General features: G+C 69.2%; 57 protein-coding genes and 1 tRNA gene (2 of these 58 only partly in view). 24 read left to right on the top strand and 34 right to left on the bottom strand.

Translation table 11 applies throughout. The annotated features are described in order from the left end of the window. The 4 genes in view from AB0937_RS01790 to ssd are tightly spaced (each overlapping or abutting the next) and all read right to left on the bottom strand, a layout consistent with a single transcriptional unit that may run on beyond the window. Positions 1-133, bottom strand: the 5' portion of a protein-coding gene (locus tag AB0937_RS01790; protein WP_366708964.1) for a type II secretion system F family protein. It extends 659 nt beyond the left edge of the window; 133 of the gene's 792 nt are visible here — the first part of the coding sequence; it begins with the start codon at positions 131-133; its stop codon lies off the left edge, out of view. Beyond that, positions 130-1,002, bottom strand: coding sequence for a type II secretion system F family protein (locus tag AB0937_RS01785; RefSeq protein WP_366708963.1), 873 nt, complete (start codon positions 1,000-1,002; stop codon positions 130-132). Before AB0937_RS01785 ends, AB0937_RS01790 begins: the two co-directional genes overlap by 4 nt. Then, positions 986-2,206: a TadA family conjugal transfer-associated ATPase gene (locus AB0937_RS01780; RefSeq protein ID WP_366708962.1), complete on the bottom strand. Its 1,221-nt coding sequence runs from the start codon at positions 2,204-2,206 to the stop codon at positions 986-988. Before AB0937_RS01780 ends, AB0937_RS01785 begins: the two co-directional genes overlap by 17 nt. Further along, positions 2,203-3,306, bottom strand: coding sequence for a septum site-determining protein Ssd (ssd, locus tag AB0937_RS01775; RefSeq protein WP_366708961.1), 1,104 nt, complete (start codon positions 3,304-3,306; stop codon positions 2,203-2,205). The genes AB0937_RS01780 and ssd overlap by 4 nt, the downstream gene beginning before the upstream one ends. 583 nt (positions 3,307-3,889) lie before the next feature. On the opposite strand from ssd, the gene AB0937_RS01770 reads away from it, so the two are divergent. Continuing rightward, positions 3,890-4,723 carry an HAD-IB family hydrolase gene (locus tag AB0937_RS01770; RefSeq protein ID WP_366708960.1) on the top strand — a complete coding sequence of 278 codons (834 nt, stop codon included), beginning with the start codon at positions 3,890-3,892 and terminating at the stop codon, positions 4,721-4,723. Positions 4,724-5,058: 335 nt separating this feature from the next. On the opposite strand, the gene AB0937_RS01765 is transcribed toward AB0937_RS01770, so the two are convergent. Both AB0937_RS01765 and AB0937_RS01760 read right to left on the bottom strand, forming a co-directional pair. After that, positions 5,059-5,883 carry an oxidoreductase gene (locus tag AB0937_RS01765; RefSeq protein WP_366708959.1) on the bottom strand — a complete coding sequence of 275 codons (825 nt, stop codon included), beginning with the start codon at positions 5,881-5,883 and terminating at the stop codon, positions 5,059-5,061. A 90-nt stretch (positions 5,884-5,973) separates the two neighbouring features. Next, the gene (locus AB0937_RS01760) at positions 5,974-7,239 is read right to left on the bottom strand and encodes a hypothetical protein (RefSeq protein ID WP_366708958.1); all 1,266 of its coding nucleotides are present in this window, start codon (positions 7,237-7,239) and stop codon (positions 5,974-5,976) included. A 292-nt stretch (positions 7,240-7,531) separates the two neighbouring features. On the opposite strand from AB0937_RS01760, the gene AB0937_RS01755 reads away from it, so the two are divergent. The 6 genes from AB0937_RS01755 (at position 7,532) to AB0937_RS01730 (ending at position 15,727) form a co-directional block, all read left to right on the top strand. Beyond that, a complete protein-coding gene (locus AB0937_RS01755; protein ID WP_366708957.1) occupies positions 7,532-9,901 on the top strand; it encodes a SulP family inorganic anion transporter in 2,370 nt (789 codons plus the stop codon). A gap of 372 nt (positions 9,902-10,273) precedes the next feature. After that, a complete protein-coding gene (acs, locus tag AB0937_RS01750; RefSeq protein ID WP_366708956.1) occupies positions 10,274-12,229 on the top strand; it encodes an acetate--CoA ligase in 1,956 nt (651 codons plus the stop codon). A 192-nt stretch (positions 12,230-12,421) separates the two neighbouring features. After that, the gene (gene nhaA / locus AB0937_RS01745; protein WP_366708955.1) at positions 12,422-13,858 is read left to right on the top strand and encodes a Na+/H+ antiporter NhaA; all 1,437 of its coding nucleotides are present in this window, start codon (positions 12,422-12,424) and stop codon (positions 13,856-13,858) included. A 120-nt stretch (positions 13,859-13,978) separates the two neighbouring features. Next, on the top strand, positions 13,979-14,467 hold the full coding sequence (locus tag AB0937_RS01740) for a phage holin family protein (RefSeq protein WP_184560815.1): 489 nt from the start codon (positions 13,979-13,981) through the stop codon (positions 14,465-14,467). Continuing rightward, a complete protein-coding gene (locus AB0937_RS01735; RefSeq protein ID WP_366708954.1) occupies positions 14,464-15,417 on the top strand; it encodes an alpha/beta hydrolase in 954 nt (317 codons plus the stop codon). Before AB0937_RS01740 ends, AB0937_RS01735 begins: the two co-directional genes overlap by 4 nt. A 127-nt stretch (positions 15,418-15,544) precedes the next feature. After that, positions 15,545-15,727: a hypothetical protein gene (locus AB0937_RS01730; RefSeq protein WP_079129072.1), complete on the top strand. Its 183-nt coding sequence runs from the start codon at positions 15,545-15,547 to the stop codon at positions 15,725-15,727. A 90-nt stretch (positions 15,728-15,817) separates the two neighbouring features. On the opposite strand, the gene AB0937_RS01725 is transcribed toward AB0937_RS01730, so the two are convergent. The 3 genes from AB0937_RS01725 to nth form a co-directional block, all read right to left on the bottom strand. Further along, a complete protein-coding gene (locus AB0937_RS01725) occupies positions 15,818-17,017 on the bottom strand; it encodes a MarP family serine protease (protein WP_366708953.1) in 1,200 nt (399 codons plus the stop codon). A gap of 13 nt (positions 17,018-17,030) precedes the next feature. Further along, positions 17,031-17,726 (bottom strand): CoA pyrophosphatase, encoded by a 696-nt coding sequence (locus AB0937_RS01720; RefSeq protein WP_366708952.1) that lies wholly within the window; start codon positions 17,724-17,726, stop codon positions 17,031-17,033. A gap of 337 nt (positions 17,727-18,063) precedes the next feature. Next, positions 18,064-19,086: an endonuclease III gene (gene nth / locus AB0937_RS01715; protein ID WP_366708951.1), complete on the bottom strand. Its 1,023-nt coding sequence runs from the start codon at positions 19,084-19,086 to the stop codon at positions 18,064-18,066. Positions 19,087-19,421: 335 nt separating this feature from the next. Between nth and AB0937_RS01710 the strand changes: the two genes are divergently transcribed. Together AB0937_RS01710 and AB0937_RS01705 are read left to right on the top strand one after the other, a co-directional pair. Continuing rightward, complete coding sequence (locus AB0937_RS01710) at positions 19,422-20,096, top strand: Crp/Fnr family transcriptional regulator (protein WP_010031945.1); 675 nt, start codon at positions 19,422-19,424, stop codon at positions 20,094-20,096. A gap of 114 nt (positions 20,097-20,210) precedes the next feature. Next, the gene (locus AB0937_RS01705; protein WP_366708950.1) at positions 20,211-21,044 is read left to right on the top strand and encodes a nucleotidyltransferase domain-containing protein; all 834 of its coding nucleotides are present in this window, start codon (positions 20,211-20,213) and stop codon (positions 21,042-21,044) included. Here the strand turns inward: AB0937_RS01705 and AB0937_RS01700 are convergent. From AB0937_RS01700 to AB0937_RS01685, 4 genes are all read right to left on the bottom strand, one after another. After that, complete coding sequence (locus tag AB0937_RS01700) at positions 21,041-21,871, bottom strand: MBL fold metallo-hydrolase (protein WP_366708949.1); 831 nt, start codon at positions 21,869-21,871, stop codon at positions 21,041-21,043. The genes AB0937_RS01705 and AB0937_RS01700 overlap by 4 nt on opposite strands. Then, positions 21,868-22,737, bottom strand: a complete 870-nt coding sequence (locus AB0937_RS01695) for an NUDIX hydrolase (RefSeq protein ID WP_366708948.1) — start codon at positions 22,735-22,737, stop codon at positions 21,868-21,870. Before AB0937_RS01695 ends, AB0937_RS01700 begins: the two co-directional genes overlap by 4 nt. A gap of 92 nt (positions 22,738-22,829) precedes the next feature. Continuing rightward, positions 22,830-23,291, bottom strand: a complete 462-nt coding sequence (locus tag AB0937_RS01690) for a RidA family protein (RefSeq protein WP_053669671.1) — start codon at positions 23,289-23,291, stop codon at positions 22,830-22,832. Next, positions 23,291-23,449, bottom strand: a complete 159-nt coding sequence (locus AB0937_RS01685) for a DUF4177 domain-containing protein (RefSeq protein ID WP_097218487.1) — start codon at positions 23,447-23,449, stop codon at positions 23,291-23,293. Before AB0937_RS01685 ends, AB0937_RS01690 begins: the two co-directional genes overlap by 1 nt. 107 nt (positions 23,450-23,556) lie before the next feature. Here AB0937_RS01685 and AB0937_RS01680 point away from each other — a divergent pair, with 107 nt between their 5' ends. Together AB0937_RS01680 and AB0937_RS01675 are read left to right on the top strand one after the other, a co-directional pair. Next, a complete protein-coding gene (locus AB0937_RS01680; RefSeq protein WP_366708947.1) occupies positions 23,557-24,534 on the top strand; it encodes an ArsA-related P-loop ATPase in 978 nt (325 codons plus the stop codon). A gap of 127 nt (positions 24,535-24,661) precedes the next feature. Further along, positions 24,662-26,065 carry an ArsA family ATPase gene (locus tag AB0937_RS01675; RefSeq protein ID WP_366708946.1) on the top strand — a complete coding sequence of 468 codons (1,404 nt, stop codon included), beginning with the start codon at positions 24,662-24,664 and terminating at the stop codon, positions 26,063-26,065. A 198-nt stretch (positions 26,066-26,263) separates the two neighbouring features. Here AB0937_RS01675 and wblA read toward each other — a convergent pair whose 3' ends face one another. Continuing rightward, positions 26,264-26,602, bottom strand: coding sequence for a transcriptional regulator WblA (wblA, locus tag AB0937_RS01670; RefSeq protein WP_234750049.1), 339 nt, complete (start codon positions 26,600-26,602; stop codon positions 26,264-26,266). A gap of 408 nt (positions 26,603-27,010) precedes the next feature. Between wblA and AB0937_RS01665 the strand changes: the two genes are divergently transcribed. Next, positions 27,011-29,296, top strand: coding sequence for a transglycosylase domain-containing protein (locus tag AB0937_RS01665; RefSeq protein WP_366708945.1), 2,286 nt, complete (start codon positions 27,011-27,013; stop codon positions 29,294-29,296). 184 nt (positions 29,297-29,480) lie between these two features. Here the strand turns inward: AB0937_RS01665 and AB0937_RS01660 are convergent, their stop codons facing one another. After that, positions 29,481-29,945 carry a GatB/YqeY domain-containing protein gene (locus AB0937_RS01660; RefSeq protein ID WP_366708944.1) on the bottom strand — a complete coding sequence of 155 codons (465 nt, stop codon included), beginning with the start codon at positions 29,943-29,945 and terminating at the stop codon, positions 29,481-29,483. 135 nt (positions 29,946-30,080) lie between these two features. Between AB0937_RS01660 and AB0937_RS01655 the strand changes: the two genes are divergently transcribed. From AB0937_RS01655 to AB0937_RS01635, 5 genes are all read left to right on the top strand, one after another. Further along, complete coding sequence (locus AB0937_RS01655) at positions 30,081-31,019, top strand: metallophosphoesterase (protein WP_366708943.1); 939 nt, start codon at positions 30,081-30,083, stop codon at positions 31,017-31,019. A 137-nt stretch (positions 31,020-31,156) separates the two neighbouring features. Next, positions 31,157-31,942, top strand: coding sequence for a Pr6Pr family membrane protein (locus tag AB0937_RS01650; protein WP_366708942.1), 786 nt, complete (start codon positions 31,157-31,159; stop codon positions 31,940-31,942). A 32-nt stretch (positions 31,943-31,974) separates the two neighbouring features. Further along, positions 31,975-32,048 (top strand) — tRNA-Pro (locus tag AB0937_RS01645). Positions 32,049-32,389: 341 nt separating this feature from the next. Next, a complete protein-coding gene (locus tag AB0937_RS01640; RefSeq protein WP_366708941.1) occupies positions 32,390-33,016 on the top strand; it encodes a hypothetical protein in 627 nt (208 codons plus the stop codon). Further along, positions 33,013-34,056: an XRE family transcriptional regulator gene (locus AB0937_RS01635; protein WP_366708940.1), complete on the top strand. Its 1,044-nt coding sequence runs from the start codon at positions 33,013-33,015 to the stop codon at positions 34,054-34,056. The genes AB0937_RS01640 and AB0937_RS01635 overlap by 4 nt, the downstream gene beginning before the upstream one ends. 113 nt (positions 34,057-34,169) lie before the next feature. Here AB0937_RS01635 and AB0937_RS01630 read toward each other — a convergent pair whose 3' ends face one another. The 14 genes from AB0937_RS01630 to AB0937_RS01565 all read right to left on the bottom strand — a co-directional run bounded on the left by AB0937_RS01630 (position 34,170) and on the right by AB0937_RS01565 (position 45,505). After that, positions 34,170-35,684 (bottom strand): LacI family DNA-binding transcriptional regulator, encoded by a 1,515-nt coding sequence (locus AB0937_RS01630; protein WP_366708939.1) that lies wholly within the window; start codon positions 35,682-35,684, stop codon positions 34,170-34,172. A 70-nt stretch (positions 35,685-35,754) separates the two neighbouring features. Continuing rightward, the gene (locus tag AB0937_RS01625) at positions 35,755-36,075 is read right to left on the bottom strand and encodes a helix-turn-helix domain-containing protein (protein ID WP_366708938.1); all 321 of its coding nucleotides are present in this window, start codon (positions 36,073-36,075) and stop codon (positions 35,755-35,757) included. 191 nt (positions 36,076-36,266) lie between these two features. Continuing rightward, positions 36,267-37,433, bottom strand: a complete 1,167-nt coding sequence (locus AB0937_RS01620) for a DUF3631 domain-containing protein (protein WP_366708937.1) — start codon at positions 37,431-37,433, stop codon at positions 36,267-36,269. Then, complete coding sequence (locus AB0937_RS01615) at positions 37,430-37,786, bottom strand: hypothetical protein (protein ID WP_366708936.1); 357 nt, start codon at positions 37,784-37,786, stop codon at positions 37,430-37,432. Before AB0937_RS01615 ends, AB0937_RS01620 begins: the two co-directional genes overlap by 4 nt. Further along, the gene (locus AB0937_RS01610; RefSeq protein WP_366708935.1) at positions 37,783-38,673 is read right to left on the bottom strand and encodes a bifunctional DNA primase/polymerase; all 891 of its coding nucleotides are present in this window, start codon (positions 38,671-38,673) and stop codon (positions 37,783-37,785) included. The genes AB0937_RS01615 and AB0937_RS01610 overlap by 4 nt, the downstream gene beginning before the upstream one ends. A gap of 160 nt (positions 38,674-38,833) precedes the next feature. After that, entirely contained in the window at positions 38,834-39,340 is a 507-nt protein-coding gene (locus AB0937_RS01605) for a hypothetical protein (protein ID WP_366708934.1), read from the bottom strand. A 13-nt stretch (positions 39,341-39,353) separates the two neighbouring features. Beyond that, positions 39,354-40,148: a hypothetical protein gene (locus AB0937_RS01600; RefSeq protein WP_366708933.1), complete on the bottom strand. Its 795-nt coding sequence runs from the start codon at positions 40,146-40,148 to the stop codon at positions 39,354-39,356. A 13-nt stretch (positions 40,149-40,161) separates the two neighbouring features. After that, complete coding sequence (locus tag AB0937_RS01595; protein ID WP_366708932.1) at positions 40,162-40,629, bottom strand: hypothetical protein; 468 nt, start codon at positions 40,627-40,629, stop codon at positions 40,162-40,164. Between the two features lie 12 nt (positions 40,630-40,641). Beyond that, the gene (locus tag AB0937_RS01590) at positions 40,642-40,836 is read right to left on the bottom strand and encodes a hypothetical protein (protein ID WP_366708931.1); all 195 of its coding nucleotides are present in this window, start codon (positions 40,834-40,836) and stop codon (positions 40,642-40,644) included. A 14-nt stretch (positions 40,837-40,850) separates the two neighbouring features. Next, on the bottom strand, positions 40,851-41,108 hold the full coding sequence (locus tag AB0937_RS01585) for a hypothetical protein (RefSeq protein WP_037760950.1): 258 nt from the start codon (positions 41,106-41,108) through the stop codon (positions 40,851-40,853). A 141-nt stretch (positions 41,109-41,249) separates the two neighbouring features. Next, a complete protein-coding gene (locus AB0937_RS01580; protein WP_366708930.1) occupies positions 41,250-43,463 on the bottom strand; it encodes a cell division protein FtsK in 2,214 nt (737 codons plus the stop codon). 90 nt (positions 43,464-43,553) lie between these two features. After that, positions 43,554-43,934 (bottom strand): RRQRL motif-containing zinc-binding protein, encoded by a 381-nt coding sequence (locus tag AB0937_RS01575; protein WP_366708929.1) that lies wholly within the window; start codon positions 43,932-43,934, stop codon positions 43,554-43,556. Then, the gene (locus AB0937_RS01570; protein ID WP_366709328.1) at positions 43,934-44,929 is read right to left on the bottom strand and encodes a DUF2637 domain-containing protein; all 996 of its coding nucleotides are present in this window, start codon (positions 44,927-44,929) and stop codon (positions 43,934-43,936) included. The genes AB0937_RS01575 and AB0937_RS01570 overlap by 1 nt, the downstream gene beginning before the upstream one ends. A 393-nt stretch (positions 44,930-45,322) precedes the next feature. After that, complete coding sequence (locus AB0937_RS01565) at positions 45,323-45,505, bottom strand: hypothetical protein (protein WP_193480958.1); 183 nt, start codon at positions 45,503-45,505, stop codon at positions 45,323-45,325. Between the two features lie 651 nt (positions 45,506-46,156). On the opposite strand from AB0937_RS01565, the gene AB0937_RS01560 reads away from it, so the two are divergent. Together AB0937_RS01560 and AB0937_RS01555 are read left to right on the top strand one after the other, a co-directional pair. Beyond that, positions 46,157-46,915 carry an XRE family transcriptional regulator gene (locus tag AB0937_RS01560; RefSeq protein WP_366708928.1) on the top strand — a complete coding sequence of 253 codons (759 nt, stop codon included), beginning with the start codon at positions 46,157-46,159 and terminating at the stop codon, positions 46,913-46,915. Between the two features lie 2 nt (positions 46,916-46,917). After that, entirely contained in the window at positions 46,918-47,391 is a 474-nt protein-coding gene (locus AB0937_RS01555; protein ID WP_366708927.1) for an NUDIX domain-containing protein, read from the top strand. Here the strand turns inward: AB0937_RS01555 and AB0937_RS01550 are convergent. Together AB0937_RS01550 and AB0937_RS01545 are read right to left on the bottom strand one after the other, a co-directional pair. Next, positions 47,379-47,945 (bottom strand): HD domain-containing protein, encoded by a 567-nt coding sequence (locus AB0937_RS01550; protein WP_366708926.1) that lies wholly within the window; start codon positions 47,943-47,945, stop codon positions 47,379-47,381. The genes AB0937_RS01555 and AB0937_RS01550 overlap by 13 nt on opposite strands. A 1-nt stretch (position 47,946) precedes the next feature. Continuing rightward, positions 47,947-48,408, bottom strand: a complete 462-nt coding sequence (locus AB0937_RS01545) for a GntR family transcriptional regulator (RefSeq protein ID WP_366708925.1) — start codon at positions 48,406-48,408, stop codon at positions 47,947-47,949. Positions 48,409-48,582: 174 nt separating this feature from the next. Between AB0937_RS01545 and AB0937_RS01540 the strand changes: the two genes are divergently transcribed. The 4 genes from AB0937_RS01540 to AB0937_RS01525 all read left to right on the top strand — a co-directional run bounded on the left by AB0937_RS01540 (position 48,583) and on the right by AB0937_RS01525 (position 51,663). Continuing rightward, complete coding sequence (locus tag AB0937_RS01540) at positions 48,583-49,818, top strand: DUF262 domain-containing protein (protein ID WP_366708924.1); 1,236 nt, start codon at positions 48,583-48,585, stop codon at positions 49,816-49,818. A 12-nt stretch (positions 49,819-49,830) separates the two neighbouring features. Beyond that, positions 49,831-50,445 (top strand): HEPN domain-containing protein, encoded by a 615-nt coding sequence (locus tag AB0937_RS01535; protein ID WP_366708923.1) that lies wholly within the window; start codon positions 49,831-49,833, stop codon positions 50,443-50,445. Between the two features lie 111 nt (positions 50,446-50,556). Then, positions 50,557-50,889, top strand: a complete 333-nt coding sequence (locus tag AB0937_RS01530; RefSeq protein ID WP_366708922.1) for a hypothetical protein — start codon at positions 50,557-50,559, stop codon at positions 50,887-50,889. Positions 50,890-51,150: 261 nt separating this feature from the next. After that, positions 51,151-51,663, top strand: coding sequence for a hypothetical protein (locus AB0937_RS01525; protein ID WP_366708921.1), 513 nt, complete (start codon positions 51,151-51,153; stop codon positions 51,661-51,663). A 1,058-nt stretch (positions 51,664-52,721) separates the two neighbouring features. Here the strand turns inward: AB0937_RS01525 and AB0937_RS01520 are convergent. Together AB0937_RS01520 and AB0937_RS01515 are read right to left on the bottom strand one after the other, a co-directional pair. Beyond that, positions 52,722-53,117: a very short patch repair endonuclease gene (locus AB0937_RS01520; protein WP_366708920.1), complete on the bottom strand. Its 396-nt coding sequence runs from the start codon at positions 53,115-53,117 to the stop codon at positions 52,722-52,724. 80 nt (positions 53,118-53,197) lie between these two features. Beyond that, a complete protein-coding gene (locus AB0937_RS01515) occupies positions 53,198-54,169 on the bottom strand; it encodes a DNA cytosine methyltransferase (RefSeq protein ID WP_366708919.1) in 972 nt (323 codons plus the stop codon). Between the two features lie 109 nt (positions 54,170-54,278). On the opposite strand from AB0937_RS01515, the gene AB0937_RS01510 reads away from it, so the two are divergent. Further along, a complete protein-coding gene (locus AB0937_RS01510; RefSeq protein WP_366708918.1) occupies positions 54,279-55,181 on the top strand; it encodes a YDG/SRA domain-containing protein in 903 nt (300 codons plus the stop codon). Between the two features lie 253 nt (positions 55,182-55,434). Here AB0937_RS01510 and AB0937_RS01505 read toward each other — a convergent pair whose 3' ends face one another. Next, positions 55,435-55,704: the end of a site-specific integrase gene (locus AB0937_RS01505; protein WP_366708917.1), read on the bottom strand. The gene runs 897 nt beyond the window's last position; 270 of the gene's 1,167 nt are visible here — the last part of the coding sequence; the start codon falls outside the window, past its right edge; it ends in the stop codon at positions 55,435-55,437.

Genomic DNA, 55,704 nt, shown 5'->3' with positions numbered 1-55,704 from the left:
TCCCGGACAGCTCGGTCAGCCGCCGTCGCATCCTCCGACGGCGCCGTGCCCGCATCAGCCGACGCGCCACCCATGCGGCGGCCAGCACGATCCCCACGGCTGCCCCCAGCCTGTGGACGACGTCCCCGCTCATGCCGCCGCCTCCACGCCCCGCACGATCCGCCGCACCCACCACAGCCCCACGCCCTCCAGCACTCCGCCCACCGCCAGGCAGCCCAGCCCCGCCCCGGTGTGCAGCAGCACGTGGAGAGGGTCGGCGCCCAGGGCGGTGCCGATGAGCAGCCCCAGAGCCGGCAACCCGGCGAGCATCACCGCCGTGGCCCGGGCGCCCGCCAACTGGGCTCGCAGGTCCTGCTGTTGGTCGCGCTCGGCGCGCAGGGCCGCGGCGAGCCGGTCGAGCCCGGCCGCGAGCCCCGCCCCTTGGTCCACGGCCACCCGCCAGCACGCCGCGAGTCCGCGCAGCCCCTCGGCACCCGGTTGCCGTGCCGCCGTGGCGAGTGCGTCCGGCACGTCACCGCCGAACCGCGCCGCCGCCAGCACCGTCGACTGGGCGTCCGCGAGTCCGTCGCAGTCCCGGGCGGCCCGGAGCAGCGCCTCTCCCGGTTGCCGTCCGGCCCGCACCTCGCCGGCGAGCGCCCCGCACAGCGCGATCACCTCGTCCGTCCGGCGTTCCCGGTCCCGCCGCGCCCGGCCGGCCAGCCGTGCGCGCCGCAGCAACGGCACCCCGGCCAGTCCCAGGACGGCCGGCAGCACCGACGTCCCGAGCACCGCCAGCAGCAGCCCGGCCACCGGCGACCACCACTCGGCGCGCAGCCGCCCGCGGACGCGCCACAGCCCGTCGGCCGTCCGCCGCCACCCGGGAGACGCCCTCCCGATGTGGCCGCCATCCGCGAGCAGCAGTCGCGCCCGCCGCGCCGCCTCCTCGCGTTCGCCCAGCAGCCAGACAGCAGCTCCCATGCAGGCCACGGCCGCTCCCACCGACATCTCAGACGCCCCGGTCATGACGCGCCCCCTCCTTCTCACCCGGCTCGACGCCGCTCACCCCGCCCCGCAGCAGCGCCCTCAGCCGCTCCCATCCGCACTCGCGCACGAATGCCTCCGCGCCCCACCGCAGCGCCGGCACCGTCCGCACCAGTCCCGACGCGTCCCGCTCCAGCACGTGCACCTCGGCGATCCGCCGCCGCCCGGCCCGGTCGCGCACCAGGTGCAGCACCACGGAGAGGGCAGCCGCCAACTGGCTGTGCAGTGCGGCCCGGTCCAGTCCCGCCGCCGTACCGAGCGCCTCCAGGCGGGCCGGTACATCGGCGGCGGCGTTGGCGTGCACGGTCCCGCAGCCGCCCTCGTGGCCGGTGTTCAACGCGGCCAGCAGATGCACCACTTCGGGCCCGCGCACCTCGCCCACGACCAGCCGGTCGGGCCGCATCCGCAGCGCCTGGCGCACCAGGTCCTCGAGGGTGACGAGGCCCGCCCCCTCCTGGTTGGCGGGTCTGGTCTCCAGCCGCACGACGTGCGGGTGGTCGGGTCGCAGTTCCGCCGAGTCCTCGGCGAGGACGATCCGCTCGCCCGGTCCCACCAGCCCCAGGAGGGCACTCAGCAGCGTGGTCTTCCCGGTGCCGGTACCGCCGCTGACGAGGAAGGACAGCCGGGCGTCGAGCAGGGCGCGCAGCATGCGGTCCCCGCCCGGCGGCACCGTGCCCGCCGCGACCAGCTCGCCGAGCGTGAAGGCGCGTGGTCTGACGACCCGCAGCGACAGACAGGCGCAGCCCATGGCCACCGGTGGCAGCACCGCGTGCAGCCGCGTCCCGTCGGGGAGCCGGGCGTCGGCCCAGGGCCGGGCGTCGTCCAATCGGCGTCCGGCCACCGCGGCGAGACGCTGGGCGAGACGCCGCACGGCCGCCGCGTCCGCGAACCGCACCGGCGTCAGCTCCAGTCCGCTGCCCCGGTCCACCCAGACCCGGTCCGGGGCCGACACCAGCACGTCCGTGACCGACGGATCGGCGAGGAGCGGCTCCAGCGGCCCGCTTCCGACCAGCTCGGACCGCAACTGTGCGGCGGCCCCCAGGACTTCGGCGTCCCCGAGGACCCGCCCCTGCTCTCGCAGGGCCTGCGCCACGCGCGCGGGGGTCGGCTCGGCCCCGCTCTCGGCCAGCCACCGCCGCACCCCGTCGAGCAGGCTCGCGCCCTCGAGTCCGGCCAGGGTGCTCATGCCGTACCCGCCTCGACGAGCGCGCGCTCCCAGAACTCCTTGCAGAACCGGGCGAGGGGTCCTCGCGGGGCGGCGCCCGGGGGTGCCGTGCCCTCGTCCGGGCGGGACAGGCCCGGCTCGACCGGAACCTCGCCGACCAGAGGGAGTCCGAGCAGGCGGGCCACCTCGCGGTCGTCGAGTCCTGGCGGGTAGGGGCCGCGGACCGCGACCCGCAGATCCCGCAGGACCATGCCGACCGCGGAGGTCACCCGTCCCGCGGCCGCGACGGCCCGCAGCTCGGCGGGCACCACCAGCACGCCCAGGTCGAGCTGGGAGAGGACCTCGGCGACGCCGTCGTCGATTCGGCGCGGCAGGTCGACCACGACGGTGCCGCCCCGGCGCCGGGCCGCCGCGAGCACCGCGCGCACCGCCTGCGGCGGGACCGCGATCCGGTCGCCGCGGTCCCAGCTGAGCACCCGCAGTGCGTGCAGTTCGGGCAGCGACTCCTCCAGGGCTCCGCCGCCGACCCGTCCGCGCGAGGACGCGAAGGCGGGCCAGCGCAGTCCTTCGGCCGTCTCCCCGCCCAGGAGGACATCGAGTCCGCCGCCCAGCGGATCGGCGTCCACGAGGAGGGTGCGCAGTCCCTCCCGCGCGGAGGTGACGGCGAGGGCACATGCGAGCGTGGACGCTCCGGCCCCGCCCCGGCCGCCGATGACGCCCACGGTGAGGGCGGGCCGGCCGACTCCCTCGGCCACGTCGGCGATCCGGTCGACCAGCCACTGCTCACCGTCGGGGAGCATCAGGACGTGCTCGGCGCCGATCTCGACGGCCCGCCGCCACACCCCGGAGTCGTCCTGATCCCGGCCGACGAGGACGACGCCCCTTCTGCGGGTGACTCCGCGGACCCGCCGCGCGGCGTCGTCACCGACCAGGACGAGCGGTGCGGCCTCCCAGCTGCCTCTGTGCTCCGGCACTCCGTGGTGCACTTCGGGTGTGGCGCCCGCTGCCGCGCACAGGCGCAGCAGGTCGTCGAGGAGTTCGGTGTCCTCGGTGACGATCAGTGGTCCTCCCTGCCGCCCTCCGGCGGCCGGCGGCGGATCGTGTGTGACGGTTCCGGCCACGGTTTCCAACCCCCTTCGCTGCGTGACTCGCAGAGCCACTGCGGCCCCGCGATTCCCATAGGTGGGAAGAACCGACAAGCGGCCTCCCTGTGAACGGCCGACAGAAACCGGCCAAACGCTCCCGGGTACTCGGAACCGGCCATGTACTCGCCGCGAGCGGGACGCGTCGGGAATCACGGTGCAGCGATCCCGGAAATCGTGTGGATCTTGGTGGATAACTGTGGACGTCCCGGGAGTTGTGAATATCGCCGTCACCCATACCGGTGTGCCGCTCAGGCCCTGTGTACGACCTCCACAGAGCAGCCCGGCGAACACACAGTGTGACATGTAGTGCGCATGACAACACTTGCAGGAAAGCCGCACCACAACGGCTGGGAGGCCGTGCGAAGAAGGAAAAACCCACCCGGACATGCGACGACCCCCGCCGGGGGGGAGAGCGGGGGTCGTCCCCACGGCCGACTCGGGGGGGGAGGAGTCGGGCCGGGTTAGCACGGTCGCGAACGATCCGTGACTTCCATGGTGTACCCGAGAGCCTTCTCAGGCAAACCCACACGCCCCACCTTACGCCGAATGGGCTGCCCCTATGCTCTGGGGCGTGGAAAACCACTTGTTGCCCCGCACAGCCGCCTTCTTTGACCTGGACAAGACGGTCATTGCGAAGTCGAGCACGCTCACGTTCAGCAAGTCGTTCTACCAAGGCGGTCTGATCAACCGCAGGGCCGTCTTGCGTACCGCATATGCCCAGTTCGTCTTCCTCGCCGGCGGCGCGGACCACGACCAGATGGAGCGCATGCGCGCATATCTGTCCGCCCTGTGCCGCGGCTGGAACGTGCAGCAGGTCAAGGAGATCGTCGCCGAGACGCTGCACGACCTGATCGACCCGATCATCTACGACGAGGCCGCCTCCCTCATCGAGGAGCACCACACCGCCGGCCGCGACGTCGTGATCGTGTCCACGTCGGGCGCGGAGGTGGTCGAGCCGATCGGCGAGCTGCTGGGCGCGGACCGCGTGGTCGCCACCCGCATGGTCGTGGGCGACGACGGCTGCTTCACCGGCGATGTGGAGTACTACGCCTACGGACCGACCAAGGCGGAGGCCATCAGGGAGCTGGCCGAGTCCGAGGGGTACGACCTCAGCCGCTGCTACGCCTACAGCGATTCGGCGACCGACGTGCCGATGCTGGAGTCCGTCGGCAACCCCCATGCCGTGAACCCGGACAGGGCGCTGCGCCGTGAGGCCCTCGCGCGCGGGTGGCCGATCCTGGACTTCCACCGCCCGGTCCGGCTCAAGCAGCGCATCCCCGCGTTCTCCGTGCCGCCGCGCCCGGCGATCGTCGCCGTCGCCGCGATAGGCGCCGCGGCGGCCACCGCGGGACTCGTCTGGTATGCGAACCGGCGCCGGGCCACGGTCGCTTGACCTGTAGCGATACCGCGTCTTGCGGGAACCCGAAAGTAAAGAAGTACAACCTGGGCTTCCGCTCACTGCGGGGCAGGAGTACAAAGGATTCAACGGCCCGCGAGACCAAGGACATCCGAGAGGATCACCTTTTAACGCATTTGGCCCCACGGACCGAGCATGAACACCGGGCACCCACGCGACGTCGACCCGTCGAATACGGGCCAGCCGCACCAGGTGACGGGCAAAGCACCCGACCTGATGGGCATATATCGAGGACGCTTGGTAACCCGATGCTCATGCCAGCGGCGGTACGAGAACTCGTACCGCCGCATCACTTTTGGGACCGGACGACGTCACGCCGCTCCGCGCTGCAGCGCCTCGCACACCGCCATCGACTCGCGCGCCCCCAGCTCGACTGCCCTGCCGCAGTGGGCGATCCAGGCGGCGACGCCCTCCGGGGTACCGGAGACGTACCCGCCGAGGGCCTCCAGGTAGGCGTCCCGCCCCAGTTCCGCGTGGCCGACCTCGGCCGCGCAGACCGACTTCGGGTCCAGCCCGCTGCCGACCAGGACGATGCGCTCGGCAGTGCGCGCGACCAGGCCGTTGTGGGAGGTGAAGGGGCGCAGTGCGAGGAGTTCGCCGTGCACGACGGCGGCCGTCACGAGCGCCGGCGCGGAACCGCCGGCGATGATCAGCCCGGCCAGTCCGTCCAGCCTGCCGTGGGCTTCCGCGGCGCTCGGCAGCGGCAGTCCGACGAGTGGCTCGTCGACCGGTTCGCCCTCCTTCCGCGGGCGCCCCACCTGCTCTGCCTTGTCCGCCGCGGCCACCAGGTGCAGCCTGGCCAGCACCCGCAGGGGCGACTGCCGCCAGATCGACAGCAGCTGGCCCGCCTCCGCGGTGAGCCGCAGGGCGGCGCCCACGGTGCGGGCCTCGTCGTCGCCGCTGAAGTCCGTGCGGCGGCGGACCTCCTCCAGGGCCCAGTCCGCACCGGACAGCGCGGCCGAGCCGCGGGCGCCGCGCAGAGCGGCCTCGGAGGTGATGGCGTTGCTGCGCCGCCGCATGATCCGGTGCCCGTAGACCCGGTCCACGGCCTTGCGTACGGACTCCACGGAATCGGCCACTGAGGGCAGCGCCCCCAGGGCCGCGAGGGGATCGGCGCTCGCGCCTGCTGTACTCATGAGTACGACCCTACGCACCCCGGGGCCCCGCCCCACGGCGGAGTGGCCATCTTCACGCGCGCGTGCACCACACCACGTCCGCCCTGAGGGCTACCTCCCGGCCGCCGGAGCCCCGGGTACGCCCTTGGGCGCCGGGGCGGGCCGGTCCGACAGGAAGGACGCCCAGCCCTCCTTGGGCGCCTGGCCCACCTGCAGGGTGCGCAGTTTCTCCAGCGTCTTCGGATCCTGGGCGTCGAGCCAGTCCGCGAGCTGCCGGAACGAGACGCAGCGCACTTCCTCCTTGGTGCACACCGTCTCGATGACCTCCTCGACGGCCCGCATGTAGGTGCCGCCGTTCCAGGACTCGAAGTGGTTGCCGATGATCAGGGGTGCACGGTTGCCGTCGTAGGCCCGCGAGAAGCCCCTGAGCAGGCCGTCCCGCATCTGGTCGCCCCAGAAGTCGAACTTCGCGGGGTTGCCCTGGGTGGTGGTGCCCGACTGGTTGACCATGAAGTTGTAGTCCATGGTGAGCTGCTCGAAGGAGTGGCCGGGGAACGGCACGAGCTGCATCGACAGGTCCCACAGACCCATCTTCTTCTTCGGCCAGACCTGGTTGTTCACGCCGCTGGTGTCGTAGCGGAAGCCCAGGTCGCTCGCGGCGCGCATGAAGTTGTGCTGGCCCTCCAGGCAGGGCGTGCGGGCGCCGATCAGCTCCTTGTCGTAGTCGAAGGGCAGCGGCGAAGCATCTTTCAGGCCGGTGTTGGTCTTCCAGGTCTTCACGAACTGCTTGGCCTGCGAGATCTCGTCCTTCCAGTCCTGCACCGACCACTCGCCGACGCCGCCGCCGCTGCCACAGAAGTGGCCGTTGAAGTGAGTACCGACCTCGTTGCCCTCCAGCCATGCCAGGCGCAGCTGCTCGGCGGTGGCGGCGATGCCGTGACGGTCGTTGAAGCCGATGTCCGAACGGCCCGGGGAGTGCTGCGGCGGGCGGTACCGGTCGCGCTGGTCCTCCGGCAGCATGTACACGCCGCTCAGGAAGTACGTCATGGTCGCGTTGTTCTCCCTGGCGACCTTGCGGAAGTGCGAGAACAGCTTCTGGCTGTCCTCGCCCGCCCCGTCCCAGGAGAAGACGACGAACTGCGGGGGCTTCTGGCCGGGCCGCAGGCGTTCGGGGCGTGGCAGGTGCGGCTGGGCGCCGGTGTAGGCGGTGGAGCCGTCTCCGATCAGCCGGACCGCGCTCTTCGGCGCCTGTGCGGGCGTCGGCTGCAGCGGTTCCGGGGCCTCTTGCCGGGGGGTGCCGGTCGCGCAGCCGGCGAGCGATGCGGCGCAGACCACGGCGATGACGGAGCCCGCGGCGATCCTGTGGGTGGCGGCCATGTTCCGCCCACCTTCTTCCTTCTCTCGGGTGCGGACAGCGCCGCAAAATTCGCACGAGACCGAGAAGGAATTAGTACGACAAGCCGACCAAAGGGCTACTTCACTCTTCGGAGTGATTTATGAACCCATTTGCCCGTAAAGTCTATGCCCGCCCTTTACTCTGCATTACGATCCGTTTACCGAGCGTTGATTCATCCCGCCGATTTACGCCGTGACCGCCGCGACCGATACCCCCGCCCCGAGCGGACCCCCCGTTACGCGACCGCGCAGCCCCGGAGGAGACGGGAAAACCATGTCAGCCTGCGTCCCCACACGCGCCGCCGACCCGAACCGAACCGAGCGCACCCACCCGCCCCACAGTCCGCCGCCGACCGGCCCCCGCCGATTCCGGATCGCGGGTGCCGACGTGTCGGCCTCGATCGCGGTCTTCCTGATCGCACTGCCCCTGTCCCTGGGCATCGCCCTGGCCACCGGTGCCCCCCTCCAGGCCGGCCTCGTCGCCGCCGCGGTGGGCGGGCTGGTCGCCGGGCGGCTCGGCGGCTCCCCGCTCCAGGTGAGCGGCCCCGCCGCCGGGCTCACCGTCGTCACCGCCGACCTCATCCAGCGCTACGGCTGGCGGACGACCTGCGCCATCACCGTCCTCGCCGGCCTCGCCCAACTAGGCCTCGGCTGCCTGCGCGTGGCCCGTGGCGCCCTCGCCGTCAGCCCCGCCATCGTGCACGGCATGCTCGCCGGGATCGGCGTCACCATCGCCGTCGCCCAGCTGCACATCGTGCTCGGCGGCACACCCCAGAGTTCCGTCCCGGACAACCTCCGCGCGCTGCCCGCCCAGTTGGCGCACATGCGCCCCGCGGCCGTGTCCGTGAGCATCCTGACGCTGGCGCTGCTGCTGCTCTGGCCGAGACTGCCCGGCCGGGCCGGTCGTCTGCTGCGCAAGGTCCCGGCGGCGCTCGTCGCCGTCGCCGGAGCCACCGCGGCCGCCGCCCTCGCCGGGCTCCGCCTGCCCAAGGTCGACCTGCCGTCCTGGAGCAACCACGCCCTGGCAGGACTGCCCGAGGGCCCGGTGCTCGGCCTGGTCGCCGCCGTGCTCACCACCACGCTGGTGTGCAGCGTGCAGTCACTGCTCGGCGCGGTCGCCGTGGACAAGCTGGTGGCCGGCCGACCGGGTCTGTCGCCCCGTGTCGGACGCTCGAACCTCGACCGCGAACTGCTCGGGCAGGGCGCCGCCAACATCGTCTCCGGCTCGCTCGGCGGACTGCCCATCGCCGGTGTGGCCGTGCGGAGTTCGGCGAATGTCCACGCGGGTGCGGTCAGCCGGAACTCCACGATGCTGCACGGCGTTCTCGTAGTGATCGCCGCGCTGCTGATGGTCCCGCTCCTGGAGCTCATCCCGCTCGCCTCGCTCGCCGCCCTGGTGATGGCCGTCGGCATCCAGATGGTGTCCCTGAACCACATCCGCACGGTGACCCGCCACCGGGAAGTGTGGGTCTACGCCGTCACCACCCTCGGCGTGGTCTCCCTCGGGGTTCTGGAGGGGGTGGCACTCGGCATCGCCACGGCCGTCGGCGTGGCCCTGCACCGCCTCACCCGCACCCGCATCACGCACGAAGAGAGGGAAGGAGTCCACCACGTACAGGTCAGAGGCCAGTTGACGTTCCTCGCGGTACCACGGCTCAGCCGGGCCCTGCATCTCGTGCCCCACGGCGCCGACACCGTCGTCGAACTGGACGGGTCGTTCATGGACCACGCCGCGTACGAGACGTTGCAGGACTGGCAGAAGACGCACACCGCGCAGGGCGGCACCGTCGAGATCACCGGGCGGCATCCCGGCACCCGCATCTCCGAGCCCCAGGCCTCCGGCGACTGCCGCTGCCGGCCCTGGACACCCTGGCGCAACCACCAGTGCGACGGCCCCCAGTCCGTACCCCCTGCCGAGAAGAACCCGGACGGGTCGGACCGCTCCGAGCCGGACCCGACGGGTACCGGCGGAGCCAGCGGGCACGAACTGGCGCGTGGCATCAGCGCGTTCCAGCGCAACACCGCTCCCCTGGTGCGCAGCGAGCTGGCCCGGCTTGCGAGAGAGGGGCAGCAGCCTTCGCAGCTCTTCCTGACCTGTGCCGATTCCCGGCTGGTCACCTCGATGATCACCTCCAGTGGACCGGGCGACCTGTTCGTCGTGCGCAACGTGGGCAACCTCGTTCCGCGCCCGGGCGAGGAGAGCGGCGACGACTCGGTGGCGGCGGCGATCGAGTACGCCGTGGACGTGCTGCAGGTGCGGTCCATCACGGTGTGCGGGCACTCGGGATGCGGCGCCATGCAGGCGCTGCTCAGCTCCGAGCCGGGCGGCGCCCGAACCCCGCTGAAGCGGTGGCTGCGGCACGGGCTGCCGAGCCTGGAGCGCATGGCCGACGACCGTCTGCCGTGGGGCAGGCTGGCCGGGCGCTCTCCCAAGGACGCGGTCGAGCAGCTCTGCCTGACCAACGTGGTCCAGCAGCTGGAGCACCTGCGCGCGCACGACTCGGTGGCCCGGGCCATCGACGAGGGCCTCCTTGAGCTGCACGGGATGTACTTCCACGTGGGCGAGGCCGAGGCGTACCTGCTCACCGAGACGGACGCGGGTGGCGTGTTCGACCGCGTACGGGAGTCCGACCTGACGGCATGAGCCAGGCACCGGGGCGCCGGGCAGGACGTCTTCCCGCCCGGCGCCCCGGCCGGCCACACACTCCTCGCACCCCCGGCCCGCCGGCTTCACGGCACACCCCGTGCCCACCGGCCTCACGGCACGCCCCGCCCTCACCGCACCACCGGCCCGCACCACCCCCGTCCCACCGAGCCGGACCGGGCTCCCGGCGACCGCCGGCCCTCCCGCCGGTGAACTTTCCCTGGTCGGCGTCCGTGGGTACGGATGACCCCGGTCCCGACCGAGACCGCCGAGAGGTCTAAACCAATCGGCGGTCGGCCCTTGTCATCGCACCCCCGGGTCTGATGAGCTGTGGCCTGGGACACAACGGACACCCTGGGAAAGGCAGATGCCGTGAGCAACGAGAGCCTGGCCAACCTGCTCAAGGAAGAGCGCAGGTTCGCACCCCCCGCCGACCTGGCCGCGAACGCCAACGTCACCGCGGAGGCGTATGAACAGGCCAAGGCTGACAGGCTCGGCTTCTGGGCCGAGCAGGCCCGTCGGCTGACCTGGGCCAAGGAGCCCACCGAGACCCTCGACTGGTCGAACCCGCCGTTCGCCAAGTGGTTCAAGGACGGCGAGCTCAACGTCGCCTACAACTGCGTCGACCGCCATGTGGAGGCCGGACTCGGCGACCGGGTCGCCATCCACTTCGAGGGCGAGCCCGGCGACAGCCGCGCCATCACCTACGCCGAGCTCAAGGTCGAGGTCTCCAAGGCGGCCAACGCCCTGCTGGAGCTGGGAGTCCAGGCGGGCGACCGGGTCGCCGTCTACATGCCGATGATCCCCGAGACCGCGATCGCGATGCTGGCCTGCGCCCGGATCGGCGCCGCCCACTCGGTCGTCTTCGGCGGCTTCTCCTCGGACGCGCTCGCCACCCGCATCCAGGACGCCGACGCCCGCGTGATCATCACCTCCGACGGCGGCTACCGGCGCGGCAAGCCGTCCGCGCTCAAGCCGGCCGTGGACGAGGCCGTCGAGAAGGCCGGCATCGTCGAGCACGTCCTGGTCGTACGCCGCACGGGCCAGGAGGTCGCCTTCACCGAGGGCCGTGACGTGTGGTGGCACGACCTGGTGGAGCGTCAGAGCGCCGAGCACACCCCGCAGGCCTTCCACGCCGAGCACCCGCTGTTCATCCTCTACACCTCGGGCACCACGGGGAAGCCGAAGGGCATCCTGCACACCTCCGGCGGCTACCTCACGCAGACCGCCTACACCCACCACGCCGTCTTCGACCTGAAGCCGGAGACCGACGTCTACTGGTGCACCGCCGACGTCGGCTGGGTCACCGGCCACTCGTACATCGTCTACGGCCCGCTCGCCAACGGCGCGACGCAGGTCATGTACGAGGGCACGCCCGACACCCCGCACCAGGGCCGCTTCTGGGAGATCGTCCAGAAGTACGGCGTGACGATCCTCTACACCGCGCCGACCGCGATCCGTACGTTCATGAAGTGGGGCGACGACATCCCCGCCAAGTTCGACCTCTCCAGCCTGCGCGTGCTGGGCTCGGTCGGCGAGCCGATCAACCCCGAGGCGTGGGTCTGGTACCGCAAGAACATCGGCGGCGACCGCACCCCGGTCGTCGACACCTGGTGGCAGACCGAGACCGGCTCGATGATGATCAGCCCGCTGCCGGGCGTGACCGCGACCAAGCCCGGCTCGGCGCAGACCCCGCTGCCCGGCATCTCCGCGACGGTCGTCGACGACGAGGCGAACGAGGTGCCCGACGGCGGTGGCGGCTACCTGGTGCTCACCGAGCCGTGGCCGTCGATGCTGCGCACCATCTGGGGAGACGACCAGCGGTTCATCGACACGTACTGGTCGCGGTTCGAGGGCAAGTACTTCGCCGGTGACGGTGCCAAGAAGGACGACGACGGCGACATCTGGCTGCTCGGCCGGGTCGACGACGTCATGCTCGTCTCCGGGCACAACATCTCCACCACGGAAGTCGAGTCGGCGCTCGTCTCCCACCCCTCGGTCGCCGAGGCGGCCGTGGTCGGCGCGGCGGACGAGACGACCGGGCAGGCGATCGTCGCCTTCGTGATCCTGCGCGGCACGGCCGCCGAGACCGAGACGCTCGTCGACGAGCTGCGCGCCCACGTCGGCAACACCCTCGGCCCGATCGCCAAGCCGAAGCGGATCCTGCCGGTGGCCGAGCTGCCCAAGACCCGCTCGGGCAAGATCATGCGCCGCCTGCTGCGGGACGTCGCGGAGAACCGCCAGCTCGGTGACGTCACCACGCTGACCGACTCCACGGTCATGGACCTCATCCAGGCCAAGCTGCCGGCCGCCCCCAGCGAGGACTGAGCAGGCATAGCGGAACCGGCGACGGGCACCCGGCGGACAGCGAGCCGGGTGCCCTCGTGGTGCCCGTGGTGAGGACCGCGGGTGCGCCCCGCCACACCCTTAGCTAAACTAAGCAAAACAAGTGCTCCATGGTGCGCCGGGAAGTCTGGTCGGCATGCGTTCAGCCCTGCCCACCGACCGGAGGTCTCCCCCATGACCGCGCCCCGCCCCAGCGCCCCCCGCAAGGTCCTCGGCCGGCTCTCGCTCCTCGAGCGGACCTATGTGGCGGACGCGCTGCGCACCGAGACCCTCGGCGGGGTGCTGCTGCTCGCCGCCGCGGTCGCCGCGCTGCTGTGGGCGAACATCCCCGCCCTGCACGACAGCTATGAGAGCGTCTCCCACTACCACCTGGGTCCCGCCGCCCTCGGACTCGACCTGTCCGTCGCACACTGGGCCGCCGACGGGCTGCTCGCGGTCTTCTTCTTCGTCGCCGGGATCGAGCTCAAGCGGGAACTCGTGGCGGGCGACCTGCGCGACCCGAAGGCCGCCGCGCTGCCCGTCGTCGCCGCGCTGTGCGGCATGGCCGTACCGGCGCTCGTCTACACCGTCACCGCCGTCGCGGGGGGTGGCTCCCTGGCCGGCTGGGCCGTGCCGACCGCCACCGACATCGCGTTCGCACTCGCCGTCCTCGCGGTCATCGGCACCTCCCTGCCGAGCGCGCTGCGGGCCTTCCTGCTCACGCTCGCCGTCGTCGACGACCTCTTCGCGATCCTGATCATCGCGGTGTTCTTCACCGCCGACCTGAACTTCGCGGCGCTCGGCGGAGCCGTCGCGGGGCTGGTGCTCTTCTGGCTGCTGCTCCGCAAGGGCGTGCGCGGCTGGTACGTGTACGTGCCGCTGGGCCTCGTCGTCTGGGCGCTGATGTACAACAGCGGCGTCCACGCCACCGTCGCCGGTGTCGCCATGGGCCTCATGCTGCGCTGCCACCGGCACGAGGGCGAGGACCGCTCCCCCGGCGAGCGCATCGAGCACCTGGTACGGCCCCTGTCGGCGGGGCTCGCCGTGCCGCTGTTCGCCCTGTTCAGCGCGGGCGTCGCGGTGTCCGGCGGGGCGCTCGCCGACGTATTCACGAAGCCGGAGACCCTCGGTGTCGTCCTCGGTCTCGTCGTCGGCAAGGCGCTCGGCATCTTCGGCGGCACATGGCTGACGGCCCGTTTCACCCGGGCCTCGCTCAGCGACGACCTCGCCTGGGCGGACGTGTTCGCGGTGGCGAGCCTCGCCGGTATCGGCTTCACCGTGTCGCTGCTCATCGGCGAACTCGCCTTCGACGGCGACCCGACGATGACGAACGAGGTCAAGGCCGCCGTCCTGCTCGGCTCGCTCATCGCCGCGACACTCGCGACGGTCCTGCTGAAGATCCGCAACGCCACGTATCGCCGCCTGTGGGAGGAAGAGGAGCGCGACGAGGACGCCGACGGCATCCCGGACGTCTACGAGGAGGACGACCCGGCGTACCACCTGCGGCTCGCCGCCCTCTACGAGCGCAAGGCCGCCGAGCACCGCAGGATCGCCCAGGAGAAGGCGGCGGCGCGCCACGGGCTTGCCGAAGTGCCGGGCGGGGCAGGCGAGGACCACCACCGTCCGGCATGATCTGACGAGACGGTACAAAAGACGGGACCGTACGCAGTCAGGCCGTACCCAGTCGGACGACTGCGGCGGGTCAGGAACAAGACGCGGAAAACGGACCGTACGCAGAAGAGGGAGACCGCGATGAGCGCACCCGACGGCAGCCCGGTCGGCGCCGAACGCAGCATCGGCCAGCTGTTCGCCTCGGCGACGGCGGAAATGTCGGCGCTGGTGCACGACGAGATCGCGCTGGCCAAGGCACAGCTCAGGCAGGACGTGAAGCGCGGTGCGACCAGTGGCGGCGCCTTCTCGGCGGCCGGCGCGGTACTGATCTTCTCCCTGCCGATGCTGAACTTCGCGCTGGCGTACGGCATCCGCACCTGGAGCGACTGGAACCTCGCGGTCTGCTTCCTTCTGTCGTTCGCGGCGAACGTGCTGGTCGCCGGGGTGCTCGCGCTGATCGGCGTGACCTTCGCGAAGAAGGCCAAGAAGGGCAAGGGCCCGCAGAAGGTCGCCGCGTCGATGAAGGAGAGCGCGGTCGTGCTGCAGAAGGCCAAGCCGCACCCGCGACCGGAGCTCCCGCAGGACCGGGTCCCCGAGGCCATCGAGGCTGTGGCACGCTCGTCGTCATGACGGGCTCCTCCATCCCTGCGGGACAGACACCTTCGGAACCAGCGGCTCCGGCCGTCCTGCTGGACGGCCCCTGGAGCCATCGCGACGTCGCCGCCAACGGCGCCCGCTTCCACATCGCCGAGCTGGGCGACGGGCCGCTGGTGCTGCTGCTGCACGGCTTCCCGCAGTTCTGGTGGACCTGGCGGCACCAGCTGGTGGCACTCGCCGACGCGGGTTTCCGGGCCGTCGCCATGGACCTGCGGGGCGTCGGCGGCAGCGACCGCACACCGCGCGGCTACGACCCCGCCAACCTGGCGCTCGACGTCACCGGCGTCATCCGCTCCCTCGGCGAGCCGGACGCCGCGCTGGTCGGCCACGACCTGGGCGGATACCTCGCGTGGACGGCGGCCGCGATGCGCCCCAAGCTGGTGCGGCGGCTGGCGGTCGCGTCCATGCCGCATCCGCGGCGCTGGCGTTCGGCCATGCTGCGGGACGTCAAGCAGACCCGCGCCGGTTCACACGTCTGGGGGTTCCAGCGGCCCTGGATCCCGGAGCGGCAGCTCACCGCCGACGACGGGGCGCTGGTGGCGGAGCTGATCCAGGAGTGGTCCGGGCCGCGCCCGCCCGAGGACGAGGCCCTGCAGACGTACCGCCGGGCCATGTGCATCCCCTCCACGGCGCACTGCGCGGTCGAGCCGTACCGCTGGATGGTGCGCTCCCTGGCCCGCCCGGACGGCATCCAGTTCAACCGGCGGATGAAGCGGCCCGTGCGGGTGCCGACGCTCCATCTGCACGGCTCGCTCGACCCCGTGATGCGCACGCGCAGCGCGGCCGGGTCCGGCGAGTACGTCGAAGCCCCCTACCGCTGGCGTCTGTTCGACGGCCTCGGGCACTTCCCGCACGAGGAGGACCCGGTCGCGTTCTCCTCGGAACTCGTCAACTGGCTGCGGGATCCCGAGCCCGACCGGTGACCGGGCGACCCCGCCGCGTACCGGCCCGGGAACGCTTGTCCTACGAATGGCCAATTGCCCGGCGCATAGGCCAATTGGACGCCTCGGGAGCGGTTATCGACCATGGGGCGGGGGCACACGTCGGGGTATGGGCTGGACGCACGACTACAGTGACGCAACCCGCAATCGCCGCTCGGCGAGCGGTACGAACCCCCACCAGCGAAGCGGCGCACCGCAGATGGTGACCGCGGATCCCAGGGTGGGGATCCCGCGCATCCTCCGCCGCCGGGCCCGCTGGGTCTCCGTACGTCTGCGCCATACACGCGATTGAGACATCACTCGCGCGAGTGACACCCCGACACCTGCGGCAACGGCGCCGCGTCTGCTGCGTGGTCCGAACGACAGGGCCTGACGACAGGCCCTAGAGGGCGCAGCTGTCGCTGCCCACCTGCCGGTTCGCGGTGCGCCCCTTGGTGATGTCCTCCTGGATCTCGTCCACGGTCAGCGCGTATCCCGTCTTGGCGTCGTCGAGCGACTTGGCGAACACGACGCCGTAGACCTTGCCGTCGGGTGTGAGCAGCGGGCCGCCGGAGTTGCCCTGACGGACGGTCGCGTAGAGGGAGTAGACGTCGCGGCGGACCGTGCCCCGGTGGTAGATGTCCGGGCCGTTGGCGGTGATACGGCCGCGGACGCGCGCGGCCCGCACGTCGTACGACCCGTTCTCCGGGAAGCCCGCGACGATCGCGTTGTCGCCGCTGCTCGCGTCCTTCGGGGTGAACCGCAGCACGGGCGCCTTCAGGTCCGGCACGTCGAGCACGGCGATGTCACGCCGCCAGTCGTAGAGCACGACCTCGGCGTCGTACTTCCTGCCCTCGCCGCCGATCTGCACGGTCGGCTCGTCGACTCCGCCCACCACGTGCGCGTTGGTCATCACGCGCCGGTCGGAGAAGACGAAGCCGGTGCCCTCCAGGACCTTGCCGCAGCTCGGGGCCGTGCCCGTGACCTTGACGATGGAGCGCTGGGCGCGGTGCGCCACGGGGCTGCCGGCGAGCTCGGGGTCGGGCGGCTGGACGTCGGTGATGGGCTCGTTGGAGAACGGGCTGAAGACCTGCGGGAAGCCGTTCTGCGCGAGGACGGAGGAGAAGTCCGCGAACCAGGTGGCCGCCTGGTCCGGCAGGGCCTGCGAGACACCCAGCAGGACCTTGGAGTTGCGGACCTCCTTGCCGACCGTCGGCAGGGTCGTGCCCGCGAGGGCGGATCCGATCAGCCAGGCGACCAGCAGCATCGCCATGACGTTGACCAGGGCGCCGCCGGTGGCGTCGAGGGCCCGGGCCGGGGACCAGGTGATGTGCCGGCGCAGCTTGTTGCCGAGGTGCGTGGTCAGGGCCTGGCCGACGGAGGCGCACACGATGACGACGACGACCGCGACCACGGCGGCGGTCGTGTTCACCTCCGCGTTGTCCGTCAGCGCGTCCCAGATGACGGGCAGCACGTAGACCGCGACGAGGCCACCGCCCAGGAAGCCGATCACCGACAGGATGCCGACGACGAACCCCTGGCGGTATCCCACGACCGCGAACCACACGGCGGCGACCAGCAACAAGATGTCCAGCACGTTCACGAAGGCCACCCTGTCATGCGCGCCAGTCGAGGGGGACCTGCTTCTCGCGGTCCCAGGGGCGCTCCCAGCCCGCGAAGTGCAGCAGGCGGTCGATGATTCCGGCCGTGAAACCCCAGACAAGGGCTGATTCGACCAGAAATGCCGGTCCTCGGTGGCCACTGGGGTGGACGGTGGTCGCGCGGTTGGCGGGATCCGTGAGATCCGCCACGGGGACGGTGAAGACCCTGGCGGTTTCGTTCGGATCGACCACCCCGACCGGGCTCGGCTCGCGCCACCAGCCCAGCACGGGGGTGACGACGAAGCCGCTGACCGGGATGTAGAGCCGGGGCAGGACGCCGAAGAGCTGGACGCCGGAGGGGTCGAGGCCGGTCTCCTCCTCCGCCTCGCGCAGGGCGGCCCGCAGCGGGCCGTCGCCGTACGGGTCACCGTCCTCCGGGTCCAGTGCGCCGCCGGGGAAGGAGGGCTGGCCGGCGTGCGAGCGCAGGGAGCTCGCGCGTTCCATGAGCAGCAGCTCCGGACCGTGCGCGCCCTCACCGAAGAGGACCAGCACGGCGGACTGCCGCCCCGCCCCGTCCTCCGGCGGCAGGAACCGGCTCAGCTGCGTCGGGCGGACGGTCTCCACGGCGTGCACCACGGGGTCCAGCCAGCCGGGCAGGCCGTCCTTGCTCAGCGCCACCTGCCCGCCCTGTGTGTCGCTCGCACGCGTCATCGCCACCCCCGTCGTCCTGCCGCGTCCAACGCACGACGCCCCTGAGATCGTTCCGCGCGCACCCGGGATCGCCTGAACGGGCGGCGCGTACGGCTCTGCGGGCGGCGCGTCGGATCCACCGGGTGGTGCGCGAAGCCTCCCGGGGCGCGCATCGGGCCCGCCTGGTCACCCGTCAAACCCCTCCGGGCGCGCGTCAGGCCGCTCCGGGCGCTCGCCGTACCGCTCAAGCGCGGGGCGCACGCCGTGCCGCTCGGGCGCGGGGCGCACGCCGAGCCCCTGAGGTGGCGCCACGAGCCCCTCGGGTTTCCCATCGGGCCCCTCCGCCGGCTCGGGTGGCTCATCCGGCCCCCAGGGGCGGCGCCGGCTTGCCGCCCGCGTCCAGGTAGGCCTGCGGAGGCTTCAGACGCTGGCCGGGCAAACCGCCCTTCTCGTACTTGAGGAGCTTCTTCGCCTTCTCCGGGTCGGTCTCGCCCTCGCCGTACGCCGGGCACAGCGGAGCGATCGGGCAGACGCCGCACGCGGGCTTGCGGGCGTGGCAGATGCGGCGGCCGTGCCAGATCACGTGGTGCGACAGATCCGTCCAGTCGCTCTTCGGGAAGAGCGCGCCGACGGCCGCCTCGATCTTGTCGGGGTCGGTCTCGCCGGTCCACTGCCAGCGGCGCACCAGCCGCTGGAAGTGCGTGTCCACCGTGATGCCGGGGCGGCCGAAGGCGTTGCCCAGCACGACGAACGCGGTCTTGCGGCCGACACCGGGCAGCTTCACCAGGTCCTCGAGCCGGCCGGGTACCTCGCCCTTGAAATCCTCGACCAGCGCCTTCGACAGCCCTATGACGGACTTCGTCTTGGCCCGGAAGAAGCCGCACGGGCGGAGGATCTCCTCCACCTCCTCGGGGTTGGCGGCGGCCAGGTCCTCCGGGGTCGGGTACTTCGCGAAGAGGGAGGGTGTCGTCTGATTGACGCGCAGGTCGGTCGTCTGGGCGGACAGGACCGTGGCGACGACCAGTTGGAAGGGGTTCTCGAAGTCCAGCTCGGGGTGGGCGTACGGAAAGACCTCGGCGAGCTCGCGGTTGATACGGCGGGCCCGGCGGACCAGGGCGGTACGCGACTCGTCGCCCGGCGGGTGGACGACGGCCTTGGCGGGCGCGGTGCCCTTGACCCGGGCGGTGGCCTTCTCGGGCGCGACCACGACCTTCTTGGCCGCGGGCGCCTTCTTCACGGAGGCGGCCTTCTTCGCCGGAGCGGCTTTCTCCGCGGAGGCCGCCTTCTTGGCGGAAGCGGCCTTCTTCGCCGGGGCTGCCTTCTCGGCGGAGGCCCCCCGCTTCGCGGAAGCGGCCTTCTTCACGGCCGCCGTCTTCTTCACTGGTTCCGCCTTGTTCTGTTTCGCCGTTTTCCTACCGCCATCGGGGCCCTGTTCGCCCACAGCGGAATCGCGACGTACAACCACCCGCGCAGCCCCCTCGGCCTGTGCTCTCACCGGCGATTTGGACACCCGGCCAGCCTACGGCCCGGCACCGGCATCCGGCCCGGCCCCTGAAGATCGGCGCCCAATTGGACCCCTGCCGCGTACCCCGGGACACGTGTGCGGCATCCTTGTGACAGATCACACTGTTTGGACCGCCCGACAAAATGGGCACCACGGTCCCTCGGTACACGGGGGAGCAAGATCCCCTGAGCAGGTCGACAAGGAGAGAACTCGTGGACGACGTTCTGCGGCGCAATCCGCTCTTCGCGGCGCTCGATGACGAGCAGGCCGCGGAGCTCCGCGCCTCCATGAGTGAGGTGACCCTCGCCCGCGGTGACTCGCTGTTCCATGAGGGCGACCCCGGTGACCGCCTGTACGTGGTCACGGAGGGCAAGGTGAAGCTCCACCGCACGTCCCCCGACGGCCGCGAGAACATGCTGGCCGTGGTCGGCCCCGGCGAGCTCATCGGTGAGCTCTCGCTGTTCGACCCGGGCCCGCGCACCGCGACCGCCACGGCACTGACCGAGGTCAAGCTGCTCGGCCTCGGCCACGGCGACCTCCAGCCCTGGCTGAACGCCCGCCCGGAGGTGGCCACGGCGCTCCTGCGCGCCGTCGCGCGCCGGCTGCGCAAGACCAACGACGCCATGTCCGACCTCGTCTTCTCGGACGTCCCGGGCCGTGTCGCCCGCGCCCTGCTGGACCTGTCGCGCCGGTTCGGCGTGCAGTCCGAGGAGGGCATCCACGTCGTGCACGACCTCACGCAGGAGGAGCTGGCCCAGCTGGTCGGCGCGTCCCGTGAGACGGTCAACAAGGCCCTCGCGGACTTCGCCCAGCGCGGCTGGCTCCGTCTGGAGGCCCGCGCGGTGATCCTCCTGGACGTGGAGCGCCTCGCCAAGCGCTCACGCTGACGCGCACCCTGCCGTACGTCATCGGGCCCCGTCTCCTCACGAGACGGGGCCCGACGTCGTCAAGGAAGCGAAAAGCGCGTCCCAGGGCGGCTCTGCTCACGGCACGGTGAGCGCATGACCGGCAGCACTGCCCACCACCGCCCCGGACTCGACGCGCTGGGCTTCCTCACGCGGGAGGGCTCTCTCGCGCGCGTGCCCCCGGCCTTCCGTCCGGTCGTCACCGCGACACGCGACCGGCTGGCCGGCGTGTTCGGGCACCGGCTGCACAGCGCGTACCTCTACGGGTCGATACCGCGCGGCACCGCGCGTGTGGGCCGCAGCGACCTGGACCTGCTGCTCGCCCTGCACGAGGAGCCGACCGGGGCGGACCTGGACGACGCCCGGGCACTCGGCGCGTCGTTGGACGAGGAGTTCGGGCACATCGACGGGCACGGCACCCTGCTGTTCAGCCGGGCGCGGCTGCTGAGCGACCTGGAGAGGCACGACCTGGGCTGGTTCGTCGCCTGCCTGTGCACCCCGCTGCTGGGCGAGGATCTGGCCGCGTGCCTGCCGCGCTACCGCCCCGACTCGCTGCTGGCCCGCGAGACCAACGGCGACCTGGCCCTGCTCCTCCCCCGCTGGCGACGGCGGATCGCCGAGGCGGACGACACCGAGGAGGCCCGGCGGCCCCTCGTCCGCTTCATGTCCCGGCATCTGGTCCGTACCGGCTTCACGCTCGTCATGCCCCGCTGGAACGGCTGGACCAGCGACCTGCACGAGATGGCCGGGGCCTTCGCGGGGTACTACCCCGAGCGGGGCGAGCAGATGCGGGCCGCGGCCGCCCTGGGGCGGGAGCCGGCCGGGGACGCGGCCGTGCTCGCGGCACACGTCGGCGATCTGGGCCCCTGGCTCGCCGGGGAGTACGCGCGCGTGCACGGCGTCAAAGCACCGCGTCCCGAGGGGCCCTAGATGAGCCCGTGCTCCTCCAGGTAGTCCATCTGGGCCCGGACCGACAGTTCCGCCGCGGGCCACAGGGAGCGGTCCACGTCGGCGTAGACGTGGGCGACGACCTGCGCGGGGGTGCGGTGGCCGTCCTCCACGGCCGTCTCGACCTGGGCGAGGCGGTTGGCGCGGTGGGCGAGGTAGTACTCGACGACACCCTGGGCGTCCTCCAGGACCGGGCCGTGGCCCGGCAGGACCGTGTGGACGCCGTCGTCGACCGAGAGGGAGCGCAGGCGGCGCAGGGAGTCCAGGTAGTCGCCGAGACGGCCGTCGGGGTGGGCCACGACCGTCGTGCCACGGCCGAGGACCGTGTCCCCGGTGAGGACCGCCCGGTCGGCCGGGAGGTGGAAGGACAGGGAGTCGGCGGTGTGGCCGGGGGTCGGTACGACGCGCAGTTCCAGCCCGCCGGTCGTGATCACATCTCCGGCGGCCAGGCCCTCGTCGCCGAGGCGCAGGGCCGGGTCGAGGGCACGCACGCGCGTGCCGGTCAGTTCGGCGAAGCGGTCGGCGCCCTCCGCGTGGTCGGGGTGGCCGTGGGTGAGCAGGGTGAGGGCGACGCGCTTGCCGGCCTGCTCGGCCGTGGCCACGACCCGCCGCAGGTGCCCGTCGTCCAGGGGCCCCGGGTCGATCACCACGGCCAGGTCGGAATCGGGCTCGGAGACGATCCAGGTGTTGGTGCCGTCCAGGGTCATCGCCGAGGCGTTCGGAGCCAGGACGTTGACGGCCCGTGCGGTGGCGGGCCCGGAGAGGACCCCGCCGCGGGGCCGGCCGGGAAGGGCGCTTGCGTCCGTCATGCGGTGGCTCCACCCGTCGGGATGTGCTTGGTGAACTCGTCGTGGCCCGGCCAGGAGAGCACGATCTCCCCGTCCACCAGGCGGGCGGTGGCAAGGACGGGCGTGAGGTCCCGGCCCGGGGCGGCGTCGAGCGCCCCGGCGGCCGTCTCGTACGCCGTCAGCTGGCGCAGGGTGGCGATCGTCGGCGGCATCATCAGCAGCACGCCCTCGTCGTACCCGGCCGCCGCCTCGCGCGGGGCGATCCACACCGTGCGGTCGGCCTCCGTGGAGGCGTTGCGGGTGCGCTGCCCCTTCGGGAGCGCGGCGACGAAGAACCAGGTGTCATAGCGGCGGGCCTCGAACTCCGGGGTGATCCAGCGGGTCCAGGCGCCGAGCAGGTCGGAGCGCAGGACCAGGCCGCGGCGGTCCAGGAACTCGGCGAAGGACAGGTCCCGGGCGACCAGGGCGGCCCGGTCGGCTTCCCAGTCGGCGCCGGTGGTGTCGCCGACCACCGAGTCGGAGCTCGGACCGGCGAGCAGGACGCCCGCCTCCTCGTAGGTCTCGCGCACGGCCGCGCAGACGATCGCCTGGGCCGCCGTCTCGTCGACGCCGAGCCGCTCGGCCCACCACGCGCGCGTGGGGCCCGCCCAGCGGACGTGGTGGTCGTCGTCACGCGGGTCGACACCGCCGCCCGGATACGCGTACGCGCCTCCGGCGAAGGCCATGGAGGCGCGTCTGCGCAGCATGTGGACGACGGGGCCGCTGCCCGTGTCCTTCAGCAGCATGACGGTGGCCGCGCGCTTCGGGGTCACCGGGGTGAGGGTGCCGGCCGCGAGTGCGCGGATGCGGTCCGGCCACTCCGGGGGGTACCACTGACCGTTCGCCATGGGCGCGAGGCTATCCCGTGACGGGCGGATGTTCGAGTGGCCCCCGGGGACGGATTCCGCAGCTGGGACCCGCTGACGGGTCCCGCGGGGTGTTATGCGAGCTCCACCTGGATCTCGACCTCGACCGGTGCGTCCAGCGGCAGCACCGCGACGCCCACCGCACTGCGCGCGTGCACGCCCTTGTCGCCGAGGACCTCGCCGAGCAGCTCGCTCGCGCCGTTCAGCACCGCGGGCTGGCCCGTGAAGTCGGATGCCGAGGCCACGAAGCCGACGACCTTCACCACACGCGCGATGCGGTCCAGGTCACCGGCGACGGACTTGACGGCGGCCAGGGCGTTCAGCGCGCACGTGCGTGCCAGCTCCTTGGCCTCCTCGGCGGTGACCTCCGCACCGACCTTGCCGGTGACCGGAAGCTTGCCCTCCACCATCGGGAGCTGCCCGGCGGTGTAGACGTACGGGCCGGACTGCACGGCCGGCTGGTACGCGGCGAGCGGCGGGACCACGTCGGGCAGGCTCAGGCCGAGCTCGGCCAGCTTCGCCTCGACGGCGCCCACTACTGCTTCTCCCGCTTCAGGTAGGCGACGAGCTGCTCGGGGTTGTTCGGCCCGGGCACGACCTGGACGAGCTCCCAGCCGTCCTCGCCCCAGGTGTCCAGAATCTGCTTCGTGGCGTGGACGAGCAGCGGCACGGTTGAGTATTCCCACTTGGTCATGCGGCCGACTCTAGCCGCTGGTGGCCGGGGGGCACGCGGCCCACCACCGCACCGGTTGTCCACAGCCTCCCGCGTAGCCCGGGCGCGGACTGGTTAGGCTCGAATACGTGAGCAGGCTCCAGGTCGTCAGCGGCAAGGGCGGTACCGGCAAGACCACGGTGGCCGCGGCCCTAGCGCTGGCCCTGGCCACGGAGGGGAAGCGGACGCTTCTCGTCGAGGTCGAGGGCCGTCAGGGCATCGCGCAGCTCTTCGAAACGGAGGCGCTGCCTTACGAGGAACGGAAAATCGCGGTAGCACCCGGGGGCGGGGAGGTGTACGCCCTCGCCATCGACCCCGAACTGGCCCTTCTGGACTACCTCCAGATGTTCTACAAGCTGGGCAGCGCCGGACGGGCCCTGAAAAAGCTCGGCGCGATCGACTTCGCCACCACCATCGCGCCCGGCCTCAGGGACGTCCTCCTGACCGGCAAGGCGTGCGAGGCGGTGCGCCGCAAGGAGCGCAGCGGACGGTTCGTCTACGACTACGTGGTCATGGACGCCCCGCCGACCGGGCGGATCACGCGCTTCCTGAACGTGAACGACGAGGTCGCGGGCCTCGCCAAGATCGGCCCGATACACAATCAGGCGCAGGCCGTGATGCGGGTGCTGAAGTCGCCGGAGACGGCGGTGCACCTGGTGACGCTGCTGGAGGAGATGCCCGTCCAGGAGACCGTGGACGGCATCGCCGAGCTGCGTTCGGCCCGGCTGCCGGTGGGCCGGATCATCGTGAACATGGTCCGGCCGGAGGTGCTGGACGAGACCGACCTGGAACTCCTGCGGACCGTCCCGCGTTCCACTGTCGCGCGGTCCCTGTCGTCCGCGGGGCTCGGCGGGGCGCGGCGCGGGGGGCACGCGGAGCGGCTGGTGGACCCGCTGCTCACGCAGGCCGAGGAGTACGCCGAGCGGTACACGCTGGAGCACGAGCAGCGTGCGGTCCTCGCCGAGGTGGGCCTGCCGCTGCACGAACTGCCGCTGTTCGCCGAGGGCATGGACCTGGCAGGGCTGTACGAGCTGGCCCGCGAGCTGCGCGAGCAGGGCGTGTCATGAGCCGACACGGACAGGGCACGCGGGCAGGGCGTGTCATGAGCCGGCAGCGGCAAGGCACGCGGGCAGGGCGTGTCATGAGCCAGGTCGGACAGGCAGGACCCGTCATGAGTCGGAAGCAGGGGATGTCATGAGTCGTCCGGACCCGGCCCACCACCATCTGTCGCCGACGCGCCTGCTCGACATCGATCCGCTGCTGGAGGACCCGCAGACCCGGATCGTGGTGTGCTGCGGCTCGGGCGGGGTCGGCAAGACCACGACCGCGGCGGCCCTGGGCCTGCGTGCGGCCGAGCGGGGCCGCAAGGTGGTCGTGCTGACCATCGACCCGGCCCGCAGACTGGCCCAGTCCATGGGCATCGACTCACTCGACAACACCCCGCGCCGGGTGAAGGGCATCGACGACACGGCGGGCGGCGAGCTGCACGCGATGATGCTCGACATGAAGCGCACCTTCGACGAGATCGTCGAGGCGCACGCGGACCCCGAGCGGGCGGCCGCCATCCTGGGCAACCCCTTCTACCAGTCGCTCTCGGCGGGCTTCGCGGGCACGCAGGAGTACATGGCGATGGAGAAGCTCGGGCAGCTGCGCGCCCGGGACGAATGGGACCTGATCGTCGTCGACACACCGCCGTCGCGTTCGGCGCTGGACTTCCTGGACGCGCCCAAGCGGCTCGGTTCCTTCCTGGACGGCCGGCTGATCCGGCTGCTGACGGCACCGGCGAAGCTGGGCGGCCGCGCCGGGATGAAGTTCCTGAACGTCGGGATGTCGATGATGACCGGCACCCTCGGCAAGCTGCTCGGCGGTCAGCTCCTCAAGGACGTCCAGACGTTCGTGTCGGCGATGGACACCACCTTCGGCGGCTTCCGAACCCGCGCGGACGCGACGTACAAGTTGCTCCAGGCGCCCGGCACGGCGTTCCTCGTGGTCGCGGCCCCGGAGCGGGACGCGCTGCGCGAGGCCGCCTACTTCGTGGAGCGGCTGGCCGCGGAGGACATGCCGCTCGCCGGTCTGGTGCTCAACCGGGTGCACGGCAGCGGCGCCGGCCGGCTGTCGGCCGAGCGGGCGCTCGCCGCCGCGGAAAATCTTGAAGAGCCCCGCATTGTGGATCAGGAGGACGGGAAGGCACTACTTCGTAACTCCCCCGACACACAGGACAGTTCAGGCTCTCCCACGCCCGGGACACCAGCTCTGGCATCGGCTCCCGAAGGTGGCTCCCCCACCGAGCACGCCGACGACACCGAGCCCACCGGGGACACGGAGGACGCCGAGGACGCCGAGCGGTCCGTCGACCAGCTCACGGCAGGCCTGCTCAGGCTGCACGCCGATCGCATGCAGCTGCTCTCCCGTGAGCAGCGCACGCGTGACCGCTTCATCGCGCTCCACCCCGAGGTGGCCGTGACGGAAGTGGCCGCGCTGCCCGGGGACGTGCACGACCTCGCGGGCCTGCGCGACATCGGCGACCGGCTGGCGGCCGACGAGCGTGAGCTTCCGGACCCCGCAAACCAGCCGGAACCGCCCGAGGCGACCGCCTGAGGGCAACCCGAGGCATACGCCTGAGGGCCACGCAACGAGGACAACCCGGCGAGGACACCCCGAGGCGAGTGCTGGGGCAACCCGGCGCGCAGGCAAGGGCGCTTGAGCGACGGCGCGGGTGGCGCCGGGCTCACCGGTGACGGCGAAGGGCCCGGCCAGGGGCCCTCAGACCTGGACCTGGGGAGCTCCCGGAGGGCCTCAGCTCACCGCCGCGTAGTTCTCGTAGATCTCGTCGTCATCGAGGGGCATGACACCGCACCCCCGCTCGTACTCCGTGCGCGCCGTCTCCAGCAGCCGGCGCCAGGAGGTCACGGTGGGACGCCTGCGCAACAGCGCGCGGCGCTCCCGCTCCGTCATGCCTCCCCACACGCCGAACTCGACGCGGTTGTCGAGCGCGTCGGCCAGGCACTCCGTCCGCACCGGGCATCCGGTGCACACCGCCTTGGCCCTGTTCTGCGCTGCTCCTTGAACGAACAGTTCGTCCGGATCGGTAGTGCGGCAGGCCGCCTGCGCACTCCAGTCGACTACCCAGCCCATACCGGCGCCGTCCTCTCCCGAATCGAGGCTCCCCCACGGCGGCAGCGGCATATTCACCGCCGCCAGTTGAGGACGTTACGGAAGGTGGGCACAGCGCAACACCCCCAGCGGGCCCAATCTTGAATGGTCCGAACGGACTATGGGTAAGCGGCAGATCACCCGGGGGAGTGAGCTGGTGACATACGTAACTATTCCGGCAAACCGGGACAGTTCAGCTGCGTCACATCGGACGCCGTATGACACACAAGGCGGATTCGGACACGCCCCCAACAAAAAAGTCGGGGAACACCCAGAACGATTCGGGGTCGCCGGACGTATTGATACGTGACCTCACTGCTGTGACAGTTGAGAGCAGCTTAGGCCAAGGCCTATACGCCTGTCCGGCGAATGAGAACGTAGGCTGCCCTCATGCCAAAGAAGCGCTCGGGCGGTGGTCTGTCTCCCACGCAGCAGGCCGCCAAGTTCCTCGGTGTCAGTGTCCTCGCGGGGGCCGTGCTGGCCGGCATCGCGCTGCCCGCAGTCGGTGCGCTGGGGCTGGCGGCCAAGGGATCGGTCGAGAGCTTCGACGAGCTCCCGGTCAACATGAAGACCCCGCCGCTGAGTCAGCGCACCACCATCCTCGACGCCGACGGCGGCCAGATCGCCACGGTCTACTCGCGCGACCGCACGGTGGTCCCCCTCAAGGACATCTCGCCGTACATGCAGAAGGCGATCGTCGCGATCGAGGACTCGCGCTTCTACCAGCACGGCGCCGTCGACCTGAAGGGCGTCCTGCGCGCCCTCGACAAGAACGCGCGCAGCGGCGAGGTCGCCCAGGGCGCCTCGACGCTGACGCAGCAGTACGTGAAGAACGTCTTCGTCGAGGAGGCGGGCGACGACCCGACGAAGGTCGCGCAGGCCACCCAGCAGACCATCGGCCGCAAGATCCGCGAGCTCAAGTACGCGATCCAGGTCGAGGAGGAACTGGGCAAGAAGAAGATCCTCGAGAACTACCTGAACATCACGTTCTTCGGCCAGCAGGCCTACGGCATCGAGGCCGCCGCACAGCGCTACTTCTCCAAGTCCGCCAAGGACCTCACCCTCGAACAGTCGGCCCTGCTCGCCGGCATCGTCCAGTCGCCCAGCCGGTACGACCCGGTCAACGACGAGGCCGAGGCGATGAAGCGCCGCAACACCGTGCTGCAGCGCATGGCGGCCGTCGGCGACATCTCCGGGGCGCAGGCCGCCGAGGCGGCCAAGGCACCGCTCGGTCTGAAGGTCAGCAAGCCCAAGAACGGCTGCATCACGGCGGCCAGGGGTGCCGGCTTCTTCTGCGACTACGTGCGCGAGGTCTTCCTGACCGACCCGGTCTTCGGCAAGACCAGGGAGCAGCGCGCGAAGATCTGGAACCAGGGCGGCCTCACCATCCGCACGACCATGGACCCGCAGGCCCAGAAGGCCGCGCAGCGCTCCATCAAGGACCACGTCTACAAGAGCGACGAGGTGGCCACCGCCGCCTCCATCGTCCAGCCCGGCACCGGCAAGATCCTCGCCATGGGCCAGTCGCGTCCGTACGGCTTCAAGAAGAACGAGACGCAGATCAACCTCTCCGTCGACCAGTCGATGGGCGGCGGCATGGGCTACCAGCCCGGTTCGACGTTCAAGCCGATCGTGGCCGCGGCGGCCCTGGAGGACGGCATGCCGGCGAACAAGGTGTACGCCTCGCCGTACCAGATGGCGTACCCGAGCCCGGTCTCGGCCTGTGACGGCAAGCGGTGGGTCAACGACCCCAACAGCCCCGCCAAGCTCCAGAACGAGAACTCCTCCGAGGTCGGCCCGTACGACATGCGGGAGGCGACCGCCAAGTCGGTCAACACCTACTACGTGCAGATGATCAGCGACATCGGCATCTGCCCCGTGACGACCATGGCGAAGAAGATGGGCGTCGTGCGGGCCGACGGCGACAGGATGCCGCAGGTGCCCTCCATCGCCCTGGGCACCCAGGAGATGTCCCCGCTGACCATGGCGAACGCCTACGCGACCTTCGCCTCGCGCGGCATGCACTGCACACCGGTCGCCATCGAGTCGGCCAGCCGGCGGGTCGGCGACAAGACCACGTCGCTCGAGGTCCCGAAGTCGACCTGCTCGCGCGCGATGTCGGAGAACACCGCCGACACCATCAACACGCTGCTGAAGGGCGTCGTCGAGGACGGCACGGGCACCAAGGCGGGCCTCGGCAGCCGCCCGAGCGCCGGCAAGACCGGTACGACGGACGAGCGCTACGCGGCCTGGTTCGTGGGCTACACGCCGAACATGGCCGGAGCGGTCTGGGTCGGTGACCCCGCGCACAAGCGGAAGATGTCCGGCATCACCATCGGCGGCCGGTCGTACGGCAAGGTCTTCGGTGGCGAGGTCCCCGGTCCGATCTGGCGCGACATGATGTCCGGCGCGCTGGAGGGCAAGCCCGTCGAGAACTTCAACACCGTCCACATCCCCGACAGCAAGCCGCGGGACCGCGGGGACGACGACAACGACGACGGCCGCGAGGACGGCGGCAACGGCGACAACGACGGCTTCATCGGCGGTCTGGTCGGCGGCAACAACAACGGCGGAGGCGGCGAGCCCATCCCGACACCGTCCTTCTCCATCCCGGAGGGCTTCTTCCGTGGACAGAGCAACGGCGGCGGCAACGGAAACGGCGGCCGGTTCGGCTGAGCCGGCGGTGTGACGGAACGACCACGGCCCCCTCCCACCCGTGCGGGTGGGAGGGGGCCGTGGTCGTACGGCTGAACGGTCAGCCGGACGGCAGCACCGGGACGATCACCGGGTCAGCCGGACCGCGGCACCACCAGGCCCATCACCGGGACGGCCGGCCAGCACCACCAGGCCGATCACCCGTTCAGCCGGCCAGCAGCTTCTTCACCGCTGCGGCGACGCGGCCGCCCTCGGCCTGTCCGGCCACCTTCGGGTTCACGATCTTCATGACCGCGCCCATGGCCCGCGGGCCCTCGGCACCGGCCGCCTTCGCCTCCTCGACCGCCTGGGCGACGATCTGCTGGAGCTGCTCGTCCGACAGCTGCTGCGGCAGGTACGTGGCGAGGACCTCGCCCTCCGCCTTCTCCCGCTCGGCCTGCTCGGCCCGGCCACCCTGCGCGAAGGCCTCGGCCGCCTCACGGCGCTTCTTCGCCTCCCGGGTGATCACCTTCTGGACCTCGTCGTCGGAGAGCTCGCGCTTCTCCTTGCCCGCGACCTCCTCCTTGGTGATCGCGGCGAGCGTCAGCCGGAGCGTCGAGGAGCGCAGCTCGTCGCGCTCCTTGATCGCAACGTTGAGGTCTTCCTGCAGCTTCGACTTGAGCGTGGTCATGGGGTCGATTGTCGCAGGTCCGGGAGGAACGGCGCCCCCCGATTTAGCGGGCCCCGGCCGAAGGGCCGGTGCCGTCAGGGGATTTCGCGCACCGCCCGGGCACGGACGGCCGTCAGGGTCTGACACGATGGTCGTATGCGCGCGCGATACGGAGTCCCCCTGGGAATCGCGGCGGCTGGCGCCGCCGGTCTGGTGTACGCGGCGGGCTTCGAGGCCCGCTCGTTCCGCCTCCGCCGGGTCACCGTCCCGGTCCTGCCCCCGGGGATGCGTCCCCTGCGTGTGCTCCAGGTCTCCGACATCCACATGGTCGGCGGCCAGCGCAAGAAGCAGCGCTGGCTGCGGTCGCTGGCGGGACTGCGCCCGGACTTCGTGATCAACACGGGCGACAACCTGTCCGACCCGGAGGGCGTCCCGGAGGTCCTGGACGCGCTCGGCCCCCTGATGGAGTTCCCGGGCGCGTACGTCTTCGGCTCCAACGACTACTACGGCCCCAAGCTGCGCAACCCCGCCCTCTACCTGCTGGAGAGGCTCCAGGGCCGCCACGGGCTCAACGGCAACGCCCCGGCCGAAGGTGTGGTGCACAACCCGTGGGAGGACCTGCGGGACGGTTTCGACGCGGCGGGCTGGCTGAATCTGACCAATACGCGCGGTGAGCTCAAGCTCGAGGGCGGCTCGGTGGAGCTCACGGGCCTGGACGACCCGCACATCAAGCGGGACCGTTACGCGCAGGTGGCGGGTGGACCGTCCGAGTCGGCGGACTTCTCGATGGGCGTCGTGCACGCCCCGTACCTGCGCAGCCTGGACGCCTTCACGGCCGACGGCTACCCCCTGGTCCTGGCCGGCCACACCCACGGCGGCCAGCTGTGCATCCCCTTCCACGGCGCCCTGGTCACCAATTGCGACCTGGACACGGACCGGGTGAAGGGCCTGTCCACGCACAGGGCGGAGGGCCGTACGTCGTACCTGCACGTGTCGGCGGGCTGCGGCACGAACCGCTACACACCGGTACGGTTCGCGTGCCCGCCGGAGGCGACGCTGCTGACGCTGGTCGGGCGCGAGGCTGTGGGCAGGTAGGACGTAGAGCAGGCAGAGGCAGGAGAGGCGGCGGAGGTCAGGTCGGGAACGGACCCGGAGGTCCGCCCCCCGAGGGGGATAACCCGCACAGCCCCGCCCGCATCGCCCCCTGTGTCCGCTTCTGTCAGCGTGGGGGCATGATCGCCCCGATACCCCGGGACATCCCGGACCTCCCAGCGATACCGTCCCGGCCGGCGCCGAAGCCCTCCCCCGTGCCCGCCACGGCCGTCGTCGCCCCGGCCCGACGCCCCGCGGTCGCGGCCTTCCGCCTGCTGATCGCCGTCGCGGCGGCATCGGGCGTGATGCTCGAACTGCTTCTCGGCGACCCGAGCCGGGTCCTGAGCCACTTCGCGGTCCAGAGCAACCTGCTCCTGGCGCTGGTCATGACCCTCTCGGCCCGCCGCGCCTGGACCGCCGGCCGCCCGTTGCCGGGTGCCGTGCCGGGCGCGACGCTGCTGTACGTCGTCAGCGCGGCCCTGGTGCACCACCTGCTCCTGGCGAACGAGGCGAGCCCGTTCTCCCTCACGGGCGAGGAGGCCACGCCGGCGGGCTGGCAGACCCTCTCGCACGGGGTCCTGTACACGGCGACGCCGATCGCCGCGGCGCTCGACTGGCTCCTGCTCACGTCCCCCGGCCGCCTGCGCTTCCGCCAGGCCGGCACCTGGCTCCTGTACCCCATGGCCTACCTGGCCTTCTGTCTCATCCGGGGCGAGCTGCTCCTCCCCGGCACCCCCGACCGCTACCTCTACCCCTTCCTGGACGTCGGCCAGGACGGCTTCAAGCGGGTGCTCGGCAACGCCCTCCTCCTGGGCCTCTCCTTCTACGCCCTGGCGGTCCTCCTCGTGGCCCTCGACCACGCCCGCCCGAACCCCGTCCGCCACCGCGGCAAAACCGGATTTCGTCTCCAGCCACCGGTGGGCTAAAGTAAACGTCGTCGCCGCGACAGCAGCGACATCGGGGTGTAGCGCAGCTTGGCAGCGCGCTTCGTTCGGGACGAAGAGGTCGTGGGTTCAAATCCCGCCACCCCGACAGAGAAACACCAGGTCAGGGGCCTGATCCGCATCGCGGGTCGGGCCCCTGAGTGGTTCCCGGGGCCCCTTGGGAGAAATCTGGGAGAAGATCTTGGATCCCCTCCTCGAGTGGCGCCTACTGATGACGCCTTTGGCACCGTCGAACAGACCCTCTGAAGACGTCGGTCATGCCACTAGCCGCACACTGATCACGGCTTCCCACCCGGCGGTGAGCACCGTCGACAGTTGCTCGCAACATCGACCGGGTGACGCACGAATGGCACGCCGGCCACAAGCCGGCACACCAGCTCCTCCGCGGTACTAGACAGCTGGATCTCCAAGGGCGGTATATTTTCCGGCATGATTTCCTACCCTGAATCATCTGAGGTCCTGTCTGGCTTAGGGCCGAAGGTGACGCGAAGCCTGGTTCGAGCCGTCGACTTGGCCGCGGCGGACTTGCTCGAGTACCGCACTACTCACCCCTCATGGGTAGCGCAGAGCAGCGAGCGCGGATTGGCCAACTGGATTCACGACCGGCTGTGGGCACATCTCACCGCAGAACTCGATGGGCATCCTGGCGTCACCCTCAGCGACGGCGAGCCCACACGAGAGCTCGTCGTGGGGGTCAGCTATCGTCTCCGAGTCAAGCGTCACCGCGAGGATGGTCAGGTCAGCAGCTACGCCACCCAGACAGCCTTGGAGTTTTTCGCTCAAGGCGCTCAGGAGGCGTTCCCTGGCCTCGAAGAGGTTCGGTTGACTGCTGGATACGAGTGGGAACCAGACGCAAGGAAGATCGGCGAAGCGGTGCTCTCCCTGCGCGACGGTCAGGAAAATGTTGTTTGGTTGGTTCCTCTCCGGGATGCCGGTGAGGCCGGCGGTGGCAGCACCGTGCAGCCCGTGCACCCGACGACGCCGAAGCCTTCCCTGCCGTCGATCGATGTTCCGGCGTCGGCTCAGCGCGAAGCAACGGAGGATAAGTCAACGTGAGCAGTCTCGGCGAAGCGATCACTACAGCTCGCCGGGCCCTTGGCACTACCCAGGAAGAGTTGGCAGCGGCCGCTGGGGTCACCCAAGGAGCCCTGTCGCGGTATGAGAAGGGCATGCGCGAGCCGGACGGGGACGTTCTCTCCCGGCTCGCCGCTGCGCTCGGGGTTACAGAGTCCTTCCTTAAGGGAGCGGGCTCTGTCCGCGGGGCGATGGCCGTGGATGCCCACATGCGCAAGCGCGCAACCGCCAAGGCAACTACGTGGCGGCAGCTCGAAGCGCGCTTGAACATGTACCGCATGCACGTGCGTCACCTCATGGAGGAGGTGTCGATGCGGGCCCAACAGAGGATTCCGATCTTCGATCCGGTGGACACCGACCCTGCCGACGCAGCTCGCATGGTTCGCATGCAATGGCGGATGCCCATCGGCCCCATCCAGGCACTTACGCCCTGGATGGAGGCCGCAGGGTGCATCGTGTTGGCAGAAGATTTCGGAACCTCGCGCGTCGATGGCCTGTCGCAATGGGTGGACGACTATCCAGTTGTCTTGATCAACCAAACTGCGCCCGTTGATCGTCTGCGACTGACCCTGGGGCACGAGCTGGGCCACCTATGCCTGCACTCGTCCGAAGTCACGCTCACCATGGAAGAGGACGCAACACGGTTCGCCGCTGAATTCTTGATGCCAGAGGAAGTCATTCGCCCCCAGCTCAGGAACCTTACGCTGGGGCGCCTGCATGACCTCAAACGCGAGTGGGGCACCTCGATGCAAGCCCTGATTGAGCGAGCCCGCGATCTCAATGTGATCAGTTCCGACAAACGGACCAACCTATACAAGGCCTTGAGTAACAAGGGTTGGCGAACGCACGAGCCGTTGAGCGACGAACTGAGCCCGGAGGTGCCCGCCTTGGCTCAGTCGATTGGTGAAGCCATGGCCGCCAAGGGTCTCACCCGCGAGGAGATCGCGTCCATCGCCGGGTTCTCAGATCCTTCCAGGAACACGATCTTCGTGGCCCAAGAGCGGCGCCTTCGGGCAATTTGAGGTCTGCCGGTCAGGCCCAACACGCTCACTGTGAGCAGGTTGGGCCTGAATCCGTTTCTGACCCTTTTGCGAGAACTCTGGCAGAAGGTTTTGGATCCCTCTTCCCTACTCGCCTATCGACGTGCCTTCAGACGCTCCTGCAAGAGGGTGTTGAGCGCGGCAACCGGAGAGGTGCGGCACATCGCAAGCCGGGCGTCGAGGGACGCCTCCCACTCTGCGGTGAGGTTCGCCAACAGCTCCTGACGCATCTCTCGGGTGATGTGCGAATAGCGTGCCTGCACCGAGCCGTCGATGTGCCCCATCCGCTCATCCATGAGCTTCGGTGGGGTGCGGAACCCCTCCATACGCGTCTTGTGCGTGTGGCGCAGTCCATGGGGCGTGAGCCCCTTCGCGATCGGCACCCAGCATGCATCCGCCCGCGCTTGGGCGCCTCTCCCCCGCGCCGGCACGCCAGGCCAGGGGCGGGCAAGCACAGGTACGGGCCGCGCCTCCTGCGGCGCCTTCTTCGGGTACCAGCCGGAGGCGGCCGGTGTGAAGAGCCACGTGGCGAAGCCGTTCCTCCGCCAGTGTGCAGCCTGGTCGACCGCACCCCCACCGCGGGTGAACCCGAGAGCGTCAATGGCCTCGCGCACCCGAGCCCTTGTGGCTTCGGCCACGAAGTCCGGCCGATTGAGGACGTTGGACACCGTGCCCGTGGAAACGCCTGCACGCCTCGCCACGTCCACCACCTTCGCGCCGGTCTCCCCTGTGCGGGACACGCCCTGTCCGCGGAACATGTACGTCTTGCCGTGGCAAGGACACGGGGCCGGTTGCGTACGGGCTATGTGGCCGGCCCAGAGGCGGGTGAGCCATGACGGGGCGTCAATGGTGCGATAGCTGTCGTCCTTGGGCGGGCAGCGCTCGAACTCTCCAGAGTCGAGTTCGTAGAGCTGCCATTCCACGCGTACAGCTTTTGGGCGGATGAACTCGGTCTCCCAACCCACGATTTCGGCCCACCGCATGCCCGTGTAGCCCTTGGTGACGAGAGCAACGAACTCGTCATCGCGTCCAGACAGAAGTGACGCGCGCTCGGCACACAGAAGGATGCCGAGCGGGTCCGTGACGACCTTCTCCGGCCCTCGGTCACGCGAACGACCTGCGCGCTTCCCTCTGCCGCGTCGCTTGGTGGCGGGGTTGGAACTGATGAGTTCCTCGTCCACAGCGTCTTCGAGGACCAGGTGGAGCGTGCCTCTCCACGTCTTCACGCTCGAGACGGCGTAGAGCGCCTTCTCCTTCTTCTCCCAGACATCGACGTCTGCGCGCTGGATCGACCCAAGCGGGCGATCCTCGAACTCTGGAAGTAGGTGTTCTTCCAGGTGACGGCGGTAATTCTGCATCGTGGATGCGGCTAGGTCCTGCGCCGCATACCACCGTGAGGCGTAATCGCCGAAGGTGATCTGTCCGGCCGCCGGGTCCTTCCAAGTGCCGCTCTCCACCTTGGCCTCTTCGGCATCAGCGGCCTTCTTCGCTTCGCGCTTCGTACGGAAGCGGATGACTTTGCCGTTCTCGTCGGCCACGGTGCCGTACTTGCCCGGCGAAATCTTGTAGCGGCCACGCCAGTACGTGCCTCGGTTTTCGACGAAGCCCATGCTCCCTCTCATCACAAAGAGGCGGGCGAAAGCCAGTGTTTGGCTCTCGCCCGCCATGGTTTTACTGCTGTCAGACTGCATTCCGAGCGCGCCGCGGACGCCGCGCCCTGAGCTGTACCACCGGTACGTCAAAGGGGGCTAAAGCGCGCCTACGGGTCGAAGTGGCTTTGGTCTCCGGCACGTTCACCGGGTCGGGACGCTCCTCAAGGATCTGGAAGATCTCCTCTATGTGGCTCCGGGTAAAGCGGTAGCCGCTCCCGCTCCGGAGGAACGGGATACGGCGCCGCCGTGCCTGCTCCTTCACCCACCACTCGGAGCAGTCGAGCGCCTCGGCTACCTTCGCGGCCGAATAGGACTTGGGAAGGGCGGAGTTCGTCTCACCCGAGTTCATGGCTCCTCTTCCTCTCAGGTCCGCTACTTCCGCTACCTCCGCTACCGCCCTGGTCAGGGGCATGATCGAGGTAGCGGATCGGGGTAGCGGTAGCGGATGGAGCCGCTACCGACCCCGGGTTCGTGGCTGCGGGGCGGGTAGCGGATGGGGCGGGGCGGTAGCGGATACAGAGCGCGTATCCGCTACCGGTTTTAGGGCTCTGACCTGCCCGGTAGCGGAAGTAGCGGAAGTAGCGCACTTTCAGCGGGGGGAGGGCAGTAGCGCTGCCACGCGTCGTGCAGATCGCTCGCGTAGTAGCCCTTCATGACGCTCCCACCCGCCTTGATGTTGCGGGCCGCGATCGGGGCGTTGTCCGCGGTCATGTACTCCCGCAGCATCCGCGACAGCCCGCGCGCATCGAGCGGCTTGCCGCTCATGTCCGCCCACGGCGCCTCTTCGAGGCTGTGGAGCCGGTCGAGGATGGCGACGGTGGGCAGGCGGTCGATGCCGTTGAACACGTAGTCGCGCAGGTCCGTGAGCAGGCGGATGCCGATGCTGCCCTTGTCGCTGGTCTTGGCCGCGTTGACCAACTCGATACAGGCGGCTCGGCCCCGCTCCGGCCACGCTCCGCCCGCCGCGTCGGCCACGGCGAGCAGGGGTTCCCACACGTCTGCGGGCCGGTCGCTGATGCCTTCCGGGAGCTCCGGGAACACTCCGTCGACCGCGTGGCGGACAGACTGTGTCCAGGCGGCGAGCCGGTCGCGCAGGGCGTGGCCTTCCTTCTCGTGGATGCGCTGCCTGAACGGCTCCACGCGCTCGTTGGGTGCGCGTCGGCGCATGCGGACGATGACCGAGCGGGTCAGGATCGTGTCCGGCAGCGAGCCGAGACCGGCGACCGCGACCCCGCAGAACGAGGGGAACTCCTGTACCTGCTGGTTGGAGCCGTCGCCGACGCAGCGCCACATGACGCCGGAGCGGCGGTGGCCTGCGTTGAGGAACCCGCGGAGCTGTTCGTTCTCTCCGGCTTTGGGGCCGAAGACGGTGTCGATCTCGTCGAAGAGGATCGTGGGCCGTCCCTCCATCCCCGAGACCGCGCGGAAGAGCGCGGAGGCGGAGGCGTTGACCGCGACCATCGGTTGGGGAACGAGGGTTTCCACGATCTCCAGCGCGCGGGACTTGCCCGAGCCCGGCTCCGGTGAGAGGAACGCGAGCCTCGGTGTGGAGTCGAAGCAGTCGAGCAGGTGCGCGTGCGCGTCCCACAGCGTGACGGCGACGTAGGCGGCTTCGAGGGGGAAGATGTTGAAGCGCCGGTGGAAGGCTTCGACCTCGTCGAGCAGGGCGGCGCCATCGGCGGTGGGTGCCGGCGGATTGGTGCTCATGCCGCCTGCCTCCCTTCCTGGTTGGTGCGGAGCGGGCACGTGTCGCGGTGGGCGGTGTGGTCGTCGATCAGGGCGAGCACCTTCCTGTGGCCGACGGCGCTGCGGTCGCGGCCGCACAGGCACGTCGAGGTGGCCGTGGGTACGGCGCCGCGCGGCGCGGAGATGTGCAGCCAAGCAACCGTGCGCGGGCCATCTGCCTGGTGCGGGTCAGGGCGAAGGGCAGAGGGGACGCCCTTGCGGGCGGCGCCTGTCGGCTCGCCCAAGGCCGGATCGGACGCGGCTTGTGCGGCGGCGCGCGGACCGGTCGGGGTGGCGGGAAGGCTCTTCAGGGAGGGGCAGTCAGGGGTGCTCATGCTGCCCTCCGCTGGCCGTTGCGGGCGATCGACCAGTTCAGACCGCTGCGAATGGTCGCCTCACAGGACCGCGGCGAGAGACCGGTCTGCTCCCCCGCCCACTGAAGAGCCTCCTCAACCTGGTCCCTGGGGAGGTCGCCCCACGCGATGAACCGCCCCAGGGCTCGCGCCGCCCGAAGCAACGTGGCGTTGCGCTCGCCCTCCGGTGCCTGCCGCACGGACGCGGTTTCGGCGTTCAAGCCCGATGCGGCATAGCGAGAGGCCCGAACGGCCGACGGTGCAGCCATCAGTGCCCGCGAAGCCTGACGACTCGCCAGGCGGGCGCACAGCCAATCCGGCAGGGGTGCGGGCGGTGCGTCGTTGACGATCGAGTAGGCGCCGGTAGGGGTGAGGCTGCCGGGGGCGACGACGTAGCCGCCCCATGCGCGGGTGTCGATGCGCTTGCCGAGCCGTCCGGCCGTGTTGCCGAGCCGGACGCCGGGCGGGGCGGTGAAGTACAGGTGGACCCCGCCGCTCGCGGTCCGCACTGTGCGGGTGGTGGGCACGGCGTGCCCGGCGCGCTCGCAGAGCGCCGTGAAGGTCGTCACGCCGTTAGGCGTGTCGGTACTGCTCTTCCGCTTGGGCATGTCGAGGTCGACGACGACCAGCCCGGACGGGCCGGTCGCGATGCCGACGTTGAACGGCAGGTCACCCCACGCCCGGCGGATGCGGTCGGGGTCGATGGTGGCGCGCTCTTCCCACTTGCGGTGACCGCCCGCGCAGTCCCCGATGCCGGGGCAGACGTCCTCACCGTGCAGGGCCGGACGCTTGTCGCCAGGACGCAGGGGCAGGACGGCCCAGCCGCGCTCCGCTGCGTCCAGGGCGGCGAACAGGAGGTGACGGTTCATGCCGTCACCCCCATCACGCTCGATGGGGTGGCATAGGCCGGACGGCCCTCGCCGAATGACGCTCGTTCGGTCATGCTGGATGTCTCCTGCTCTCTTGGAGGGACGGGAGAACCGGGGCGGGCGCAGGCTTGTGGTGAGACGGCGCCCGCCCCGGGCGTAGCTAGTGGTTCTTGGCCCAGTGGGCGTATTCCTGGCGGACGTAGCCGCGCGGGTCGGCGGCCGTCGCCGGGTGCTCCGGCCGGTGCGGGGCGCCGTGGTAGCTGTCCTTGCCGTCGAGGTCGTATGCGATGAGCCGACGGGCCGCTTCCGTGGCCACCTCGGCCGCGTCGCTGCGGATGCCGTCTGCGTTGTCGAGCAGCGCGATGCGGTCCAGCAGCGCGGCCTTACGGAGCCAGTACTCACGGTCGAGGTCCTCGCCGAACGGCTTGTCGGCCGCCGTGCCGGCGGTCCATCCGATCTCGCGGATGACGCTCGGGGCGAGCGCGTACGCCTCTTCCGGCGTGGGCCAGGGCTCCGGCTCGGGCCGGTGCTCGGCGGGGGCATACAGGCGGCGCTTGCCGTCGCGGGCGGGGCAGACGGTCACGGTACCGACGGTGAACGTGCGGTCCAGAGCGGCCACGACACGGTCAGTGTCGGCGGGCTCGCAGATGACGCGGATCTCGAACACGGGGTTCCTTTCGTCAGGCTGCGTCGAGGAAGGGCTGTTGCCAGGGCGGGAGGCTGGCCAGGACTCGGGTACGCCAGCGCATGGCGTAGTCGATGCAGTTGGCGCAGTTCTTGTGTGTGTGGCCGGGCAGTGGTGGCCTGCGGCGGGCGTGATAGCTCCAGGCCGCGCTGTCGGCTGAGGCGAGCAGGTGGCCGACCCGTTCCAGGCCGAGAATCTTGAAGCCGAAGCCGTGCAGCTTCAGCCCGCGTGCGGCCATCGCGGTCACGATGGCCGCTCCCTCGCGGGTGGACTGAAGGCGGCAGACCGAGCCGAGCCCGACCGTGGGTTCGCGGGTCAGGTCGACCCCTGCTCGCTCGTACAGTTCCGCGCACCATTCGTAGTCCGCGACCGTCCGTCCCTGAAGGACCGGGGCTATGCGCATCTCGGGGGCGAGGGAGCGCAGTTCGAGGAAGTTGGCGACGGTGCGGCGGATGTGCTCCGGCACGCTGAGGTGCGTGCCGGTGAAGACGTTCGGTCCTGCCGTGCCGCCGTGGATGATGAGGTCTTCGCACATCCAGTCCTGCGGGGCGGCCCAGTCGTAGGGGCCGACGCATTCCCAGATGCGGCGCAGGTCCTCGATGTACTGGCGGGGGGTGCGCGTCCAACGGCCGTGGCGTTGGAGCTCCGAGAATCCGCCGGAGTCGACCGCGTACGGGCCGCGCGCCGGGTCCAGCTTGACCGCGTTCACGAAGTGCTCGGACTTGAGGAACAGCGGCACGTCGGTCAGCCGGACCCAGTGGCGTTTGTGGGTGGTCAGGTAGAAGCGCAAGCCGGGTTCCCCCTCAGCCGCGGAAGTGGCTGCGCTTGATGACGGCCTTGCGGATGTTGACCGTGGTCCCGCTGCGGTGGCCGCTCACGCTGAACACCTGCACGGCGACCCAGCCGCCGAAGACGACGGCCGCGAGGGTGATGAGCTGCGTGACGAACGCGGTGAGTGCGGCGATGAATGAGGTGAGCAGCAGTAGCCCGCCGCACATCGCGAGGAACCCGACGCCCCCGAGGGCGACGTTCACTGCGGCACGCGAGACGAGCGGCTTGGCCGCGACCGGTTCGGGCTTGGCGGGCTCGATGGTGTAGCCGGTCACGACGCGCCCGTCGGGCAAGACGACGCTCGTCACGGCCGCGATGGTGCCCGGCTGTGTCGGTAAGGCCGGTGCCGACGGCAGGGGGGCGAGCGGGGTGGACCGGTGGACTTCCACGGCTGTCACGTCGGGCCTGGCAGGGCGGTGGTGGTGGGTGGCTTCGTTCACGGCGGTCTCCTCTTAGTTGCCGAGGGCGGACAGGGCTTCGGCGGATGCCTGCACGAGGTTGTGGATGGGCTCGTAGGCGCCGGTTCCGGCGGTGAAGAAGCCGAAGAGGAACAGGACGATGGCCGCGCCGCCTCCGGCGGACTTGGTCTTGACGGCGAGAGCGGACGCGGCGCCGAAGAGCAGCACGGCGGAGATGTTGAGGATCATCGGGAGCCTTCCGGTCAGGGGGTGTCGGTGCCCGCGCGGTAGATGCGGGCCCAGCGGTTGTAGAGCCAGCGGCCGACGCGTATGCGCTTGCCGGTGGCCTTGCAGCGGCGGCAGTCCTTGCCGCGCTTCATGCGTCCCTTGCGGTCGGTCTTCATGGCGAAGCCCCATCCGTTGCACTTGCGGCAGTTGCCGAACGGCGAGGCAGCGCATACCGCGACGTAACACAGCGTTACGCCAAGGATCAGGGTGATAGCGAGCAGGACAGGGGTCATGACGGGCCCTTCCAGGCGGGTTTCAGGGGTTTCCGCAGGTGGGCCGCTATCCGCTAGCGGCCTGCTCAGAGATGGTTTGGGGCGCTAGCGGAGCCGCTAACGTTAGCGGGGCGTGCCGCTAGCGCTAGCGGCCCTGGACACTCAGCCCGCGTCCCGCTTTCCGTCACGCTCCGCAATCGCGGCGGTGATGTGGGAGCGGTCGATGCCGCGCCGGTTGACGACCTTGCCCTTGACGCGGCGGCCCACCTGGATGGTGGAGACGCCGTGCGGCTTCAGGGCCGCGGCCAGTCCCTCGGGGTCCCAGCCGTCGTAGACCTCCTCGCGCAGCTCTGCGAGCCGTGCGACGACGGTCTCGGACCACACCTTGGGCTCATCGGCCGGCACGACGGCGAGGATGTCGCGCAGCAGGTCATACGCGCTGGTGACCGGCTCGGGTGCCTCGCCCAGCGCATGCCCGGACAGGGTGCCCGCTTCCTCGCGCAGGCGGCGGGCGCGGGCGCCGATGGCGTCGGCACCCTGGCCGTCAACGTAGACGGAGCGCACGATCCGGGCATCGGAGCCTTCACCGACGAAGTAGTGAATGCCCTTGTCACCCCAGGCGAACATGGTCGCCCGCACACCCCGCTTGTAGGCGGACGTGCCGAGCACCATGTCGTTCTCCAGCTGGCCCATGACCTTTAGGCACCAGCGGGCTGAGGCGTTCGCGCTGATCCCGGTGGGCAGTGCCTTGGCGTCCGGGCGCTGCGTGGCGAGCAGCAGCACGATGCCGGTGGCCGGACCGCGCTTGACCAGGTCGGTTGCGATCTCCTCGAACTCCTTGGCGTGCTCGGGATGCTCGAACAGCACCTGGCACTCATCCACGCCGATCACGATCGGGTGCAGCCCCAGGGAGCGCTTGTCGGCGAGAGCGCTGGTCACCTTCGACTCCGGGCAGACGTCCCGCGGAAGCGAGCGGATCACCTTGGTGCGGCGCCGCAACTCCTCGCGCAGCGCCCTGAAGTCGTTCAGGCAGTAGGTGATGGAGTCGTCATCGTCGCCCGCGGCGTGCCGGTGGGAGACGGCGTCACCGACGGGGTCGAGGTCGCCGGTGCCCTTCATGTCGTAGGTGTGCAGCTCCGCCCGCGGGTCGAGCGCGGCGATGAGCAGCAGCAGCCTGAGCAGGAAGGTCTTGCCCATGCGCGGGATGGCGCCGATGACACCCGCGATGTACATGAGCGTTGCTTCGACCCAGCGTCCGCGCTGGTCGGTGCCGTAGGCGACCGGCTTGAACAGGTCGACGGAACCCGACTTGAGCAGCGGCCACTTGGGCTGTTTGGCGCGGGACATGTCCTGATCCCCCACCCACAGCACGAGGTGACCGGTGTGCTCATCGGGCACCGCTTCGGGCCACACACAGCCCAGCGGGCGGCGCAGGCCGGAGGCGAGCCGGTCGCGGCGCTCGATGACGTCGGTCACCGTGACGCCGTACGGCAGGTTGCCCTCCGCGCGCCAGCCGGGGCCGTCGCGGGTGATGGGGGCGGTGAACTCGAACCCGTCCCGTCCCTTGGCCTGCGCCTGGTTGATGGCGGGGATGCCGAGTGCCCCGAGCGCACGCAGCACGATGTCACTGGTGAGCTTGGCCGCCTTGGGCAGTTCCACAGCCCTGTGGATGACCGGTGCGTCCGCCTGCTGCCCGGCGTAGCCGAGTGCCATCAGGACCGCGCTCACCGACACCGCCTGAAGCCAGCCGGGGGCGAGCACGTACATGGCGAGCGCGGCGCCGAGCCCGACGAACATGGCGAGCACGGTCACCAGGGTGCGCAGTCGGACGCGTCCGTCGCGCTGCCGCGACAGCTTCAGGTACTCGGCTGCGTCCTCGCGGCGGACCGCGGCGAGTCGGACCGGCTCGCCCTCACGGTCGGCCACCCACCGCATCGTGCCGCCCACGAACCGGGCGGCACCGGTCGGTGCCTGAAGCGTGAGCCGGGCGGCGTAGACCGGGGCGCGCAGCGCGTGATACCCGGCGGCGTGCGCGTAGTGGCGGGCCACCCACGCCGTGGCGGTCCGCAGCTCTGCCACCGAACGCAGCCACACGGGAACGACCGCACGCCGCTGTGCCCCGCGCAGCCGACCGAGGTAGCCCGGACCGGTGGCGGTCGGGGTCGGCTGGTCGACCATCACGCGGGCGGTCGGGTCGCCCGACCGGTCGGCGCGGGAGTCGGGCGACCGGTCGGCGTCGGGTCGGGTGGTCGGGTCGGCCGACTCGGCACGGGCCGACCGTGCCTTGTCGAGGTCGACTACCTCGCCCCCGGGGTCGGCTGCCATCTCGGCTTCGAGTCGGTTGAAGAGTTCGTTGTCGTCGTCGGGGTGCTTCACTGAGATTCCCTTCCTAGGGGAGGAAGGCAGGGCCGGTCCGTCGCTGTAGGAGGTGGGCGGACCGGCCCTGCCGGATGGTTGGTGCGTAGTTCAAGCGGCGCGCTGTTCGTCGGGGTAGGCGCAGGGCACGCACATGCCGAGCGAGCCGGGGATGACGTATCCGGCCTCTGTCAGGCACACCGGGCAGGTACGGCGGGCGCGCATTGCCTTGGCGAGCGCGGCCCGCTTGCCCGGCGTCATCGGCCGGACCGGCTTGGCGCGGTCGACGCGGTAGAGGTAGGCGACCAGCGGGCCGCGCCGGTAGCGCGGGCGCAGCACCTGAGCCGCGATCGGCTGCCCGCCGGGACGTAAGCCGCGGGCGCGGAGTTGGCGGCGCGTGGCGAGTCCGTCGGGGGCGTAGCGCCATGGGTAGGTGGGGATGCCGTACTGGCTGCCGGAAGGGTCGTAGCACTTGCCGAAGGCCGGGGGCATCAGGCGGCCTCAGCCGCGGGTGCCTCGCCTTCCGGGACGTCCACGGCGTGTAGCGCGCGGCCGTCGGCACGCTCGCCCTTCAGGGTGTCGCGCAGCTTGCGGGCGTTGGCCTGCGAGACGTGCAGCGTGGTGCGCAGACGGTCCGCGGTCAGTTCCGCCTCGGTCCACTCCGCGGTGACCGTGCGCGCCTCGGTCAGCGCGTCCTCGAAGGTGCGCTGAGCCTTTCCCTTGGCGGCGGGCCGACGGCGCGGGCGCGGCTTGGGCTCGGCCGATTGTGCCGGCGGATTCTCCACCGGCGGCGGGGTGGCCGTCTCCTGTTCGGTGGCGGGGGCCAGGTCGCCCATGCGCAGCATCACGCGCTCGCGCCGCGGGGTCTTCGAGCGCCACTTGCGGCCGTAGCGTTCGCGCAGGTCCGCGCGGGCCAGCTGCCGCTCCTTCTCCCGTGCCAGCGCCTCCGTGTAGGAGGTGACCTCCCACAGCGTCATGCGGCGCCACAGCGCGAAGGTGGAGGGGAAGGCGAGCAGCCAACGAGAGAACCGGATCTTCTCCATGCGGCGGCCGGTGGCCGCGCCGATCCGCACGGCGTAGATGTGCGCGCCGATCTCGGAGAACACCACCCACAGCAGCGGCATCGTGCCGTGGGCGACCTTCGCCCACACACCCTGTCCGGCGGCGACGTTCAGCCCGCAGGTGACCAGGGTGAGCACCCAGGGCACGAACCGCACCCACGCGAGCGCCATATCCATCCGGATCAACAGCAGGTTGGCGACGGTGAACACAGGGATGGCCACGTCGATACCGACCGGCAGCATCCACGGCTCGCCGAAACCCCACCGCGCGGCAGCAGCGGACACGGCGTCGAACGAGGAGATCAGACCGAGCGCGCCGACTCCGGCCGCGGCGAGCGCGCCGACTCCGGCGAGCCCCATTTCCGGGCGGGTCAGCGGCGGAACCCCGGACGCCGGCGCCTCCGGGGTCGGGGTCGTGGTGGTCATGCCGCCACCCCCTTGCGGGTTTTCCTCGATGACCTGCGCGGCGATGCGGATCAGGTCGTCGGGAAGGTGCGGGTTGTCGGCGAGGATGTCGCGCGCCGCGTCCTCGCGGGCCGCGCGCTCTTCGTCCGTCTCGCCCTCCACCCCGAGCCACAGCTCAACCGGGGTACCGAGCGCCAGTTCCGCGAAGTCCTCAGCAGAGACGGCCTGTTGGCGGCCGATGTAGGCACGCATGAAAGCTCCTGAAGTGGGAGGGACGGGGAGCCGGAGCAGTCGCAGGCGTGTTGGTGAGACGGTGACTGCTCCGGAGGGACCCGAGCCGCGGCGCGGCAGGGGAAGTGCCCCGGGCCGGATTCGATCCGGCGCCCTTCACGGCGGGATGCCGGGGCTGGGTGGTCAGCGGCGGAATGCCCAGGAGATGAGGCTGCTCACGCTGTCGGTGACGTCGGTGACGCGGCCCGACTCCAGTTCGTCGGCGCGGGCCTCCATCCGCTCCGCGGCGTCGTCCTTGCCGCGGTTGCGCAGCACCTTCGCCGCGTCGCGGTTCTTGGCGGCCTGGTTCTTCATGCGGTCAGACATGGAAGTTCCCCCTCGTTCGATCGATGTGGACACCGGGGCTCCGGCTCCCCTCAACCCCGCCCGTACGGGACGGCTCCGCAGAGCTCCCGGACGGGCAGGGCGAGCAACCGGCGCGGCGCTATCCGCCGCGATTCGGTGGAAGGTGACCGGTCACCCGCTGCACCCTGAGGTGCTCACGGGCCAGGGATGAAACGGCGCCGCCGTGCCGGTCGATCACGGCCGCGCCCATCGCTTTCGTCGACTCACTGCCACTCCTTCAGGTCGCTGATCAGGGGATTCGCACTGCAAGGGGGACCTCGTCCCCACCCTCCGGCCGTTGCTCGCGGTCACCGGGCCACCTCGCCAGTACGGGCCGAAACCCTGTTCTCCCTGGCCTTCAGCGGGATTGCAGCGTCCCCGCCTTCTGCGCATGCGGCATGAAGCCGCCTTCCGACCGAGGTGGTGCATTCGGTCGTTGCAGTACCTGTTTTACAGGTACTGCATGAGGGTCCGTCAAGTGCGTCGACGGTGACCTCTTGGTTTCGCGCCGGAACTTCTTGGCGCACAATCAGAATCGCTGCTGGTCAGGGGAGTTGGTTACCCCGCACGTAGACAGCTGTCGGTCTTCTAGCTACGGTCAAGAAGTCCCTAGAAGTCCCTACGGGGGTGCAGATGTCGAACGAGCGTTTACGGTCCGCCCTCCTCGCACGCGGCATGACCGTGCAGAGCCTCGCCGAAGAGATCGGCGTCATCCCGAAGACTGTCGAACGCTGGATCACGCAGGGCAAAGTCCCGTACCGGCGTCACCAGTACGCAACGGCGGCGGCGCTGAGCGTCGATGTGACGACGCTGTGGGATGACAGTCGTGCCGTCGAGAGTGCAGCGGATTTGACCAAGGCCGAGATCCTGGCCGTCTACCCTCATCGGCACGTCGTGCCGTCAAGCCTCTGGCGCGAGATGTGCGAGCGCGCCACGGAGCGCATCGACATCCTGGTGTACGCCGGCATCTACCTGGCAGAGGACCCGCTCTTCTTCTCGACGCTGAAGCAGAAGGCCGAGAGCGGCGTCCGCATCCGAGTGCTGATGGGCGATCCGGAGTGCGAAGCCGTCGTCCGACGCGGCATCGACGAAGGGCACCGCATCATGGATGGCAAGATTCGGAATGCGCTGGTCAACTACCGCCCACTGTTCACCAGCCACCCTCAGATCGCCTTCCGCCTGCACGACACAGTGCTCTACAACTCGATCTACCGCGCCGATGACGAGATGTTGGCCAACACGCACGTGTACGGCATCGGCGCCTACATGGCGCCCGTGTTCCACCTGCGTCGGCTCCCGGGAGGTGGTCTGTTCGACACCTTCGCCAATAGCGTTCAGCAGACCTGGGAAGGCGCCAGGGCAGTAACCGAACGCGACATCACGGGAGCTTGAGCATGGGACGAATCGACTACTTGCACGACCCGGAAGCCCCGCCGGCCAACTCGGTCGTGCCGTCCGTCGTCGCGTTCGTGCAGAACGACGTGGGACAGGTGCTGATGATTCAGCGCTCCGACAACGGACGTTGGGCCCTGCCCGGGGGTGGTCACGACGTGGGGGAGTCGATCAGCGACACTGTTGTGCGCGAAGTCTGGGAAGAGACCGGGATCAAGGCGGAGGTCGTCAACATGTCGGGGATCTATACGGACCCCGGACACGTGATGCAGTACGACGACGGCGAGGTGCGCCAGCAGTTCAGCATCTGCTTTCGAGCGCGGCCGGTCGGCGGTGCACTCCGTACGAGCAATGAGACGACTCAGGTCCGCTGGGTCGACCCAGCGGACCTGACGACGTTGGACGTGCACCCCACGATGCGGCTCCGGATCGAGCACGCAATGGACCGGGCGCGCCCGACCCCCTACATCGGCTGACGCTTGGCCGCAGCGACCCGTTCAAGCACGCGGGACGTACAGGCCAGGATCTCCGGCTCAGCCCGGCGGATGAACTGCCCGATCAGGCTGTCCGGCCCGTACCGTCCGGCGATCTCGTCGATCCGGTCGATCGGGTTCGTGGACGTGCCGTCCGGTGTGGTGTTCATGTCGCAGTAGCAGAGCGCGTCGTTCAGGTGCGCGCTCTCGCGAGGGAACTCGCCCTCCAGCTCCTCGCGCATGCCGCGCGCTTCAGCCTCCATCCAGGCGCAGGAGTGGTGGGCGACCAGATTGATGACCCGTTCGTCGGCGCCGGCCACGTCGCGGAGGTAGCGCGCCCCGTCCAGCGGGTGAAAGCCCGTCTTGGCCAGGTCCGGCGCATAGCCGATGTCGTGCAGCACTGCCGCGGCCTCCAGCAGATCTGCATCCCGGTCGAGAACGAGCGCGATCGTGCGCGCCCTCTCGGCGACACCTAGGCAGTGTTCCCACCGCCGCGGCAGCGACTTGGCGAGCAGGGACTCAGCCAAGGGATACGCCCACTCCGTCAGCTCCGACAAGCTACGAACGCTCCTCTCGAATCGGCACGGCGCGGACGGTCCGCACCTTGCCCTGCCCTCCGCTCGCCAGCACCCCGGCGGCCTCCAACTTGTCGAGAGCCTTGGTCACGGTGGGACGTGATACCCCGAACCGCGCGGCCAGAACGGAAGCGCTAGGGAAGGCTGCCCCTGCTTCAAGTCCTTCATCCGTGATGACGGCCGCGATGCGTTCGTCCAGCGGACGCCGGTCGGCCGGCTCCCCGGCCCGAATGGCTCGCCAGCGCCCACCAGGCACCCGTTCGGCGACGCCGGTGTGCTGGAGCACGGCGAAGGCGCGCAGGGCGACACCCCGCGAGATCTTGTAGTCGCGCATGAGATCAGCAGCAGACGGAAGCTCCACCATGTCCGGGTCCGCCTCAATCTGCGTCTTCAAGGCGTCCGCAACCTTGAGGAAGGTCCCACGGGGGCTGGCATGCTCCGGCACTCGCGCCTCCTGTCCTGTGGACGTCCATTGCTTCCTAGCTTCCCACGCCGTGACCGCTAGCAAGTGTCCATGAGCTTAGGGACAAACCAGTATGTTCCGGCAGTTGGGCAAAGTGATCGCAGCTCTGCGCAGGGTCTGACAAGGTAGGAGCACTGGGCAGTGGAGGGCCTTTTCATGGCCAGCGAAGATTGGGGAATCATGGCGTACGTCGACGAGCCGGAGTGGGACGACGTTGACGGCGAGGCCGACGACACGACAGAAGCTGTTAGCTCGGAGGATGTCACGCGCGCTGTCGTCACAGACACCGACTGGACCGCTGAAACAATCCTGAGTCAGCTCCGGCGAGGAAATATTCAGCTCAACCCTCGCTTCCAGCGCCGCGACGCTTGGAACAAGCCTCGAAAGAGTCGCTTCATCGAGTCTCTGATCCTGGGATTGCCTATCCCTCAAATCGTGCTAGCAGAGGATAAGAACAAGAGGGGAAAATTTATCGTTCTGGATGGAAAGCAGCGCCTCCTTGCCCTTCGCCAGTTCGCCGCAGGTTCCTCATTTGCCGTGTCGAACGGTGAGGAGGACTTCCGTGGATTCAGTCTTACTGGCCTTGAGGTGCGTCAGGATCTGCGTCTCGTCACTCTGAAGAAGATGGAGAACAGTGACGAACACTTGGATGACCTAAACGCATTCCTGAACGAAACCATTCGGACGGTTGTTGTTAGGCGTTGGCCGAATGAGGACTTCCTTAATTTGGTTTTCTTGCGTCTGAATACAGGCAGCGTAAAACTCTCCCCACAGGAGCTTCGGCAGGCTTTGCACCCGGGAGCCTTTACTGACTACCTAGATGATGCGGCGTCGAGCAGTAAGTGGCTTCGCGCGGCCTTGCGCAACGATAAGCCAGACTTCCGGATGCGGGATGTTGAGATCCTGCTTCGCTACTTCGGCTTTCAGTACATGCTCGAAATGTACACGGGGAACCTCAAGAAGTTTCTTGACGATACCGTGAATTACCTCAATGAAGAGTGGGGTAATCACGAGGCAGAAATTCGCGATGTGGGCTCTGCCTGTGATCGGGCGATCGAGGCAACTTTCGAGATTTTCGGGAAGAACGCCTTTTACCGATGGTCGAGTGATGGCTATGAAGGGCGCTTCAATCGAGCGGTTTTCGACATTATGACGTATTACTTCACCGATGAGTCAACCGCTCAGGCTGCAGTCGATCGGCGAGATGCAGTCGAGGCGACCTTCCAGGCTCTCTGTGAAAACGATACGCAGTTCGTTGAGTCAATTCAGACGACTACGAAGACCCCATCCGCCACGCACCGCCGACTGTCGCTCTGGGGCAAGGAGCTTTCGGAGGCTCTTGAGGTGGATCTCGACATTCCAACTCTGCAAGAGAATCGAATTGTTCTCTAGAGGGGAATCGGCATGCCTTCCTCCCGGTTTCAGGAGTTGGAGAACAGGGTCGCGGAACTGGAGAAGCACTTAATCCCTTCTCCATTCGATCCGACGGGAAGCTATGATGACGTCGTGTATGAGCATACGCGAGCTTACAGGGTGCTTGTGCATGCAGAGTTTGAGGCGTTCATTGAGGATCGCGTTATTGAGGTCGTAAATACGGCCTTCTCGCGCTGGGAGTACTCCGGAGTGATATCGACTAGCCTCCTGTCGGTGGTCGCTTACAAGGAGTCACTCCATGCGATGCCTGAGACGCTGTCGGATGCCTCCCAGAAGAAGAAGTACCCGGACTTGAAAGCCAGGGTTGAGGCTGCGAAGAACGAGTTCAACCGCTACGTCAGAACTCAGAATCACGGCATCAAAGAAAAGAATCTCCTAAGGTTGCTGATGCCTATCGGAGTAACCGAGAAAGAGATTGACTCCGTCTGGCTCAGTCTCACCGAAACATGGGCGACGGCTCGCGGGGAAGTGGCGCACAAATCCGCAAAAATGCAGGTGCGCCCTGACCCTCAGAAGGAGGTTAAGACTGTAAAGCAGATCCTCGATGGGTTCCGTGAGGTTGATGTCCTCATGACCGCGAAATGAGGCCCTCTCGGGTAGTCGTGTCGTCCGTGCGGTGACCAGGCCAGCGGGGCACCTGCGGGCTGCTCGGAGGGAGCGACGCCCGCATCCCACCACCGCTCAGGAGAATCAGCGATGACGGACCCGGCAGACCCTGTACTCCTCTTCGATGAAGACGGGCGCATGTTCGTCCTGCATGATCCCGCGCTGGCCAGTGATCTGATCGAGTCTGAGGAAGAGTTCCTGGAGGGCTACGACGGCAGGGGACGGCCCGTGCGGGCCCGCGGAGAACCCGGACACGTCGGGCTGACTTTGGTGTCGACAGAACCGCGCCCTGACAAGCTTCGTGCACGCGTAGAGCGCTACTACTCAGTCTTCGCTGCCCGACATCCCACACGTACCCCGCCGCCGGAAGCCGATCTGGTGGCCTTCGTTCGCGCCGTGGCAGAAGACTGGATTGAGGAGTAGCCAAAGGAGCATGCGGCGGACGTTTCAACCCTCGTGGCTCGCGGGGGGCCTGACCGGCATAAATCCCACCCGGTAGTGCGCAGTCCGGGGGGGCAAACGGGGTGGTCTCGCCATTACCCCCAAGCGGTAATGGTCGGAGCTGGAGCCGAACGAGCAGGCCGGCGAGTGCGAGGCAAGGTCACCACCGGGTCTGATCGCGTTCGGGACGAAGGGGTCGTATCCGCTGTAGGTTCTAAGCCCGCTGAAGGGAGCTGACTAGGCATGGAAGGATTCTTTGACGGGTTGGAGCGGTCGATTGAGAAGAGCAACTGGCACGCGGCTCTCGTCATGGCCCTGACGCTGCCGGACATCTGCGCGAAGACCGTGGCTCCTACCGGAGGTTCGGCACGAAGGTACGCGGCATGGTTCGACGAGCATCTGAAGCCCAAGTACACCTTCGGCGTCAGCCCTGGAATGGAGCCACACGTCTTCCTGTCTGGTAAAGACTGCTACGCCCTCCGCTGCGCATTGCTGCATGAGGGCTCGGTGGACATCACTGAGCAGCGCGCCAGAGAGGCCCTGGAACGCTTCCGGTTCTGTATCCCCGGGGAGCGGAACATCCAGCTCCACTGCAACAAGGTGGACAACACGCTCATCCTGATGGTCGACACCTTCGCAACCGACGTCCTCGCTGCTGCTCGGTCTTGGTGGGTGTCACTGACGGGCGAGCAGCGGCAGTCCGCGCAACAGGGGCAGCTAGCTCTGATCAACTCCGACACGATGAGCGAATTGTGACGGTCAACGGGTGTTCGGGCGGGTTGGGTGAATCCATGGAGAAGATCTTCTCCCGACGACCCCCCGAGCCCTCGGCTGACTACCTCGCGGATTCCCTGACCTGCCCAGACGCGACAGTGAGGAGGTTTGGATCTTGACCTGTTGGGCGAAAGGGGTCGCGGATTGCAAACGCATGGGCCGCCTCAGAACAATACAATTCAAGTGTGATGAGCTGTCCTGACTGCGACACCAATCTTGACGAGACCCCAGTTGGGCAGCCCTGCCCAAGCTGCGGTGGCCACCGCCGCAGCGCGACGGTGTACGCAGAGGTCGCCTTGGTGGCCACTGCCGCCCTCAATGCCTCCGCGAGCATCGGATATGACCCGCGACGGCCATGGCAACAGAAGTGGCGTGACGTCGTCAACGGCCTTAACGTCCTTCAAGCGACGTACCGGCAAAATGACCTTGATAACGAGGTTGTGCGTCGGCAGGTCGAGACCTTTTTTAAAGACTGCTGCGAACTAGCCGACTGGCTACGGGAGCAAGCTGGCAGGCCCGAAGCCATGGCCTACGTCAAGACCGACCGGGATCTAAGGCTCTGCGACGGCATGGCGCAGACGGCAAAGCATCACACCAGAGCTCCCAACAGCAAGCGTGACCCGATCACGGCAAGGATCTCTCGTGTGCACGGCGGGCAAGGGGTCCGAGCCGAAATCCAGTGGTCAACGCCCAGCGGCGCGTCCGGCACTGAAGACGCCCTTGACTTGGCTCAGCGTTGTAAGTCCTCATGGGAGCGATTCTTTAAGCGACACCGACTGACACCGTGATACGTGTGCGCGGGGGCCGTGAGCCGTCACGGTGATGGCGCTGGGGTCTCACTTGTGGTCTCAGTGGCCCTCCAATCTTGCGCCGTACCCGGCCGTCCACTGGAGTCCCTGGCCCTCTCTGAACAGCAGTTTCATTCACACAGCGGACGTGCCTGGACGTCCCCGGACCAAGATCGGACAACTCGCAATGCGTAGGGCTCGGGTTCGAGTCCTTGAAGGTCGCTCTACAGACCCCACCTCTGAACTCCCCACTCAGCCTTCAAGCGTCTGACTATCCCTACGATCCGCTACGCAAGCGGCGACCCGGTCGGCAACATGCTCGGGGGACTCGTGCTCCCAAAAGCGCAGGACAGTCCATCCCTCAGCCATCAGATGGTCAGTCATTTCGGCATACCGGGCCATGTTCTTGTCCAGCTTGGCTCGCCACCACTCCGCGTTTGCTTCCGGTTGCGTTGCATGCTCGGGACAGCCGTGCCAGAAGCAGCCGTCCATGAACACGGCGATCTTGGCTTTGGTGAAGACGATGTCGATTGTGCGGCGGGGCATGCCGGGGACCGGAACGTTCACCCGGTAGCGCAGACCTGCCGTGTGCAGGAGCCGTCGGACCGCAACCGCCGGGGCGGCGTCGAGGGAGCTTTGCCGGCTCATGTGGGAGGATACGGCGGTGTAGGAAGGGTCTTGGGGCACGACAGCATTCTGCCGGCGTGGGCGTGTATGGGCGAGGGGCTTCAAATCAGCGCGGCGGTGAGGATGTGTGTAGCCAGGAGCGGCGGGGTGGCGTTGGCAATCTGTTGGGCCTTGTCGTTGCCCGCCCAGGGGTAGTCAGCCGGAAAGCTCTGAAGCTGACCTGCCTCACTGCACGTGAGTCGCTCTAGTTCGGCGCCATCTTCAGTCGTGATCCGGTTGCGTTTGATCTTGCCGGTGACGGTGAAGGCTGGCTCTACTGAGGTTCGCCGGCCTCGGGCTTTCGGGTCCCCACCAGTGCCGTAGTTGGAGACCACGTGGAATGGCTCGGGTCGGTCCAATGCCTCGCCCATGGTCACGCAGGGCGGAAGTGTGGGGTCGCTCGGAGCCTCGGACGCATTCTTGCGGTACGGCTGATGCGTCGTCTTGGGAAGGGCTGCCGCCCCGTGGCGTCGCGCGATCAGCACGGCGTAGCGGCGCGTCTGTGGGACTCCAAACTCCTCGGCCCTCAACAGGCCGGACGCCACCGAATAGCCTTTAGCAGATAACACATCGCCCATGGCCTGCCAGACTGGCAGGACGGTTGGCACCTGTACCAGCACAACCGCTTCGTAGGGGTGGTCGCTGTCTGCCGCGGCTAGGGCCCATCGGAGCGGCTCCAGTACCAGGCCCGTGCGTTCGTCGTTCAGCTGAGCCAGGGGCTCGCTAACGTCCTCGCCCATAGCCATACGCTGCATGAAGTGCAGCACGTCTGTGAGAGCGCGACGCCCGGTTCCTGTACCGGCGGTGGTGAACGTCTGGCACGGCGGTCTGCCTGCAAGGACGTTGGCCGAGGGAAAGTCGCTGGGGTTGAACTCACGGACATCGCTCTCCTCCGTTGCCAGTCCCGCCGCCCGACGTGTGGCACAGACATTTGCGTCCCGTTCGATGCCGACTGACGGCACCCCCAAGTCGCCAGCAGCCAAGTCCAGCCCACCCGCCCCAGCAAACAGGTTGACGAGCTCGTATGTGCCCACAGTGCCTCACTCCTGTGCTCCCCAATTGACGCCTAGAAGAACGGTAGTTGACGCGGGTAGGCAAGGTCCGCCTGGGTGCAGTGTCGGTGCCTCGTGGGAGGCTGCGCTCATGATCGGTGAAGTGCCTAACGTTCCAGTAGGTCAGGAGTACGCCACACGTCGTCTCGCCCACGAGGCAGGCGTGCACCGGCCGTTGCAAGCCGGCATCTGCGGAACCAAGAAGAAGGGGGCCGAGTCCATCGTCGTGTCCGGCGGCTACAAGGACGACGAGGACTACGGCAGCGTCATTATCTACACCGGCCACGGGGGCCAGGACGGCGCCAAGAACCAGGTGAGCGACCAGACTTTGGATGACTCTGGCAACGCAGCTCTGGTCACCAGCTACCTCGAAGGCCTACCCGTCCGCGTAATCCGGGGCAAGCACGATTCCCCGTACGCCCCAGCCTCTGGATACCGTTACGACGGCTTGTACCGCGTCACCAGCTACGGCAGCAAACTCGGCATCGATGGCTTCCTCATCTGGCAGTTCCGGTTGGAGGCGTATGACGGAACCCCGATGCCCCAGGTGGTCCAACAGCAGCAGCTACGAGTGACGCCTTCTGTACCGGCAGGCGCGGGCACCACACCCGTCCGCGGAAACGAAGCGCCCGAGCGCGTTACCTCGACAGTCCAACGGATCGTGCGTAGTAGTGCCGTGAAGCGCCAGGTGAAGGATTGGCACGACAACCGCTGTCAGGTCTGCGATATCCGCATCGAGGTGCCTGGAGGCAGCTACAGCGAGGGCGCGCACATCCAGGCTCTTGGTTCGCCGCACAACGGTCCGGACACCCCTGGCAACGTTCTCTGCCTGTGCCCGAACTGCCATGTGATGCTCGATGCCGGAGCCATCGTTTTGGGGGATGACCTCTCGGTGGTCCGAGGCGGCGAGGTGGTCGGCACGCTGCGGACGCATCCCCGGCATGTCATCGACCGAGAATGTGTGAGGCAGCACCGCGACCGGTGGCGTCGATAGCACCGTGTTTGGGAGAAACCTGGGAGAAGATCTTCTCCCTATGTCTGCCGGAGACCTGGCGAGACCAACTCATCCCAACGTCCTGACCTGCGCAAACATATAGGCAGTCAGGTCTGGATCTTGCCCTGACCTTATTCGGGACGAAGAGGTCGTGGGTTCAAATCCCGCCACCCCGACAGCTGAGTAGCAGATCAGAGGGCCCTCACCGACTCGGTGAGGGCCCTCTGGCATTGCTGCGTGTCTACCTGCGTGACTACCGCTCCGAATCCCGCTTGAAGATGCCGTCCATGACCACCGCGCCGGTCTGGATCACGGGCCGGATCTGCTTCCGGTACACCTCCTCGGTCACGGCCGTGCCGGAGTGACCGACGAGCCGGGAGATCTCCTCCAGCGGGACCCCTCGGTCGGACAGCAGCGACACGAAGCTGTGCCGGAGCTCCCTCGGTGTCCACTCGTCGGCGTTGATCCCTTCTGCGTCCTTGAGCGCCTGGCGGAAGGCCCGCCGGACGTTGGTCGCGTCGAG

The organism is Streptomyces sp. NPDC047880 (assembly GCF_040706515.1).
GTDB lineage: Bacteria > Actinomycetota > Actinomycetes > Streptomycetales > Streptomycetaceae > Streptomyces.
This window is presented reverse-complemented; position numbering and strand designations above follow the sequence as displayed.

Excerpts from the sequence above, each read along its gene's own strand:
- AB0937_RS01785 (WP_366708963.1), bottom strand. The coding sequence starts at position 1,002 with ATGACCGGGGCGTCTGAGATGTCGGTGGGAGCGGCCGTGGCCTGCATG.
- AB0937_RS01780 (WP_366708962.1), bottom strand. The coding sequence starts at position 2,206 with ATGAGCACCCTGGCCGGACTCGAGGGCGCGAGCCTGCTCGACGGGGTG.
- AB0937_RS01770 (WP_366708960.1), top strand. The coding sequence starts at position 3,890 with ATGCTCTGGGGCGTGGAAAACCACTTGTTGCCCCGCACAGCCGCCTTC.
- AB0937_RS01765 (WP_366708959.1), bottom strand. The coding sequence starts at position 5,883 with ATGAGTACAGCAGGCGCGAGCGCCGATCCCCTCGCGGCCCTGGGGGCG.
- AB0937_RS01760 (WP_366708958.1), bottom strand. The coding sequence starts at position 7,239 with ATGGCCGCCACCCACAGGATCGCCGCGGGCTCCGTCATCGCCGTGGTC.
- AB0937_RS01755 (WP_366708957.1), top strand. The coding sequence starts at position 7,532 with ATGTCAGCCTGCGTCCCCACACGCGCCGCCGACCCGAACCGAACCGAG.
- nhaA (WP_366708955.1), top strand. The coding sequence starts at position 12,422 with ATGACCGCGCCCCGCCCCAGCGCCCCCCGCAAGGTCCTCGGCCGGCTC.
- AB0937_RS01740 (WP_184560815.1), top strand. The coding sequence starts at position 13,979 with ATGAGCGCACCCGACGGCAGCCCGGTCGGCGCCGAACGCAGCATCGGC.
- AB0937_RS01735 (WP_366708954.1), top strand. The coding sequence starts at position 14,464 with ATGACGGGCTCCTCCATCCCTGCGGGACAGACACCTTCGGAACCAGCG.
- AB0937_RS01730 (WP_079129072.1), top strand. The coding sequence starts at position 15,545 with ATGGGCTGGACGCACGACTACAGTGACGCAACCCGCAATCGCCGCTCG.
- AB0937_RS01720 (WP_366708952.1), bottom strand. The coding sequence starts at position 17,726 with ATGACGCGTGCGAGCGACACACAGGGCGGGCAGGTGGCGCTGAGCAAG.
- AB0937_RS01705 (WP_366708950.1), top strand. The coding sequence starts at position 20,211 with ATGACCGGCAGCACTGCCCACCACCGCCCCGGACTCGACGCGCTGGGC.
- AB0937_RS01700 (WP_366708949.1), bottom strand. The coding sequence starts at position 21,871 with ATGACGGACGCAAGCGCCCTTCCCGGCCGGCCCCGCGGCGGGGTCCTC.
- AB0937_RS01695 (WP_366708948.1), bottom strand. The coding sequence starts at position 22,737 with ATGGCGAACGGTCAGTGGTACCCCCCGGAGTGGCCGGACCGCATCCGC.
- AB0937_RS01685 (WP_097218487.1), bottom strand. The coding sequence starts at position 23,449 with ATGACCAAGTGGGAATACTCAACCGTGCCGCTGCTCGTCCACGCCACG.
- AB0937_RS01675 (WP_366708946.1), top strand. The coding sequence starts at position 24,662 with ATGAGTCGTCCGGACCCGGCCCACCACCATCTGTCGCCGACGCGCCTG.
- wblA (WP_234750049.1), bottom strand. The coding sequence starts at position 26,602 with ATGGGCTGGGTAGTCGACTGGAGTGCGCAGGCGGCCTGCCGCACTACC.
- AB0937_RS01665 (WP_366708945.1), top strand. The coding sequence starts at position 27,011 with ATGCCAAAGAAGCGCTCGGGCGGTGGTCTGTCTCCCACGCAGCAGGCC.
- AB0937_RS01660 (WP_366708944.1), bottom strand. The coding sequence starts at position 29,945 with ATGACCACGCTCAAGTCGAAGCTGCAGGAAGACCTCAACGTTGCGATC.
- AB0937_RS01655 (WP_366708943.1), top strand. The coding sequence starts at position 30,081 with ATGCGCGCGCGATACGGAGTCCCCCTGGGAATCGCGGCGGCTGGCGCC.
- AB0937_RS01650 (WP_366708942.1), top strand. The coding sequence starts at position 31,157 with ATGATCGCCCCGATACCCCGGGACATCCCGGACCTCCCAGCGATACCG.
- AB0937_RS01640 (WP_366708941.1), top strand. The coding sequence starts at position 32,390 with ATGATTTCCTACCCTGAATCATCTGAGGTCCTGTCTGGCTTAGGGCCG.
- AB0937_RS01630 (WP_366708939.1), bottom strand. The coding sequence starts at position 35,684 with ATGGGCTTCGTCGAAAACCGAGGCACGTACTGGCGTGGCCGCTACAAG.
- AB0937_RS01625 (WP_366708938.1), bottom strand. The coding sequence starts at position 36,075 with ATGAACTCGGGTGAGACGAACTCCGCCCTTCCCAAGTCCTATTCGGCC.
- AB0937_RS01620 (WP_366708937.1), bottom strand. The coding sequence starts at position 37,433 with ATGAGCACCAATCCGCCGGCACCCACCGCCGATGGCGCCGCCCTGCTC.
- AB0937_RS01615 (WP_366708936.1), bottom strand. The coding sequence starts at position 37,786 with ATGAGCACCCCTGACTGCCCCTCCCTGAAGAGCCTTCCCGCCACCCCG.
- AB0937_RS01610 (WP_366708935.1), bottom strand. The coding sequence starts at position 38,673 with ATGAACCGTCACCTCCTGTTCGCCGCCCTGGACGCAGCGGAGCGCGGC.
- AB0937_RS01590 (WP_366708931.1), bottom strand. The coding sequence starts at position 40,836 with ATGATCCTCAACATCTCCGCCGTGCTGCTCTTCGGCGCCGCGTCCGCT.
- AB0937_RS01585 (WP_037760950.1), bottom strand. The coding sequence starts at position 41,108 with ATGACCCCTGTCCTGCTCGCTATCACCCTGATCCTTGGCGTAACGCTG.
- AB0937_RS01575 (WP_366708929.1), bottom strand. The coding sequence starts at position 43,934 with ATGCCCCCGGCCTTCGGCAAGTGCTACGACCCTTCCGGCAGCCAGTAC.
- AB0937_RS01570 (WP_366709328.1), bottom strand. The coding sequence starts at position 44,929 with ATGACCACCACGACCCCGACCCCGGAGGCGCCGGCGTCCGGGGTTCCG.
- AB0937_RS01565 (WP_193480958.1), bottom strand. The coding sequence starts at position 45,505 with ATGTCTGACCGCATGAAGAACCAGGCCGCCAAGAACCGCGACGCGGCG.
- AB0937_RS01560 (WP_366708928.1), top strand. The coding sequence starts at position 46,157 with ATGTCGAACGAGCGTTTACGGTCCGCCCTCCTCGCACGCGGCATGACC.
- AB0937_RS01555 (WP_366708927.1), top strand. The coding sequence starts at position 46,918 with ATGGGACGAATCGACTACTTGCACGACCCGGAAGCCCCGCCGGCCAAC.
- AB0937_RS01540 (WP_366708924.1), top strand. The coding sequence starts at position 48,583 with ATGGCCAGCGAAGATTGGGGAATCATGGCGTACGTCGACGAGCCGGAG.
- AB0937_RS01535 (WP_366708923.1), top strand. The coding sequence starts at position 49,831 with ATGCCTTCCTCCCGGTTTCAGGAGTTGGAGAACAGGGTCGCGGAACTG.
- AB0937_RS01530 (WP_366708922.1), top strand. The coding sequence starts at position 50,557 with ATGACGGACCCGGCAGACCCTGTACTCCTCTTCGATGAAGACGGGCGC.
- AB0937_RS01525 (WP_366708921.1), top strand. The coding sequence starts at position 51,151 with ATGGAAGGATTCTTTGACGGGTTGGAGCGGTCGATTGAGAAGAGCAAC.
- AB0937_RS01520 (WP_366708920.1), bottom strand. The coding sequence starts at position 53,117 with ATGAGCCGGCAAAGCTCCCTCGACGCCGCCCCGGCGGTTGCGGTCCGA.
- AB0937_RS01510 (WP_366708918.1), top strand. The coding sequence starts at position 54,279 with ATGATCGGTGAAGTGCCTAACGTTCCAGTAGGTCAGGAGTACGCCACA.